Source organism: Pseudomonas sp. SWRI68 (assembly GCF_014269165.1).
Classification (GTDB): Bacteria; Pseudomonadota; Gammaproteobacteria; order Pseudomonadales; family Pseudomonadaceae; genus Aquipseudomonas; species Aquipseudomonas capeferrum.
Genome location: NZ_JABWRU010000009.1, coordinates 1 through 57,671 on the forward strand (window position 1 = coordinate 1; position 57,671 = coordinate 57,671).

39 protein-coding genes, 2 tRNA genes and 2 pseudogenes (1 of these 43 running past the window's edge) are annotated in these 57,671 nt (G+C 60.7%); 28 read left to right on the forward strand and 15 right to left on the reverse strand.

The features are described from left to right. Positions 1 to 31 precede the first annotated feature (31 nt). Positions 32 to 107: transfer RNA gene (locus HU770_RS14895), tRNA-Gly, on the forward strand. Positions 108 to 191: 84 nt separating this feature from the next. Beyond that, positions 192 to 267 (forward strand) — tRNA-Gly (locus tag HU770_RS14900). A 54-nt stretch (positions 268 to 321) separates the two neighbouring features. Here HU770_RS14900 and HU770_RS14905 read toward each other — a convergent pair. The 4 genes from HU770_RS14905 to HU770_RS14920 all read right to left on the reverse strand — a co-directional run bounded on the left by HU770_RS14905 (position 322) and on the right by HU770_RS14920 (position 11,121). Continuing rightward, positions 322 to 1,824 (reverse strand): hypothetical protein, encoded by a 1,503-nt coding sequence (locus HU770_RS14905; RefSeq protein ID WP_186664041.1) that lies wholly within the window; start codon positions 1,822 to 1,824, stop codon positions 322 to 324. A 71-nt stretch (positions 1,825 to 1,895) separates the two neighbouring features. Beyond that, a complete protein-coding gene (locus HU770_RS14910; protein ID WP_238338556.1) occupies positions 1,896 to 3,854 on the reverse strand; it encodes an autotransporter outer membrane beta-barrel domain-containing protein in 1,959 nt (652 codons plus the stop codon). Between the two features lie 430 nt (positions 3,855 to 4,284). Beyond that, on the reverse strand, positions 4,285 to 6,282 hold the full coding sequence (locus HU770_RS14915; RefSeq protein ID WP_186664043.1) for a hypothetical protein: 1,998 nt from the start codon (positions 6,280 to 6,282) through the stop codon (positions 4,285 to 4,287). Positions 6,283 to 6,336: 54 nt separating this feature from the next. Beyond that, the gene (locus tag HU770_RS14920; RefSeq protein WP_186664045.1) at positions 6,337 to 11,121 is read right to left on the reverse strand and encodes an RHS repeat-associated core domain-containing protein; all 4,785 of its coding nucleotides are present in this window, start codon (positions 11,119 to 11,121) and stop codon (positions 6,337 to 6,339) included. Between the two features lie 175 nt (positions 11,122 to 11,296). Here HU770_RS14920 and HU770_RS14925 point away from each other — a divergent pair, with 175 nt between their 5' ends. The 7 genes from HU770_RS14925 to HU770_RS14955 all read left to right on the forward strand — a co-directional run bounded on the left by HU770_RS14925 (position 11,297) and on the right by HU770_RS14955 (position 25,758). Beyond that, positions 11,297 to 13,063 carry a hypothetical protein gene (locus HU770_RS14925; RefSeq protein WP_186664047.1) on the forward strand — a complete coding sequence of 589 codons (1,767 nt, stop codon included), beginning with the start codon at positions 11,297 to 11,299 and terminating at the stop codon, positions 13,061 to 13,063. Positions 13,064 to 13,090: 27 nt separating this feature from the next. Then, entirely contained in the window at positions 13,091 to 15,553 is a 2,463-nt protein-coding gene (locus tag HU770_RS14930; protein WP_186664049.1) for a hypothetical protein, read from the forward strand. Positions 15,554 to 15,603: 50 nt separating this feature from the next. Further along, positions 15,604 to 16,185, forward strand: coding sequence for a hypothetical protein (locus HU770_RS14935; RefSeq protein WP_186664051.1), 582 nt, complete (start codon positions 15,604 to 15,606; stop codon positions 16,183 to 16,185). Next, a complete protein-coding gene (locus HU770_RS14940) occupies positions 16,182 to 17,876 on the forward strand; it encodes a hypothetical protein (RefSeq protein ID WP_186664053.1) in 1,695 nt (564 codons plus the stop codon). The genes HU770_RS14935 and HU770_RS14940 overlap by 4 nt, the downstream gene beginning before the upstream one ends. Positions 17,877 to 18,227: 351 nt before the next feature. Continuing rightward, entirely contained in the window at positions 18,228 to 20,807 is a 2,580-nt protein-coding gene (locus HU770_RS14945; protein ID WP_186664055.1) for a hypothetical protein, read from the forward strand. Positions 20,808 to 20,825: 18 nt separating this feature from the next. Then, complete coding sequence (locus HU770_RS14950; RefSeq protein ID WP_186664057.1) at positions 20,826 to 21,320, forward strand: hypothetical protein; 495 nt, start codon at positions 20,826 to 20,828, stop codon at positions 21,318 to 21,320. Between the two features lie 649 nt (positions 21,321 to 21,969). Beyond that, positions 21,970 to 25,758 (forward strand): RHS repeat protein, encoded by a 3,789-nt coding sequence (locus HU770_RS14955; RefSeq protein WP_186664059.1) that lies wholly within the window; start codon positions 21,970 to 21,972, stop codon positions 25,756 to 25,758. 11 nt (positions 25,759 to 25,769) lie between these two features. Here the strand turns inward: HU770_RS14955 and HU770_RS14960 are convergent, their stop codons facing one another. From HU770_RS14960 to HU770_RS14985, 6 genes are all read right to left on the reverse strand, one after another. Continuing rightward, positions 25,770 to 26,852 carry a fimbrial protein gene (locus HU770_RS14960; protein WP_186664061.1) on the reverse strand — a complete coding sequence of 361 codons (1,083 nt, stop codon included), beginning with the start codon at positions 26,850 to 26,852 and terminating at the stop codon, positions 25,770 to 25,772. A 26-nt stretch (positions 26,853 to 26,878) separates the two neighbouring features. Beyond that, positions 26,879 to 29,377 carry a fimbria/pilus outer membrane usher protein gene (locus HU770_RS14965; protein WP_186664063.1) on the reverse strand — a complete coding sequence of 833 codons (2,499 nt, stop codon included), beginning with the start codon at positions 29,375 to 29,377 and terminating at the stop codon, positions 26,879 to 26,881. Between the two features lie 26 nt (positions 29,378 to 29,403). Beyond that, the gene (locus HU770_RS14970) at positions 29,404 to 30,159 is read right to left on the reverse strand and encodes a molecular chaperone (protein WP_186664065.1); all 756 of its coding nucleotides are present in this window, start codon (positions 30,157 to 30,159) and stop codon (positions 29,404 to 29,406) included. A gap of 90 nt (positions 30,160 to 30,249) precedes the next feature. Further along, entirely contained in the window at positions 30,250 to 30,792 is a 543-nt protein-coding gene (locus tag HU770_RS14975) for a fimbrial protein (protein WP_186664067.1), read from the reverse strand. Positions 30,793 to 31,151: 359 nt separating this feature from the next. After that, positions 31,152 to 31,562, reverse strand: coding sequence for a PA2817 family protein (locus tag HU770_RS14980; RefSeq protein ID WP_186653738.1), 411 nt, complete (start codon positions 31,560 to 31,562; stop codon positions 31,152 to 31,154). An 81-nt stretch (positions 31,563 to 31,643) separates the two neighbouring features. After that, entirely contained in the window at positions 31,644 to 34,091 is a 2,448-nt protein-coding gene (locus HU770_RS14985; RefSeq protein WP_186664069.1) for an acyl-CoA dehydrogenase, read from the reverse strand. Between the two features lie 188 nt (positions 34,092 to 34,279). Here HU770_RS14985 and HU770_RS14990 point away from each other — a divergent pair, with 188 nt between their 5' ends. From HU770_RS14990 to HU770_RS15000, 3 genes are all read left to right on the forward strand, one after another. Further along, the gene (locus tag HU770_RS14990) at positions 34,280 to 34,903 is read left to right on the forward strand and encodes a glutathione S-transferase (RefSeq protein WP_186653743.1); all 624 of its coding nucleotides are present in this window, start codon (positions 34,280 to 34,282) and stop codon (positions 34,901 to 34,903) included. A gap of 132 nt (positions 34,904 to 35,035) precedes the next feature. Next, positions 35,036 to 35,968: an ABC transporter ATP-binding protein gene (locus HU770_RS14995; RefSeq protein WP_186653745.1), complete on the forward strand. Its 933-nt coding sequence runs from the start codon at positions 35,036 to 35,038 to the stop codon at positions 35,966 to 35,968. Next, positions 35,965 to 36,744, forward strand: a complete 780-nt coding sequence (locus HU770_RS15000; RefSeq protein ID WP_033700586.1) for an ABC transporter permease — start codon at positions 35,965 to 35,967, stop codon at positions 36,742 to 36,744. The genes HU770_RS14995 and HU770_RS15000 overlap by 4 nt, the downstream gene beginning before the upstream one ends. 12 nt (positions 36,745 to 36,756) lie before the next feature. On the opposite strand, the pseudogene HU770_RS15005 reads toward HU770_RS15000, so the two are convergent. Further along, positions 36,757 to 37,254 (reverse strand): annotated as a pseudogene (locus HU770_RS15005) (DUF2062 domain-containing protein); the annotation flags it as partial. Positions 37,255 to 37,396: 142 nt separating this feature from the next. Here HU770_RS15005 and HU770_RS15010 point away from each other — a divergent pair. From HU770_RS15010 to murB, 8 genes are all read left to right on the forward strand, one after another. Beyond that, a complete protein-coding gene (locus HU770_RS15010) occupies positions 37,397 to 39,607 on the forward strand; it encodes a DNA internalization-related competence protein ComEC/Rec2 (RefSeq protein ID WP_186664071.1) in 2,211 nt (736 codons plus the stop codon). A 113-nt stretch (positions 39,608 to 39,720) separates the two neighbouring features. Further along, positions 39,721 to 40,356, forward strand: a complete 636-nt coding sequence (locus HU770_RS15015; protein ID WP_047583574.1) for a MotA/TolQ/ExbB proton channel family protein — start codon at positions 39,721 to 39,723, stop codon at positions 40,354 to 40,356. Beyond that, positions 40,353 to 40,787 (forward strand): biopolymer transporter ExbD, encoded by a 435-nt coding sequence (locus HU770_RS15020; RefSeq protein ID WP_186653751.1) that lies wholly within the window; start codon positions 40,353 to 40,355, stop codon positions 40,785 to 40,787. Before HU770_RS15015 ends, HU770_RS15020 begins: the two co-directional genes overlap by 4 nt. Further along, the gene (gene lpxK / locus HU770_RS15025; RefSeq protein ID WP_186664073.1) at positions 40,787 to 41,797 is read left to right on the forward strand and encodes a tetraacyldisaccharide 4'-kinase; all 1,011 of its coding nucleotides are present in this window, start codon (positions 40,787 to 40,789) and stop codon (positions 41,795 to 41,797) included. The genes HU770_RS15020 and lpxK overlap by 1 nt, the downstream gene beginning before the upstream one ends. Positions 41,798 to 41,840: 43 nt before the next feature. Continuing rightward, a complete protein-coding gene (locus HU770_RS15030) occupies positions 41,841 to 42,026 on the forward strand; it encodes a Trm112 family protein (protein ID WP_003247142.1) in 186 nt (61 codons plus the stop codon). Continuing rightward, positions 42,023 to 42,787, forward strand: coding sequence for a 3-deoxy-manno-octulosonate cytidylyltransferase (gene kdsB, locus HU770_RS15035; RefSeq protein WP_047583572.1), 765 nt, complete (start codon positions 42,023 to 42,025; stop codon positions 42,785 to 42,787). Before HU770_RS15030 ends, kdsB begins: the two co-directional genes overlap by 4 nt. Beyond that, entirely contained in the window at positions 42,787 to 43,251 is a 465-nt protein-coding gene (locus tag HU770_RS15040) for a low molecular weight protein-tyrosine-phosphatase (RefSeq protein ID WP_033700581.1), read from the forward strand. Before kdsB ends, HU770_RS15040 begins: the two co-directional genes overlap by 1 nt. Beyond that, on the forward strand, positions 43,248 to 44,267 hold the full coding sequence (gene murB, locus HU770_RS15045) for a UDP-N-acetylmuramate dehydrogenase (RefSeq protein ID WP_186653768.1): 1,020 nt from the start codon (positions 43,248 to 43,250) through the stop codon (positions 44,265 to 44,267). Before HU770_RS15040 ends, murB begins: the two co-directional genes overlap by 4 nt. Before the next feature lie 33 nt (positions 44,268 to 44,300). Here murB and HU770_RS27090 read toward each other — a convergent pair. Then, a pseudogene (locus tag HU770_RS27090) lies at positions 44,301 to 44,726 on the reverse strand (DUF1214 domain-containing protein); the annotation flags it as partial. Between the two features lie 199 nt (positions 44,727 to 44,925). Between HU770_RS27090 and HU770_RS15055 the strand changes: the two are divergent. Next, positions 44,926 to 45,747: a transporter gene (locus tag HU770_RS15055; protein ID WP_186653770.1), complete on the forward strand. Its 822-nt coding sequence runs from the start codon at positions 44,926 to 44,928 to the stop codon at positions 45,745 to 45,747. Between the two features lie 23 nt (positions 45,748 to 45,770). Here HU770_RS15055 and HU770_RS15060 read toward each other — a convergent pair whose 3' ends face one another. Further along, on the reverse strand, positions 45,771 to 47,066 hold the full coding sequence (locus HU770_RS15060; protein ID WP_186664075.1) for an outer membrane protein transport protein: 1,296 nt from the start codon (positions 47,064 to 47,066) through the stop codon (positions 45,771 to 45,773). A 222-nt stretch (positions 47,067 to 47,288) separates the two neighbouring features. Between HU770_RS15060 and HU770_RS15065 the strand changes: the two genes are divergently transcribed. Next, positions 47,289 to 48,701, forward strand: a complete 1,413-nt coding sequence (locus HU770_RS15065) for a DUF1254 domain-containing protein (protein ID WP_186664077.1) — start codon at positions 47,289 to 47,291, stop codon at positions 48,699 to 48,701. A gap of 157 nt (positions 48,702 to 48,858) precedes the next feature. Here HU770_RS15065 and rne read toward each other — a convergent pair whose 3' ends face one another. After that, positions 48,859 to 52,074 carry a ribonuclease E gene (gene rne / locus HU770_RS15070; RefSeq protein WP_186664079.1) on the reverse strand — a complete coding sequence of 1,072 codons (3,216 nt, stop codon included), beginning with the start codon at positions 52,072 to 52,074 and terminating at the stop codon, positions 48,859 to 48,861. 800 nt (positions 52,075 to 52,874) lie between these two features. On the opposite strand from rne, the gene rluC reads away from it, so the two are divergent. Genes rluC through HU770_RS15085 form a run of 3 tightly spaced genes read left to right on the forward strand, consistent with a single transcriptional unit; the run spans position 52,875 to position 55,507 of the window. After that, positions 52,875 to 53,831 carry a 23S rRNA pseudouridine(955/2504/2580) synthase RluC gene (gene rluC / locus HU770_RS15075; protein ID WP_033700578.1) on the forward strand — a complete coding sequence of 319 codons (957 nt, stop codon included), beginning with the start codon at positions 52,875 to 52,877 and terminating at the stop codon, positions 53,829 to 53,831. Between the two features lie 3 nt (positions 53,832 to 53,834). Beyond that, positions 53,835 to 54,494 carry an HAD family hydrolase gene (locus HU770_RS15080; protein ID WP_186653794.1) on the forward strand — a complete coding sequence of 220 codons (660 nt, stop codon included), beginning with the start codon at positions 53,835 to 53,837 and terminating at the stop codon, positions 54,492 to 54,494. Between the two features lie 23 nt (positions 54,495 to 54,517). Further along, entirely contained in the window at positions 54,518 to 55,507 is a 990-nt protein-coding gene (locus HU770_RS15085) for a S49 family peptidase (protein WP_156311426.1), read from the forward strand. A 90-nt stretch (positions 55,508 to 55,597) separates the two neighbouring features. On the opposite strand, the gene HU770_RS15090 is transcribed toward HU770_RS15085, so the two are convergent. Then, positions 55,598 to 56,176, reverse strand: a complete 579-nt coding sequence (locus HU770_RS15090) for a nucleoside triphosphate pyrophosphatase (RefSeq protein WP_186653800.1) — start codon at positions 56,174 to 56,176, stop codon at positions 55,598 to 55,600. 95 nt (positions 56,177 to 56,271) lie between these two features. Here HU770_RS15090 and HU770_RS15095 point away from each other — a divergent pair, with 95 nt between their 5' ends. The 3 genes in view from HU770_RS15095 to plsX are tightly spaced (at most 13 nt apart) and all read left to right on the forward strand, a layout consistent with a single transcriptional unit that may run on beyond the window. Continuing rightward, positions 56,272 to 56,799, forward strand: coding sequence for a YceD family protein (locus HU770_RS15095; RefSeq protein ID WP_077068576.1), 528 nt, complete (start codon positions 56,272 to 56,274; stop codon positions 56,797 to 56,799). Positions 56,800 to 56,812: 13 nt separating this feature from the next. Further along, entirely contained in the window at positions 56,813 to 56,995 is a 183-nt protein-coding gene (gene rpmF / locus HU770_RS15100) for a 50S ribosomal protein L32 (protein ID WP_016485486.1), read from the forward strand. Between the two features lie 3 nt (positions 56,996 to 56,998). Beyond that, positions 56,999 to 57,671, forward strand: partial view of a phosphate acyltransferase PlsX gene (gene plsX, locus HU770_RS15105; protein ID WP_077068575.1) — the 5' portion only. 338 nt of this gene lie beyond the right edge of the window; the window shows 673 of its 1,011 coding nt (coding positions 1-673); its start codon is at positions 56,999 to 57,001; the stop codon falls past the right edge of the window.

Genomic DNA, 57,671 nt, shown 5'->3' on the forward strand with positions numbered 1-57,671 from the left:
AGGGGTTCGAGTCCCCTAGGGGACGCCATTTGCGGGAATAGCTCAGTTGGTAGAGCACGACCTTGCCAAGGTCGGGGTCGCGAGTTCGAGTCTCGTTTCCCGCTCCAGTTTAAATACTGTGGCGTCTATGCGGTACAGTGGTGGTGAAGGTCTTCAGGGCGTTCACGCCGGTAGCGGTAAAGCTTCACAATGCGGGAATAGCTCAGTTGGTAGAGCACGACCTTGCCAAGGTCGGGGTCGCGAGTTCGAGTCTCGTTTCCCGCTCCAAACATGAAAAACGCCACTCTTTTGAGTGGCGTTTTTTTTTGTCCCGTTCGGGGCTCAGGGCAATTGATCGACCAGGGTGGCGCTGATCAGTGGGAAAGGTATCCAGCTCTGCTTGTCGTCGAAGCTGACCTGTACCTTGACCACGAACTGGTAGCCGCGCTCCAGCCCCTGCAGGGCCGTTTTGCTCACCGACCCGACATCGATCACCGGTCGCTCATCGGGTACAGGCATTTCGGTGACTATTGGGAGGGTGACCCGCTCCCTGATATCGCCCAGTTTTACCCCTTCGAGCCACACCGTCACATACTGGGACGCCGCCATGAAGCGCCACGACTGCAGGGTGAACGTGGCGCTGTCGCCCAGGGTATCCAGCACCAGCAGGTTGCCGCGGATCTCCAGGTACTGGATGATCGGCAGCCCGGTCAGGGTGGTGATGCGCAAGCGGTGGGTCTGCGAGATGTGGTTTTCGCCTTTGTAGTCCTTCAAGGTGTAGTCCAAGGGGATTGTCTTGCCCATGCCATGGGCGACGTACTGCCACGGGATGTGATACGCCTGCACGTCTGGTTCGGCGGGTGTGCTGGTCTGGTATGCGCCGGGGGTGCCTGGTTCGCCCCAGTACACAGTCACTTCTTCGTCATCGCCAACGATCACGCTGCTTGGCAGCGTGAATGTCACATAGTCGAGTGTGTTGCGCGGCAACAAGGTGCTGGTGTGTGTTGCGCCATCGGCTTCGAGGATGCGCGGGGGTAGCAGAATGCGCTCGGCCGGCGTGGCAGTGGTCTGCAGGCTTTGCGCCAGTGAATACTGGATGGCAGTGCCAGCACGGTCTTGCACTTCGTAGCGCGCATAGCACACGCCGTTGCTGAATTGCCGAATGAAATCACCAGGGATAGCCAGCACCAGTGGGTTGTCCAGGTCCAGCAGTTCGCGGGCATCGACCTGCTCTCTGCCGTTGGGCGTGTCGCTCCAGTACCAATACAGCGTGTCGCCAACCTGCCTGTCCTGGTAGGCCGGCACCTCGCCCAGTAACTGATCGTCGTTTTCATGGAGGTAGCGGTCGGTGACGCCACCGAGCATGACCTCGTCCGGGAAGATGATCTCGTTGGCCTCAGGCAGTCGGGGCGGCTGGTTGTCGATGGTGATCGTCAAGGCAAGCGAAGGCGTGACGCTGCCATTGAATATCTGCACCTCGTAGTGCAGTTCATGGGTGCCATGGGTCATGTGCTGTACTGGCACCCTGATAAGCCGTTCATGAGGTTGCACCGGCTCGGTAAAGACGCTTTCAAGTATGCATTCGTTGTTCCAGTAGAACCTCAGGTACTCGGGGTCGTCTTCACTGGGCTCGGAAATGCCCCACATCTCGATCTCGACGTCGAGCGGCAAGGACGTGGCCGCAAAGGGCAGGAGGTTGCTGGGCATGCCGGGGGCATCAGGGAGCAATGCCGGCACCCTAGGCTCCAGGTAATACACAACCTCGGCCATGTCGGCGGGGGAGAGGCGTCGCGCGGTAGCCTGGGCCTTTTCCGCAGGCGTATTGGGTGTTTTCGCTTTGGGCATGGTCTGTTCTCCATTCGGTTACCGCGCTCGAACAAAAAAGGGAAGGCCTGCGCGGCCTTCCCTCATGTCTGTCACCAGTTGTATCGCACCCCTAAGTTGACGCCCCAGGGCTGCTCCAGTTTCTCGCCGTTGCTGTAGTCGAACTCGGCGTGCCCGCTCCACTTGTCGGTCCAGGCCGCTGCGACCCCGACGCCTACTTCACCGCGCGAGCCTGCCAGGTTGTTGTTGAACCGGTTGCCGTTGACCTTGACCTGGTTGTCGTCGGCAAATTCGTGCACGGCGGCGACGCGGGCATAGGGTTGAATCATGCCGCCGTCGGCCAGCTCGAACGTGCGACCGACCAGAGTGCCGACCTTGCCTTGCAGCGAGTGGGCAGCGCCGCCTTCGGCGCGCATGCCATTGTCGAGGGTGTAGTCTTTGCCCTGAACTACCAGCCCTGCGACCTGGGCGAAGGGTTCGATGAAGTAGCCGTCGGCCAGGCGCATGTGTCGGCCGACCTCGAGAGACGCGCCCACGCCCAGGTTCTGGTAGTCGCCCTCGGTTTTCTTACCGTCGCTAAGGCGAACGTCAGAGTCATTGTCGAAGCGGTTGATCCGCGCCACACCGTCGAAATACCAGCCGCTCTGCGGATCGAACCAGGTGGTGTAGGCGCCGACATGGTAGCTGTCGACCGTGGCCGAGGAGCCGCGCGCCAGATTCAGGTCGGACTTGCTGTAACCTGCGGTAACGCCGACCAGCCAGTTGCCGTCGCCGGCAGCCAATGGCGTATCGGCACCGAACGAAAAGCCTTGCTGGGTTTGCTGGTACGTCGCGCCAGAACCGTTCGCGACATTGAACTGGTTACCGTAGGTGCGTACCCAAGCTCCGGCTTTGGCGCCGTCGCGACGTACTTCGCCCATGCGCCCCCGCAGGGTGGTGAGCTCGCCATACCAGATGGTCGGCGCCGTGTTGAACAGCGCCATTACCGATTGCGTGCCCGGGCTCACAGCACGTGTAGCCAGGTCGAGGTACCAGTCGTTGCCCGCACCCTTTTGCACCAGGTCATAGGAGTAGGCACCCAGGTCCACCGGGCCACCTTCGAGCGAGAAGCGCGCATCGCCACTGGCGGCGTGCACCATGTGCAGGTCGCTTTCGCCGAGCACTTCATTGCCACTGGCGGTGATCAGCAGGTTGTGATCACCCGTGGCCTGGCCGCTGATTTCAAGGAAGTCAGCCTGGCCATTGGCGAAGTCCGCTTCCATGGCGAAGGTGCCGTTGCCTTGCAGGTTGTCCAGTTTCAGCGTGAGGAACTCACCCGGCGAGCCGAAGCGCACGGTGCCGCCGTTCATGGCCAGGTCGCCTACCTGCCCATTGCCAACCATCGTCCATTCGGCGCCGCTGTCGATGGCCAGGTTCGCGACATTCTCCAGGCGGCCGACCAGGGTGGCAGTGTTTTCCAGGGTGACGTTGGCAGCGCCGCCTTCGGCCACCACGATATCGCCGACCAGGTGGCTGTCGTTGACGCGCAGAGCGGCGCTGGCGGCATCGGCCACTTCCAGCAATACGCCGTTGCTGGCGCCGAGGCTGGAGCCGTTGAGCACGTCAATTTGTGCTGCTGCAACGCGTCCTTCGCCGCGCCCGACCCGGATCGCCGAGCCGTCGAGGCCCTCGACGCGGCTGTTGTCGAGGACCAGTGTGGCTTTGCCATCTGTCAGGCCCGAGCCATCGCGTACCCATACCCCATTCCTGCCACCGCTGACCACGCTCTGGTCGCGGGCGATCAGGGTGCCGTCGAACAGTTCGGCGCCAAACCCATTGGCCGCGATGCCGCGCAGTTGGCTGCGTTCGAGCTGCACTGTGGACTGGTTGATCTGCGCCCCGCGCAAACCGCCCACGAGGGTACTGTCGCTGATACTTGCGCGAGCGCCCTGGTTGGCAATCAAGGCGCGGCCGCTGCTGCTGACAAGGGAGCGCTGCACGATTGCATTGGCGTTACTGAGCGTGAGGCCAATCGAGCTTCGGCTGCCGGGCTCGACGCGGGAATCACTCATCACAAGTGAGCCGCCTGCCTCGACGTCAATATACAGCACGTGCGCGTTATTCGCGGTCAGGGTTGCGGGTGAGAAGACACGGTAGTTGTCCAGCGCGCTGCTCGCGTCGATCAGCGTATCGTCAACAATGTTTTGCTGGGCTACAACAGGAGTGGCTACCAGCCCTAAAGGGACGGCAACGGCTGTGTTAATAAATACCGTGAGTAACTTTAACTTGAACGTAGTGGGATTCGACATGGAATACCATCCTATAATTGTCTCAGCCTCGAAGGGTTGTGAAGTATGTGAGGCTTGGATGTTCAGCTTAAAGTTATAAGTTATCTTGATATGTAGGAATTATCCTACATGCCAAGGTAATAATTCTGAGTCTTGGGTGAAGTAAAAGCAGGGCCGCGTGGTACCCTGCTTTACAGGAGGTGTCGTTTTGCCGTCAAGGAATGCTACACGAGGAACCCCCTTCAGCAATGCTCATACGTTGTACCGCCCATTCTGAACTCAAGCCTGGGTCATCTTCCTTGTTATAGCGTACCCGGGCTCGAGCCCTGATTTGGTCGGGTGGGTTGAAGGTGGGTAGCAGATAATCTTTGTAGGGCTTAACTTCCCAGATGAAACCGCCGATGTGATCGACGTCTAGCGTAATGGTTTCGTTCCACTGGGCATCTATTACGGGATCGGAGCCGTCGGTCTCGCTCGCACCCCACCACGGTTCCCAATAAAGCGTGATTTTTTCACCTAGAGTGAAATGGCTACGCAGGTCCGGGATAGCAACCTTGAGCGAGAGTTCAGCTCCGCTATTGGCCAGTGAATCGCAGTTGATCCAGTTCTTGACCACACCCTGATACACAGGGAGCGGAAGAGTGATGATCACGGCATTGGCATTGACAAGTTGCACCTTCGACTGCTGTTCATTCAGCGCATCATCGGTTTTGCGTATGGTGTAATAGAGCTTCAGCTCGGAATTGTTGCTCGCCTCAAGAATATACTCCCACGGCAAAATTCTCTCCACCGTCGGTCCGTCGGAGGTGTCTACGGTGTAGCGTGCCTCAGTGACTAATATGCCCTCCCAATAAAAGTCGACGACTTCGCCATCCTGAGCATTGTCATAAAGTTCGAACAACAGTGTCGCATCGATGTTGGCATCCGAGTGATCAAGTTTGTTCAGTCCGCCGGAGCCACCACCAATGACTGAGGGAGGGGGCAGCAGTGGGTTGATTGGATCGGGCCAAGTGGGGTCGGGATCGGGACGAACCGGCCCGACGATGCTGAAGTCGACATCCACGCTGATTGGCTGCGAGGGGAAGGGGACTTCCCCCCGTAGAATTGCATACTTCACCGCCGTGGCTTGAGGTACGTCCGTAGCGGTGTACTGATCATGCAGAATAGGATTCGGCACATTGATATAGATTGGGAATGGCTTCGCTCCGACGGGCTCTATTACCAACGGTGCAGTACCCCAGGTGATGGCAATGTGGTCTGTTTCCCTGGCATTATCGTAGGTCTGGATGAGAACCGTTACGCCTTGGATGGCGTCCTTGAGATCGATCAGGTTATCGGCCTGCGCCAGAGGTACTTCAGGCAATTGCAGATTTTTTGGCAAGGCACCCAGTGTCACATTTAACGGGGTGGCAAGCGATATCCGGCTTTTGTTGTGAGCTTTGTCCGTTAGATAATAGGCGAGGTAGTATTTGCCATCCTTCGCCTCTTCGATGACGGCTCGTGGTATTAGTACTTGCGGAGCCGCAACGTCAACCGGCCCCCGGTGAACAGGCGTCGAGTAATCGTCATGCTCGCTAGGGAAATGATCGAAGTAGAAGACCTGATAGGTATCGCCCTCCCTGGCGGTATGATAGGTGGGAATCGAGGCCGTCAGGCCGTTGGGATGGTCCGCGAGGTAATCGTCGTCAATCACCGCGATGGGCAGTGAAAGTGCGTCCAGCTGGCCGTCAGGCAGAGTCGGATTGTAAGGTGCAGTGCGGTCACAGATAAGCGGTACAATGCTTGAAAATACGGTACTAGAATTAAAAGTTACAATCTTGTAACGCAGCCAAAGTCGTCCCTCGGCGAGCTGGTTCAGGGGCACGAACATTTCGAGGGGGAAGTCGCTGGGATCGGCTGGCCCAACCACCTCTTTGGATTCGCCGATATCTCTGAACGTAGAAGGTTCAAGGCCGACCGTGGAAATTTGGAGTTGAACCGTTTCGGTGTCATCTTCCTCGGGGAGAAACTTCCAGGCAGGAATCTGGATCAGAAGATCAGCACTTGCGGCCTCTCGGGAAAGTGTGCCATCTGTATGGTCAATGATCCCTGGGACGACGGGAGGGAGTTCAGTCAGTAATCGACTTAGATACGCTGTTCGCGCGAGTCGATAGGCGCGGCGATCCTGTTCTGCGATTTGACGTTTACTTGAAGAGTTAGCGGGCGTGTTCATGTGCATCTCCCAATGTGCGAAGTAAGTGTCGGCGAATACCGACGGTTTCTCGGGTCACAGGGTTGTTATCCAACTCATACTCCCGCCACGCGGTGTAAATAAGTCAGAGTCGAATGAAATCAGTGAATGTGCGCGCTGAGGCGGACGTGGCAACAGGGAGTGCCGCAGCAATTCAGTCTCGTAATCGGTGAGTCTCGCCGATCTGATAAATCGGTCAGTTCCGTCTATGTTCTTGCCCTGCACTGGCGTTCCTCTGAGCGAATAGGAACCCGACCTGAACGAACGCACGCTTGAAACCAGCGAACCGACGCTCTTGACAACCGCTGGCGCAAACGCCAAAGCCGTCGCCGCCAGCCCGAACCAGGTCGCCATTTCCCCTGACTTCTCATTACCGCTGATGGCGTTATCAAGCTGATACCCCGTCGCTACTACCGTGGCTGCAGTCGCAGCGACGTGTACTGCAGCAGTCGCGATCAGCTTGCCTGCGGCGAAGGCACCCACGACTTTCCAGGCGGCCGCTGCGGCAATCACGGCTTTGCCTGCGGTGACCACGGTGGCGATGGTCGCAACGATGGCGATGCCGACGAACAACCATTTGAGCCAACCGTGTTTTTGCTTGGGTTGTTCGCGTTCGGAATCGTAGGTGATGTCTTCGTCGGGGCGCCGTGGGCGTGACGACACATGGCCGGTGGGGTCCTGGAAGGTGATCGGGTTGCCTTGACAGTATCCGTAATAGTTGAGGCCCCCCGCACCGAACGGGCTGAGCGAGTCCGGGCTATAGAAGCGCATCAGTACCGGGCTGTAGGCGCGGTAGCCATTGCCCAGCAAGTAGCAGCCGCTGGCGGGGTCGAGCACTTCGCCATTGAAGCCTGCATGGGCTTGTGCGCTGTCGACGCTATGGGGCTGGCCGTAGGCGCTGTAGGCAATGCTGCGCTGCTGGTCGGCCTGGCTTTCGGCGATCACGCTGTGGCTGGCAGCGGTGTGCAGCAGCAAGGTCTGCTCAGGCGCGTCGGCCTGTTGCTGGCCAAGCGGCTGGTCGCCCAGGTTCAGGTAGTGCGTCTGGGTCGCACCCCGCACCGCCAGGCTCAGCCGGTTGCCTTGGTACAGCAGTAGGGTATCGTCCTGGCCCGTGCCCGAGGTGCCCAGCAGTTGATTGTGGCCGTCGTAGCGATAGCGCTCGATACGGCCATTATCTTCGCTCGACAGCAGCCGGTTCTGGCTGTCATAGGTCAGCTGGCGGCCGCGTTCATCCTGGGTGAGGTTACCGTTGCGGTCATAGCGGAACGTGGGGTTGGGGGTAGCCCGGGCCGGGGTATAGGTGATACCACGCAGCTGGCACGGGTCATCTGCGGCATAGCGGTACTGGGCGCGCTCCCTACCGCTACCGCCGGCGAACGTGCTGGTGCTTTCGACGATGTTGTCGTAGCCATCGTAGGTGAACGTCTGCGAGCTGATTGGCCGCCCGAGGGCATCATGCGGCAGTTGCAGGCCTTGGCACTGATGGCGGATTAACTGACCCCGTGGGTTGTAGCTGAACGTCTCCTTCAGCAGGTCTACCTGCGCCTGTTGCAGGTGGCGTTGTGCCAGCAAACCGTCCTGGCCCCAGGTCTGTTGCAGGCTGCGCTCCGGCTTGCCAGGCTGGCGCCAGGTGCGCCTGCATTCGCGATCCTGGTCGTCGTATTCGATCTCGGTTTCCAGCGATTTACCGCTGTGCAGGTCGCGACTGGTGACCCGTTGCGGCCGCCCAAGCAGGTCATAGGCGTACTGGATCTCCAGGTGGCCTTGGCGCAGTGTCGATACACGCCCAAACTGATCGTACTGGAAAGCGCTGACCAGGCCATTGTCTTGCGTGGTGGTCAAAGGCAGGCCCAGCAGGGAGTGGTCGTGGCGGCGGGTCCAGGCGAGTCCGGACGGTTGCTGCAGGTGCTCTGCCGTCAGTTGATCGTTGATGTTGTACTCGTACTGGTACTCACTGTTGCCATTGCTGCACGCCGTGACCTGGGCACTCACCGGGTCGTAGACAAAACGTGCTTCATCATCGCTCGCGCTGCTGAGCAACGGATAGAGGGTGTGGCTGAGGGTATAGTCGTAAACCACTTCGCGGCCATCGGCGACGACCTTGTGCCGAGCACGTGATTCACCGCCCTGGTAGTGGTAATGCTCCAGCCGTGGGCCGCTGCTGTTTGCCTTGAGGCGATCGAGGCCGTCGAAGAACTGCGCGCCGACTTCTGCACTGCGGTGGAACTCATTGCCGGGCTGAACAAACACACGGATCGGCAGGTCGGTTTCGCTGTGCCCTGCGTAATCCCGGCTGACCAGGGTGTTATCAGGCAAGCGGGTGCTGAGCATCCGGCCCCAGGCGTCGTAGGTATAGTGTTCGGCGTTGCGCCGCTCATCGAGCTTGCGCAAGCACCGACCCAACCCGTCATAGTACCAGCTCTGTTCCGCCTGCTGTGTGCCGTCGCTGTTCAGGCGCAGGGCCTTGACAGGGTTTTCGAACAGGTTCAGCCAGGTTTGCTCACGGGCGCTGACCAGGTCTGCCTGTTGCCGCCAGCGCTGGATGATTTTGCCCGAGTGGCTGGCGTTGCCCAGCGGGTCGGTCTGCTCGTGCCATTCGACACCGTCGGGTGCGACGGTGCACCGGCGCTCACCCCAATGGTCGTACAGAAAACGCTGTGTCAGTGTCAGGCGCTGCCCATCTGCAAGGTAGTCATAGCGGTCTTCCCGAATTGGCCGGCCCTGTTCGTCATACGCCGCATTCAGGGTGTCGACGAAAACTTCTGGCCGTTCGGGGTAAACATGGTCGCGCTGCTCCCGAATGACCCGCCCAAGGCCATCGAGCAGGCTGCGGGTGCACACCTGGCGGGCATCGCTCACCTGTTGACTGGCCTGTTGGTTGTCTTCGGCGCACAGCGCATACTGGTAGTGCCTGCTGGCTTGGTGAGGGGTGTCTTCAGCGACGGTCTCGCGCACCAGGCGGCGCAGTGCATCGTGTTGGTAGCGGGTCTCTACACCGTCGCCATCACGGCCCAGGACCTGCTCGCCGGTGAACAGCGAGCGTTGTTCCAGCGTGGTGCGTTGCGGGCCATCGTAGCCGGTCACCAGCGTTTCCACCTGCAGCACCGTTTGGCTGGGCGCTGTGCCGGCTACCGTGCGATAACGCCACTCGGTGACTGTTTGCAGGGCGTTGCTGACCTGCACCTTGCGATAAGGCCGGCCATGCTGGGCCGGGTCGGTCGGGGCGTCAGTGTGGTGATGCTCGATGCGGCGCAGTTCCTGCTCGCCTTGCCTCAGGTCGAGCAGGGTTTCAGTGCGCAGGGCGTGCCAGCGCGGCAGGTCGCTGCTGGCCAGTGCCGGGAGTGTCACATACCGGTACTGCTGGCTCAGGATGGGCGCTACCCCTTCACCTTGAGCGGGGAAAGTAACCTGCGCCTTGAGGTGACGCACGAACCCTTCGGGGTCGGCGGGGTGGCCATCTTCATCAACCGGGTTGCCATCGTCGTCGCGAATGACCTGGTACCACTCAGAGGTGTGTGTAACGCCGGTGGCTTCTGTTCGACTCAACAGGTTGCCGTGCGTGTCATAACGGCTGGTGACCATCTCGCTACGATGCGGACGGCTGCCGTCCGCCAGCCGCCACTGGCGCTCTTCGGTTACAGGCAACTGAAAGCTCGGCGGCTGTTGAGCGAAAGGCTTGTGGTAGTCCACGTCGTAGCGGGTGAACTGCGTATTGATATGGCCCTGTTCGATCGACGTTTCCCGGGTTGTCAGGTGGAAGCGGTCGAAGCGCCGTTCGATGCGCGGCAGTTCCTGGCCATCGACTGAGATTACCTCGTTGCTGCCGTACTCGTATTCACCCAGGAATTGATACAGGTTGTCTCGCCCTGAATCATCCCAGCCGATGCTAGTGCTACCGCCGATGAAGTTGTTTCCATCGGGAAACGTGTACTCGATACTGATGGGCGGTTGGCCGAAACGGGGCTCTATGCGGTGAGTGGTGACCCGCGGCAAGGGGGTGCGGCCGCTGCGGTTGGGGAACTGATGCCCGCCATCGTCGTAACTCAGGTATTCGCGTGAACCCGTCGGGGTGCCGACCTCGCTCATGCACAGATGGCCGAACACCGTTCGGTAGGTGTAGCGCCAGCTGGCCATTTCGGCCGTTGGCAAAACGATCGTGGCCACCCGATTGTCGCTGCCTTGCAGCACCATCCGGTACCTCGCCAAAGGGCCGCCGTCTTCACCCTGGTAGGGGTGTTCGTCCAACTCGATACCGCCGCCGTCCCTTTTCAGGCTGAACAGCAACCGGTCGCTGCCGTCTTTGATAGTCGCCAGCACGGGGTGGGTGCTGGCGAACAGGACGTAATCGAAGTTCAACCGGTGCCCTTGGGGCGAGAGCAGGGTCTTGGTCAGGTACACCTGGCGATCGGCGCTACCTTGCTCGGTGAGGATCTCCACCACCCCCGAGCGGTGCACCACACGCAGGCCATCGGCCCCTTCCTGGTAGACATGGAAGTTGTCGAGCCGCTGCTCCTGCAGCGTCATCGGTCGTGTGCCCTGGTCGGTGATCTTGAACGACTCGCCGGTACTCAACGACAGCACCTGGTCGTGGGGCGTGAACTGCGAAACCTTCAGGTTCCAGCCCATGCCGTAACCCGAATCCTCGGTATTGAGCGGGCTGAAGAACAAGCTTGGCTTGAACGCCGGCCCCTGTCCGTCGTTGCCACCCAGTTCTGACAGTTCGATCGCCACCGTGTACTGCCCGGTGCGAGGATCGACGCCGCCTGAAATGAAACTCATGAAGTTCATTGCATTGGAGTGCACGGAAGTCTTGATGGTCATGGTTCACCTTCACGTGGGATGGTCGTGACAACCGCTTTGCCAGTCGGGGGTCACGCTAAGGCCACGCTGCTGCGCTGTCACCTGGCATTTTTGCCAGTTTCGCCACGTTGTGGCGAGCGTATATAACTCTCGCCATTGATCACCGGCACTGCTCGAACGAGCAAGCGAGGCATGTATGGTTTCAAGACCCGTGCTACCCCATATTCCGCTATTGCGTGATGCAAACATCGATGTGGTCGAGCTCAATGGCGGCGCCCTCGAGACCTGGATCAACCCCGGTATGAGTGCTGGCGATATCATCACCTTGAACTGGCGCGGCTGCACCGCCGATGGCGATGTGGTCGACCTGCTCGGTTCAGAGTGCCCGCAAGATGTCGACCCGGTGCTGGGCGGCAAGTTGAGCATTCCGAATACCGTCCTGGTCAGCCTGTCCGGAGGGTACGTGTTCTACTCCTATGCACCGGGTTTGCGGGTGGGGCCTGACACCGAATCGCTGCGGTTGTTCTTCTCGGTCGACGGCGTCGCGAACACGGGGTATTCGTTGGGCGTTGCGCAGATCGCGCAATCGCACGATCTGGTGCTCGAAGTCGGCAAGCTGAATCAGGACCAGACCGTTACCATCCCTCCCTATGAATCGATGTCAGTGGATGATGAGCTGGTTCTGACCTGGCAAGCCTATATCTACGACTCTCCCGAGCAGCCCTACACCGGCCGTCACCCTGTCGGGGCGCATGATATCGGCCATCCGATCAGCATGCTGCTCCCTATCGAGTATGTGTGGGACCTTCAAGAAGGCGACTACGGCGACCTGCACTATGTCATCGCGTACTCCAACGGCAGTACCAGCGAATCCCCGACACAGCGTTTCGTCGTGCAGTCATTCGCCTCGCCCGAACCCCTGTTGGAAGCGCCGCAAATCCCCGGGTACGACGGCAATGGTTACTTGAACCCCGATGACTATCGCGAGGGTGTTCCGCTGGTCATAGCGCCTTACCCCGGAATGCAGGCAGGTGACCAGATCGTCGTGTCCATCAACGGCCGTGATCGCACGGTGCGCGGTGTGCGCATGGATATGAGCAACATCGATAGCCAGCGCCTGTTGGTGTTGTTGGAGCCAGGTTGGCTGAGCGAAGAGCGATTCGGCCAGGCGTTCGAGATCTATTATCAGTATTCCCGTCATCGTCAGGCACGGCGTTCGCTGCCGTTGCAACTGACCGTGCGCCGCCCGCTGTATCTGCCTTGGCCGATCATCGAAAATGCGGTGCCAGACGTCGGCGATGATCCGAACCAAGCCACGCTGCATCCGCGCGATGCGCCCTGGGGGGCCCATGTACGTATTCCAGCCGATGCTGAAACAGCCGGCGCGGTGGTCAAGATGCACTGGGACGGGCATGCCAGTACTGGCTCAATCATCATCGATACGCCCTCTGCCGGTGATCCTCGACGGTATCTCGTCCCTGGCTCTGCCATTCCAGCGAACATAGGTAAGCGTTTGCGGGTGTATTACACCGTCACGCCGCCTGGTGAACAGGCTTATCCCTCCGCAGCCTTCGACCTGCGTGTCGATGATTATGCACAGCAGGTTTATCCGCTAATCAGTGGTCGGGATATCAAGAACAGCGAACTGAGCCTGGCGGATGTGCAGGGTGACAGTAGCCCGTTCACCTTGGCCTCCTGGCCCTTCATGGCTGAAGGGCAACTGCTGCGTATCCAGGCCTTGGGTAGACGCGGGCCGAACGATGAGGTGTCGATCTGGCTGCGTGACAACCTGCCGGTCAGCGAAGAGGAATATTACGTCAGCGAGATTCACGCCCAGTTGCCGAAAAGTTGGCTGGAAAGCCTGCAGCTTGGTCGGGAGTTTCTCATCACGGTCGCAGCAAGTTTCGACGATGGCGAAAGTTATAAGCCTTTTCGCTCCGTGTCTGCACGGCTCGTGCATTAACCATCACTTCAACGTGAGAACCTGCACATGAATAACACATTGCCTGCTTTGCTGAACTGGATGCGTGAAAGAAGTCGGTTATTCGACTGGGACATGATCGTGTCGCTGGACCGCGCCAAATACAACAGGCTGCTCAGCCAGGAATATATTCGTCGTTTCGATACCCAGTCTTACTTGCCGCCAATCAGCGGCAGCATACCGATCATTAATGAATACAAGGTATTCATTCACGACTTCACCCTGGACCGCCCGCGTCTATCGTTCGAGAACGCCAACCTGAACGACTCCAAGGCACGCCTGCGCATGTCGGTCATCGCTGGGCAGCAGGTGGATCTGCAAAATCGTCTAGGCAAATGGTATGTCCAGAGGCTCGACTTCATCGGCCCGCTTGCAGGGCCCGAATTGAAACTCGATCTGCGTTTGGGTGACGTGCCAGGGAATGTTGCGCAAGGGGGCGAGATCAGCCTGGACCTCAGCCAAAGCGACAATTTCGAGTTGAGCTTTGCTGATAGCAATAGGGCTAAGGAAGAGGGCGGGGCCTTTTTCCGGGAACTCTTCAGAAAGTTGCCGCCTGCGCAGCGGGTGTGGTCTGCGGGGCAGATTGCACCAGGGCTGGAGCCGTTGTTGTTCCCGCAGAGTTTTCGCCTGCGCACCCAGGCGCACCCGGATCAAGCGCCCGGCACCGACGAGGGCGATGGCGCTGTGCTGGGGTTCGTGCGCATGGCAGGCAGCTATGAGGGGTCGCTGCCTGAGACGGATTCAGACTTTCGCTACCTGATCCCCGACGAACCCAGCTACTCGGCGACCGTGCTGCTGGACCGCCAGCGCATCATGACGGCCGAGTTGTTGCGCCAGTTCCGCGGGCTACTGACCGACGCAGAGTTTGAACTTCACTACAGCGAAGGTAAACGGCTTGAACGTATTTCGGCGGTGAACGGGCATTACCTTCATCCCTATCAGGAATTTGATACGGTCGGAGACCCAAAGTTCAGGCTGAACGGCGAGCAAGTCCTCATTTTCATGAAACATAGCGTCGACGTCACCCCAGCGCCCTTGAAAAACAACTTCCACTGCGTACTTGAGGGTAATGATCTTCATCTGGAATGGACAATCACCGCTCTGGCCTCCGTGAAATTGCTGAAACTGGAGGATACGCACCAGCTCTTCACTGAGCATGACTGGGAACAATTTTCAGTTGTCGATCAGCCCTTTTCGCTGCGGGTGAATGCCCATTATGAAATGGGTATTGGCGACACAGGAACGCTTCAACTGAAGTCGCTTGATGTCAAAGACATCACACCGCCTGTTGACATACCCGACCATGAGGTTCCGTCGGACAGCGACACGACCCTCCAGGCTTCGCGGAGCAGCGACGCGACCCTCCAGACTTCTCGGGACACCTTGATGGGGTTGTTAGTACTCTACTACGTGTTTTTCGTTCTATTTACGATCCGTGGCCAACTTAGGCCCACTTACGAGACTGCCATCAGAGCCCGCCTGGCCAAGGATATGCCCACGGGCCTGCTGACCGAAACCCTGGTCCACGATACAGTGCGCTTGAGTTTCGGCGGCGCTGTGATTGGGCATGAGGTGCAGGCGCCCAACGACATCGGCCTGTTCGGCGCGGTCAGCCCGTCACTGACTACCTTCGAGATATCGCCCCTGGAACCGGTGATGGTTCAGGGTACTTCGTTGCAGTTCATCAGCGGGCAGCGTGACGATGCGCTGGATTGGGCGTTGAAATGGGTCGATGGCGCCACAGGCAATGTCGGCAGCATTACCCATGGCAATTACCAGGCGCCCCCCGCAAGTGCCATGGACCGAGACTATCTACGTGTCCGCGTCACCGCTACCGATCCCGTGACGAACTTCGCAAGCTCCGCATTGGTTACCGTAATGCGCCAGGGCCTGGACCTGAGTCCCTTGGTGGAGGTCTGCCCCGTGAAGGCCGAGGTGGTACTCACAGCAGGTAGCCTGACGCCGCAGAACCTCAGCTGGCGCATTCTGGGTGACAGCCCCCATGGCTCGCTGAGCGTCACCACTGGCGCACGCACTCATTATGTCGCTGGGGAGGGGATAGCCGGCGCCGCGTTCCTCGTCGAACAGGTTGAAGTGCAGGACAGCGTGTCCCGGCAAACCCATACCACGTGCGTCATCACCCGCATGGCCACTAGTGCGACCCTCTCAATAGCGCACATGGACTTGGTCAAGGGGGAGGTGCAACTTGAGCTCTATGTCAATAATGCCCCGATGCCGAATGCCGCGTGGTCGGTGCTTGTCGGTCCCGGTTCGTTCGACGCCGACACGTACCGAGTTGATCCACTTAGCGATGCACGTTTCGTGGTGCTCCAAGGGCTCTACGACTTCTGCATCCCGACCTTACCCCCGTTCGCCGACTTCATCGTCCTGCCGCTGCCTCTGGCTGATTTCGAGGCTGAAATGCGAACCCTGTGTGCCCATGTAGTCGGGACGGCAGCCGGCCAAGGCTGACGCGCTCCCGCACGCCATTGCAAGCCTCGTCATCGAATCTGGAGAACGCCATGTCTGGTAACGCATTGCCACTGCTGCTGGCTTGGATGAAAGATCACCCCACGCATGGGGATTGGGACTTCATCGCCGCGCTGTCCCCTGCAGTATTCAACCAGTCCCTGCAGGCGGGCTACGTGCAGCGCCTGGCAGAGCAAGGTGCCATGGAGGGGATCGACGCACGCATCGCCATACCCAGCACGGGGATTACCCATCATCTGTTCGGGTACCATCTGGCGGCACCTGAGTTTGAACTGACCGTGCCTTCCTACGAAACTGCGCGGTTCACCCAGCGCACTGCGGTCGCGGGAGGTGTGCATGTTGTGCGCGACAGCATGCAAGGGGTGATCGGCGTAAGCGCTCACGATGCGCTCGACGGCTTGTGTTTGCGACAGACGTTGGACCTGATCGATGGGGGCAGACGTTGTCCGCCGACCTCGCACTGTCTGACGACCTGGAGTTGTCCCTTGGCCAATCATTACCGGAACGCACTGCGGGCGGCGAGTTTTTCAAATTTTTCTTCACCAGCTTGCCACCTGAGCTGCGCGTCCAGACCTTGCTGGAATTTGCAGACACCTCAGGTAATGCCTATTTGAGGTCGCGCAGGCTTGGTCTGCGTAGCCATGTCAGTGCAGTCGATGGTCAGCTTGCGGTGGTGTTGTTTGCCGCATTGGAGCATGGCTCCTTTGGGGCCTACCCCGCCCGAGGCTCGAATTTCCCGTTTTTGCTGACCGACGAGCAGGGCCCCGACAACCCGGCAACCGTGCTGCTGTCGCGGCGCCTAGTGCACCGCGCCGCTTTTGCTAACGCTGTAGAGCATCTGCTCGAAGGAGGGCAGTTCGATTACCAGCAAGAGGCGGATGTACGGGTGAGCATGCAGGCGAAGGCAGGGTTGCTGCAAGGCCCAGGTATCCATTACGACACTCGTGACTTTCAGTTCCAGTCGTCCAGTATCAGCGTACCTGTTGGGGCAGGTGCGTTGCCGTTGCGTGTGGACCTGCTCGCAAGCCATGCCGAGCTGAATTGGCAAGCACCCTGCTCGGTCGAGTTTCGTTACAAGCGCCCTGATGCCACTTTATGGAAGACCCACACCGCGACATTCGACTTCCAATTGCAGCACCGTTTCGACCTGTTCAAACCAGAACCTGAAGAGGCTGCTGGCGGCCTGTTGTTGGGGCAGATCCTGTGGCCGGTAAGCGATGCGCCTGAGGTGACTCATGTGTCTGGCCTGCCCGAGCTCCTGCCGGCTTCGGAGCTGGCACAGATCAATCAGTTCATTGCCCTCGCCCTCAAACAGACGATTCTCAAGCGTTTGACCCTGCGACTCACGGCGAGGGTGCCTGAGCAAGTGTTGGGGCAAGTGCGCTTGGCCCGCCATGCGCGACTCGCAGCGCGACAGTTGGAGATGCCCAATGGCCTTGCGTTGTTCGGGTCGTTGCAGTCAGGCAACGACACCTTACGTATCACTGAGCCCTACGTGTTGTTGGCGGCGGGTGACCGGCACAGCTTCGAGATCGACCCGGCGCACCGAGGCACTGTTACCTGGAGTGTGGCCGTTGTACCTGGCAGCCAAGGCCTGCCCGGCAACATCGACGCCGCCACCGGCGCCTACCGGGCACCGCCGGCCCATGGTATGGGGCGCGATGGTGTGCGGGTACTGGTCACGGCGACCGACACCAGCACCCGCGCGCGGACCATCAGCCTGGTGAGTGCGCTGCGCCAGCGCATCACGGTCAACCCTTTGATACGGGTTTGCAGTGTCGGCGATGAAGTGCCGGTGAGCGCCGGCACGCTCGGTGGCGAGCTGCAATGGGCGCTGGTCGATCCAAAACCTGGCAGTGGTGCCCTGCGCCCGGCGGCTGAAGGTACTGGCCAAGTCTACGCCGCTGCCGAGCAGATCAGTGATGCCCCGTATCTGATTGAAGAGGTACAGGCCAGTGATTTGCAAACTGGGGCGGCTGCTTCTTGCCATGTTTTGGTGATGGCAGCCGAGCCTTTGCTCCAGGTGCGCTACACCCTGTTGCCCAACGGGGCGCTGCAACTGCAGGCGCTGATCATGGGCAACCCGGTATCCACTGATGTGCAGTGGCAATTACCGCTCGACGGCCCAGGTGAAGTAACCGCCGATGGCCGTTATCTGCCAGACCCGAGCACCGCTGCGCCTTACGTGCTGGTCATCGCTACCTACGAGTTGCCTTCGCCATTAGGGACGGCCTACGGCTACCTGATTCTGCCCCTGGACGAGCGCTGGGACGTCACTGCTCACGCGCATGCCAACCAACCGTAATCAGTTACATGAGGATGAATCATGGCCAATTCAAAGGAGCAATTGCTCCGGCGGATGAGTGAAAGGCCGGTAACCGAGGGTTGGGGGGCCGTCGCTGTTTACAGTCGCTCGCGTCTCAATCATTTGTTGGAACAGCAATACAACGAGCGGCTGGACACGATGCGCTTTCTGCCGTCGTTCAGCCAATCGCTGGCCAGTCCGGCGCCTGCTGAACATCGAATCAAACTGGAGAAAATCAACTTTGGTACGCCTCGGCTGTCTTTCAGCAATGCCTCGCTGAGCAACTCCCGGGCATTGCTTACACTCGCTGTTGTTGGCGGGCGCTGCACCACGTTTGATCAAGCTAACGGCGTGCTGCTGTCCACCTTCAGCGTCACCGAGGCCATGGGTTTTTACCTTGAGATGGAGATCGACCTGGAGCATGTCGCGGGCGAGGTTAACCGGCGCGGGCGGGTTACCCTCGACCTGACCAAGGGCGCGCGAATGGCCTGCAATCTGCTGGCTGAGCAGCCCGTGCTCAATGAAGCGCTGGTCACGGCGCTGCACGCCTGGTTCCAGGGTTTGCCGGGCCGTGTCAGTGCCTTCGACCTGGGCATGATCGACTTCGATGGCTACGACCCGCTCTCGCCGGCCAGCTTCGTGCTTCGCACCCAGGCTGCCCCCGGCGCCAGGATTCCCGGCTCGACAAACCATGGCGATGGTGCGGTGCTGGTGTTCATCCGTGTGCTTGGCGACAGCCAGAACGGTGCTTTCCCCGGCGAGGACTTCCCCTACCTTATTCCCGATGGCGACTACTCGGCAACGCTGGTCCTCGCGCAACGCTTGCTCGAGCAGGTGCGCGATGGGCATCTGGAGGTGCTCAGCAGCCTGCTGTTCCCAGGCTCCCACGCCTTTATCGAAAAAGAGCGTAAAACGCCCTTGGACTTGGTGGTGTTCGGCAATATCGACCCGCTGCTCACCACCTATCGTATCGAGCCGGCCGGCGTCGTCATTGAGGCAGGGCAGCGCCAGCAGTTCACCTTGCATGACGGTGCCGGCAAACCCGTAACTGCCAGCCGCTGGCGTGCGGTCAGCCTGTCCAGCCACACGGTGCAAGGCCATGGCGAGATCGACTCGCGCAGCGGCCTTTATACCAGCCCGGCACGCAATGCCATCGGCCGCGAAAGCATGGCCGTAGTGATCACCGCCGAGGTGGACAGCGACGTGACCAACCGTCCTTATGTCGCTTCGCTGCGGGCGCTGGTGACGTTCGAGGCGCTGACGCTCTGCCCGCAGGTGGCGAGTTTCGCACCTGGCCAACAAGAGGCCATCGCCCTGAGCGGGTGGAGCGCTGATGCGGCGCCGGTGAGTTGGGAGCTGATCGAACCTCGCCATGGCGAACTGGCGGAACTGGATGGGCAAAAAGCCGTGTTCGTTCCGACACCCCGTGATGCTCAGCGCTCTCTGGTGGCACAACAGGTGCGGGCGCAGGGCACCGCTGAGGCGACAACGGCCTTGTTACTGGTCAATGGTCAGCAGTTGCTGACGGTAGACCCTCCCTATGCCGCCCATGTGCAGCGCGGCAACAGCTTGCAACTGGCCGACGATGGGCGCTTCCTGGACGCCATTCCACGGCGTTGGCGGATGCTCGCGGGCGATGGCCAGGTCGATGAACGGGGTCTGTTCATGAGTGCGGACCAAAGTGCCAGCCAGAGCAACGTGGCCGTCTGCGAGCTGATTCACAATGGCGTGGTGTACGCCAGTGGCTACAGCGTGGTCAACCAGAGCGAAATGGCGCAGGAAGCGTCCTGGAACTTGTTGAGTGTGTTTAATGTGCGAGTTTTGGGTGGTGCGGACAACGGGCGGCTCGGCAGGCTGTATGCCAACGGCTACCAGCAGCTGGAACTGGAGGTGTACATCGAAACGGCGCCCAATGGGCAGGATTACCCGTTGAGTGTCGAAGAGCGAGCCAGCCTGAACCTCATGCTGGTAAGAGGGCCTGAGCATGTGCCGTTCCTCGATGAGCAGCAAGAGGGCATTGAACCGTCGGATGAAACGCCTTGGGCCGTCCGGCTCACGGGTAACCGCTTCGACATGGCCAATGCCAACACGGCGCACTCAGAACGGTCGCAGCTGCTCAATGACCGGCAATGGACCACCAGCCTGTTCCTGCACAGCAGAACGTCTGTGGGCCAGAGCCGTGAATTGTATGCGCGCATCCAGAGCGACAGCGGTGAGTGGCATTCCTCCAACGACACCTCTGACCCGCGTGCGACGGTGGAGGTGACTGCAGCCGAGCTGCCGCGTCAGGGCGCGGAGGACTACAGTTTCGAGCGCATTCGGGTGGCGGGCGGTTCGCGTAACCCGGGTGACCCTGAGGAAGACGACTTCGATTTCCATTTGCGTACGGTCGACTACTGGACACTCAAATACCGCTATGCGGACTTCGTCAGTTGCGAATTCGTGGCTGTTGAAAATAACCAGGTGCAGCCCGCCAAACTGACCAACCTCTCGATGATCCGTTGGGAGAGCGAGTACGTGGGCGAGTCGATGTTCAGTTACACAGGTTCCATTTTCCATAATCGTCAACGCGGGTATCCGCAGTACGTGACCTTCGACGCGAGCCTGCCGGCCTTGTCGCAGAGGCAAAAGTGGGGTGAGAACGACCTGGAGGTCGGGGCAACAGGCTTTGAGACCGGTGCATTGGTCATTGTCAATGTGCGGGTCGACGACATGCCCTATCACCCGGTGGGTGACCCGAATCGCGACTTCGTTTCCAAGCCCGTGGTGGTACTGCTGCACGACAGCAAGGGCAATTCACACTATCGACGCATCGACTACCTGCCGCGCAACACACCGAGTAATCGTAATTACCTGACACAGCTCCGGGTGGAACCCACGCTTGTTGAACCGGGCCGTACCCTCACCGTTGCGCTGGATCTGAAATATTGACATGCCAGGAGCGCCATCATGGTCAACAGATTGTCACATGCTTGTTTGTTGCTCGTTTGCGTGTCCCTTGGGCTATTAGGGGCGGGGTCGAAGGCGCAGGCGCAAGGTTCGATTGATTTTGCCGAACGATTCGAGGGGGGCGCGCCTGCGGGCAAACAGTGCTCGGTCAGTTTGCCGGAAAAGTACAGTATCACGCAACGGCTCGACGACGTGGGGTGCCACATCAACTCTCAGTACTTCAAATTTAATAATGTGGAGTCGGGGGCGGTTCTGGAACTTTGGGATCATAGAACCTGCGGTGTTCTTCGCATGGGCCCGAGGAGCAGTGATTGGGTATTTATACTGCGCACCATCAAGCAGCCGACCACCACGAGATGGATGGCAGTTGCTGACATTCAGACCGCCGATCCTATGAATAATCCAATCGTTGCCGCAGGTGTTCAAATGCTATTCAAACGCGTTGTGAACAGAGAGTGGGATCAGCTAAGTTGTATCAGGGTTATGCGGCCTTAGCGATGTGCACGGTGAGTTTGGCGCTTCAGGCACGCCGGGATCCAACGCGGGCGAAATGATGCGTTAGCCCTGACAAAACTATTGGAGAATTACGATGTTTTTAGATACTTTCCTGGTTCGATCATCGAGGGTAGGGGTGTTGCTGGCCGGGCTCCTTGTTGTACAAGGTTTGAACGCGCAAGGCCGCATTGTAATGCAAGGTGCTGACAGCAAGGGGAACCCCTCTGGGCCCACGTGCAGCCTTCTCCTGCCAGAGCGTTACAGTAATGAAGTCATTGTCAGAGCATTGGGTTGCCCCAACGGCGCATATCATATTACATTTGAGGGTGTGGGTAATTCGGGGCTTTTTCAATTCTCGTACGGCGAAAGTTGTGGTGTTGGTGCTGAGCCTGACATCATTGGTCTGTTAACGTGGGCAACATTGCAGACGACCGCTGACAGTGTCACGAGTGAGCGATTTTCCGCAGAGGACCTGTTCTCAACTTTTGATCCGAGGAATAGGAATATTATCGCGCCTGGACTCCGCCTGATTAGTAAAGATGCTGTGCCGGAGGCCAGGCAAGGTGGGCCATTTCAGTGCGTACGGTATATGCGCTTGTAACTCATCGGGCCGTGCGGGCAGAGATCCCTACTCGTTAATGAGGTGGTTATGACTACTCAACATTCTGTGCACTCGAATGCCTTCAACTTTATGAGCTTCGTCAAGGGCGGTGTCGACTCGCGTACTGGTCAATATACCGTGGCGCTCAAGTTGCCGGAGATCAAAGGCAATGACCTGCAGGGCCCTGCCTTCGAGGTCAATCTGTTTTTCAGCCCGTTGAATGGCGAAGACTCTGGCTATGGCCTGGGCTGGAATTTGCAACTGTCCCAGTACACCCCCCACAACCAGGTGCTGGCGTTAAGTAGCGGCGAAACCTACAAGATCACCGACCAGGGCACCAGCCCGATGACCCTGCGCGAGCAGAAGATAGACAGTTTTCATGTGTACCGCGAAGGCGATGCGGATTTACGTGTTGTGCACCGTTCTGGCCTGGTCGAGATTCTTACTCGGCAAGGCACCCGCGACCATCAGGTGTGGATGACATCCACGCTGTTGTCGCCCTTGGGGCATCGCCTTGATTTAACTTACAGCTTGTTCGACAGCCGCCACCCGATTCTCGACAGCGTCATCGACGGTAATGGCGCGCTGCTGTTCAAGCTTACCCGCCAAGGCGGCAAGGTCTCGTTGCTGGAGCAACCCGGGAAGGGTGCGGGGGGGGAGCCGTTGGCGACCTACGAAATTCACCTGACCAGCTCTGACTCGCGCGTTTCAAGCATCGTACTGCCCAGTGCGGATCGAGCCAGTTGGCGTTTTGCCTACAGCAGCGTGCGCGGGTTCCTGTGCGTAAGCGACGCCTGGACGCCTACGGGAGCTCACGAGCAGTTGATGTATGGCGACTCCGGCCACCAATTTCCCCCGGCCAGTGGGCGGCCAGCCTTGCCCCGCGTCACCCGTTACCTGGTTGACCCTGGGTTTGAGCAGGCGCTTGTCGACCATGAATATGAGTACCCCGGTGCTCACAACTTCGTCGGTGGTGGCACACAGATCCCGTGGGACGACACCTCTGGGTACGACAACCTGTACAGCTACCTCGACGCCTACGAGTACGGCTCCGATGAAAAGCTAATGATCGGCGGGCGTGTGGCCCGCGTCATTGAGCGTCGCTTCAACCGCCTGCACCTGATGGTCCGTGAAACGACCCGGCAGAACGGTCACGTACAGGAGAACATCACCCGCTACCATGTGGTCGACGGCAGGCCCTTCGAACAGCAGTCACCAACCTGTCAGCTGCCGATCGAAGACGTACGCAGCTGGGCGCTAGACGGCAGTTGTCTACCACCTCGTACCGAGCGAGTTACCCGCAGTTACGACAACCATGGCAACCTGCTGACCCAGACCGAGGCCACCGGTGTCAACCAGACCAACCAGTGGTATTCGGCAGCCGAAGAAGATGGCCATCCGGCCGACCCGGAAGGCTTCGTGCGCCACCTCAAGCAAACGACCACCACACCGGCTGCAACTGGCAAAGGGTTTGCGCCCGTGCTTTGCCGCACGTATCGCTACCTTACCCTGCCGGCCCTGAGCGGCAGCGGCGTCGCACCTGCGCATCTGGTCGAACAAGAGTCATTGTCCGATATTTCCTCCCAGGCGCTGCTGGAAACCACGCAGTTTCAGCATGCCGATGCGGACGAAGACGCCTTTCTCCACGGCAGGGTGATCAAGCAGGTCGTGAGCAATTTCGACGAGTCCTCGCCGGGCGTGTCGGAGGCTTACGAGACCACCACTGAATACGTTTACACCAAGGCCCCGGCTACCTATGCCTGTGAAACCGTATTGAAGACGCAAGAGCGGCTTAGCGGCCATGACGGCGAGAGCAAGACAATCCACCTCGAGCATTCGCTGCTCACTGGCGAGCCGCTGCTCAACCAAGACCAGACGGGGGCGGGCGAAAGCGACATCGAGATTCGTTATGAATACGACGCCTTGCGCCGCGTCACTCGCGAAACGGTAGCGCCCGGCAAACCTTATGAAGCTTCACGCCGTTACGAATATCGCCTCTGCGCGAATGAAGGCGATCAGGCGATGCAGTGGCAACATGACGTCAAGCAGGTCATGACGACCTCGTGTCTCGATGGCCTGAACCGCGCCATCGCTGAAGAGCGGCAAGATGTCGACAACCCCGATTTTGACGGTGCGTCTCGCCCCAGCTATCGCGCCCGCTACGATGCCTTTGGTTTGATGGTCGAGCAAACTGAAATCGACTGGCTGGGCCAGGACACGCTTGAGCTCACCACGACGTTCGAGTATGACGACTGGGGCGCCCAATACTGCATGACCGGGCCAGACGGGGTGAGCACCTTCGAGCAGACCGACCCGGTCGGCACGCCCCAGTCCAACGGGCCGATCATCACACAATGGCGAGAACATTGCGCTAGCCAGGCCATTACCGGCACGACCATCACCTGGCTGAACCTGTTCGGAAAGCCTGTGCGTATCGAGCGCTTCGACCTGGAGGATGTGGCGATCAGCCTGCAGCGTAACGAGTACGATGGCCTGGGGCGTGTGACCAAGGAAAGCGTAGGGCAGGGCTTGGACCCGCGGGTCAACCAGTACAGCTACGATGCCTTTGACCGCTTGCTAGCCCATACCCTGCCCGACACCCATGTCGTTCACCGTGCTTATGCACCGCACAGCCGCGAAGACCTGCCTATCAGCATCAAGGTCAACGCGATCTTGCTGGGTGAACAGACCTTCGACGGCTTGGGGCGTCGTACCAGCGCCACCACCGGTGGGCGCTTGCAACGCTTCGAATACGCCCCTGGCCAGGCACAACCGAGCCGGATGATCGCCGCCGATGGTGAAGTGGTCGAATATAAATACCTGCCAGCGCTCAGCGATGAACCGCAAAAACGCATCCTGTCGGGCGTCACGGCCAACTATCAGCGTGATCCGCAGAATGGCCGCCTGCTCAGTTGCGATACCCCCGAGATGAAAGTCACGCGTGAGTATTTCAGCACTGGCCAGGTCAAGTATGAACAGCGTGACGATGAACAGAGCCACAGCATGAGCTACGACTACAGCCTGCGTGGGCGCATCCTGGCGTATGCCGATGTTCTCGAACAACTCCAGCTGTACCAGTACGACACTGCCGGCCGTTTGCTGCAGACCCAGCTGTGCCGCCCGGTATCTGGGCCAGTGCCCGCGTACCAGGTGCATCACCAGGAACCCGAACTGGAAGTGTTGATCCAGGCGGACTTCACGTATGACGCCTTCGGGCGCAACGAAACTACCACCACCCGGGACATGCTCAGTGGGCAGGTCTTGAAGACCTCACTGCACTACGATGCATTCGAACGCGAGCAGTTGCGTACCTTTGACTTTGGCGATTCTGTCCAGACCCTCGAACAGCACTACGACGACATCGATAATATTACCAAGCGTGTGCTGAAGGAGGGCGAGGAGGTACTTCGTGACGAGGCATATTACTACGACAGAAGAGGCCGCCTTATCCGCTACAGTTGCACCCCGGACAGCCCGCTGGCCCCGGTTGACCCTTACGGCAAGACGATCACTCGACAGTCCTTCTCCTTTGACGAGCTGGACAATATCACCCGGGTCATCACCCTCTTCCCGGACGGGCGCAACCAGGCGATCTACGCCTTCGACAATACCGACCCTGTGCAGCTGAGCTCGATCACCAATGACCATGACGATTACCCGAAACGCATCGATTTGACGTATGACGCCAACGGCAATCTGGTGCGCGACGAGGCGGGGCGCGAGTTTCACTACGACTCGCTGAACCGCCTGCTGCAGGTGGTGACGCCTGAAACGTCAGCGAGTTATAGCTACGACCCGCAAGACGTGCTCAGCGGTACCACCAGCGCAGCCCGTTGAACCCCGGCAGGTTAGCGATAGCGGACGATGAAGTTCAAGGCGCCTTTGGCCAGCCCGGCACGCACAGCGTTGCTGGGCTTGGTCTGAATGAACTGCGCTGCGAAGTTGAGGGTGGTCGTGCCATCGTTGAGCGGCACCAGTTCCACTTCGGTCTGCAAAGGCACCGGGCTGCCGCCGTCCCCGAGCAAGCGGATGCCTACGCCTTCGGCGCCGGAGTCCCCGGTTAAGCCGAACACGCCGTCGCTGGGCGGGCCGATGGGTACTGAACCGTTGACCCCGGCGAATTCGATGGTGGCGTAGGTATTGCGGTCCGGGTCGATCTGGCAGCCGCTCAGGACGATCTGGAAGGGCGTCGGCCGGGTGACGAAACCAACGCCGGTGAAGTCCGAGGTGGCCCAGTCGCCCAGCAGCACCGGGTTGGCGCTGACCCCACTGCCACTCAGGCTGCATTCGGTATTCCTGATTTGCCCCTTCAGGTAGTAGATGAAGGCATGGCCGATGTTCGGGTGATCCAGGTGGCCGCTGAACAGGGGAGTATCCAGGTTGTGTATACCCAGGGGTGTGTCACCTGTTTTCACGAGTGTGATCCTGTGGCTCAGGTGGGTGAACGCGAATTCCGTCAGCCATGACTGCCGGTTGTGGACGGCCTGGAAGGGCACAAAGGGCTCACCTATCGGGACGAAGTGCGAGTCGTTGAGGTTGTTGAACGGACTACCGATGCGCACCCGTGCGCCAATGCCCGGCACATTGGTGGGCATGACGGGGCCATCAAAACCTGGCACCGGTACCAACGCCTGCATCTCGCTGAACGTGAATGTATAGCGCTGCGTTCCATCGTTATTGCACACAAGCCTTGCGCGTTCGGGATTGGGGGTAAAGGCCTGATTGTTCTCGATGCCCAGCAGCCGTCCCACCCTGGCGTCGCGCGGCACGTGGACGGTGCCTAAGTCTCTGGTAAATGTCATTGGTCCGCTCGGCTGCTTGCTGTCCCAATGGCAATAATGACTCGTGACTTCATTTGCCAGTGCCTGCTGGTGCTGGCAAATGATGACCACGAGCGCGGCCAAGGGCAGCCAGGACTTGATTGATCTCATGTGTGCGGTTTCCTCGTGCGATGCATTCAAGCGCAAGTTAGGTTTTGCAGGCGGTAGCCCTGGGTGCTGTCGAGGGCCTGCGGGTCGACGTCGAACTCACAGCTATCATCCGCCTGATCACCCCATTGCACGCTCAAGGTCTGGGCCTGTTCGACGTCGCTCAGCATGACGCGCCCGCCCTGGCCAATAAGCCCAAGCATCTGGCCGTCGCGGTCTTGCAGGCGAGCGCCGAATGGCAGCGGCTGGCCACCGGCGTCGTGCAGGGTCAGCACCAGGCGGGTAACGTGGCGGGCGGCGAAGCGCTGTTTGACGATGGCGCCGCGTCGCGGTACGACTTGCGCGGTGCCGTTGTCGATCTCGACTTCGGGGCCCAGTTGGTCGGTCTGTAAAACCAGGTTATTGACCCGATAGGGTTGCAGGTAGGGGATCATGGCGTAGCCGTCCTGGTTGGTCTGTGCGGCTGTCGCGTTCTGCACACCCACCCCCGCCACCGCCGGCACCTCGACCACTGCCGCCGTGTCCCCCACGTAGGGGCCGAACAGCAGCCCGTCACCGTGCAGCAATACCGCACCGCTGGCGTTCAAGGAGAAGTTGCGATAGTCGCTGGCCTCGGTCAGGCCTGCGCTGACCGAGGCATACGGGCCTTGATGGATGATCGTCAGGGCAGCGTTGTTGCGGTAGCGTTCATCCTGGCCGACGCTTGCGTTGTAGCTGTAGCCTTCTTCGTTGCCCCTGAGCGAGGCGCGCTGGTTGTAGCCGTTGGCATTGCTGAAGACGTTGTAGCCAACGTGGGTAGAGCGCCCGAACTCCAGCGGCATGGACAGGCTCAGGCCAAGTTGCCGGGACTTGCCACGTGCATCAGACAACGACTGTGAAGCGAACAGGTTCCAGCTGACGCCTGCCAGGTGGGTATTGAAGCCGAGTTGATATTGGCGCTGTGTGTCGTTGTGTTGCCAGTAATCCTGCTGCGACAGGCTCAAGCTCAGTGAGTGGCGTTTGCCCAGCGACTGGTAAACTGACGCCTCCATGCGGCTACGGCGGCTACCCAGAAACAGGCCCTCGCGGCCGCGTTGGCTTACCGCTTCGTCAAAATCTCGGTAGCCTTCGGTCGAATAGCGATAGCCGGCAAAGCGCAGGCTAGTGCCGGTGATAAAGGCCTTGCCGTATTTCAGTGCGTAGCTCAGCCCCTGCACTTGGGCACCGGTGTTGGCATCCACCTCGGCGCGGGCGTGGGTAACGTCAAAGGCCAACGCGCCCAGTTCGGCAAAATCCCGGCCCACACCCAGGTTGGCGGCGTGGTAATACTCACTGGCCATGAGGCCGCCGTACAGGGTGGTGTTCCACGCCAGACCTGTCGCGAGGGTGCCCTGCGCCAGCCATGGCTTGTCCAAGCTGCTGGCAGGATTGTAACGGGCGAATGCCGCGCTGTAGCGCCATACGCCCCGGCGCATGAGGTTGCCGATGCTGGAGTACGGTTGGGTGAAGCGCTTTACCTCGCCGTCGTCTTCGGTCAGGACAACCTCCAGTTCTCCGCTGCCAGAGGTGCTGAGGTCATCGATCGCATAGGGGCCTGGGCTGACGAAGGTTGAGTAGATCGGGTAGCCGTTTTGCCACACTTCCAGTTTCGCCCGCGTCTGCGCCACGCCACGGATGATCGGGGCATAGTTTTGCAGTACGTCGGGCAGCATGCCAATGTCCGAGGCGATGCGTACACCGCTGACCGGGATGCCTCGAAACACGTCGCTGTCGAGAAAGGTCTCGCCCAAGGTAAGGTTGGCGCGGGTGCCGGGGATATCCCGTTGTGCGTAGGTCTGGGTGCGGGTCCACTGCTGTTCGCCATCGTTGGCATCGCGCCACGACTGGCTGCTGCGCAGGCGCCAGTCGCCGAGATTGATCCCCGTGTTCAGGTACAGATCGCTGCTGGCAGTGCTCCCGCTGCGGCGATGGCGGCCCTGCAGGGTGGATGCCTGGTAATTGATGAACGCAGCGTTGATCCCCTTGTCCCATCGTGCAGGGTCGACGCTGCCGGCGATGCCGCGGCGCATGGCGATTTGCGGGACGGAAAGCGCCACTTGCAGTGTGCTGCTATCGAAATCGACTGTGGCGCCCGGGATGACCCTTGCGAGGTCGAGGCAGGCGGCGTTGCTGAGGCTGGCATCGGCCAAACCCTCTGCCCTGACACCGAACTCGGCGAGCATTGCTGCGGGCAGGCAGGGCGCAAGCTGCTGATTGTCGTCTGCGCTGAAGTCCAGTTCGCGGCTGCCTACTGGGTTGAGGTTGACCAGGATATCAACCCGATAACGGCCTGCGGCGAGGGTCTGATGCTCACTCAATGTGTTGAGGATCGCGCTGGATACGCCTTGGGCAAGCTCACTGGTATGGCGCAAAAAGCCCGCATTGAATTCCACGGGGGCGGTACTTTGCGCATGAACGGTCGGCGTCCAGATGGCCAAGCTACCTGACAGGCACAAAAAGCCATACCACTGACGGCCTGATGCCCGCCAGCTAGGCGTGATAACGATCATTGGGACGAATCCTTGCCGGGGGGCTGTTAACGGGTGGCAGCGACGGGTTGCTTGAGCAATGGGGTGAACCCACCGAAGTCATTGATCACGCCGAACTCCGCCTGAAGCTGGCTGCTGGGCTGGATGCCCTTGACGACGTAGTCTTCGCCACTGAAAGGGGCAAGCATGGCCGGGTTTTTCACGCGGGCGGATTGCTGCGGGTCGGCGAGGTTGAGCTGGCTGAACGTGATATGGAAAGGGGAGGGGTTGTGCACCCGCAAGTGAGCCTCACCTGCGACCATGCGCAATGAGAACTGCAGGTTTTTAGCCTCGGTCGCCGGGGTGCCTTTGAGCTGATGGGGCCTGTAGAACAGTTTCAGCCGAGTGCGCAGGGCAATGTTCAAAGCATTGCCTTGGCCAGGAACGGCCTGCGGGATTTCCTGGACATTGAGGAAGAACAGCGATTCGCGGTCTTCGGCCAATGTGTTGGGCAGTGCGTTGATCTGCAGCAGTTGTTCGTTGCCCGGTACCAGACGGAATAATGCGGGCGCCGGCAGCAGCGGTACCACGCTGACATTGTCGTCCGCTTCAGTGTTGATCCAGGCCTGTACCGCGTACGTCTGTTGGCTCGGGTTACGAACCACTACCGAGGTGCTGCGGTTGTCGCTCTGATGGATGATTCTGGTATTGCTCAGGGTCAACGCCGCGTGGCTATCTGCAGTTGGCATGCCGAGAATGAATACGGCCGCGCAGGCGGCCACGGCGGGATGCGCACGAAGCGCCCGATACAATGAAAATGGCATGTGGGTAGCCCCCTGAGCCAGGCGCAGCGCGCGCCTGGCAATGACATTCAAACAGGCGTACAACGCTTAACGTTGTACGTGTGCTCAGTGTTACTTGATGGTGACGGTGAAGTTCACATCCGCATTGGCCTCGCCGGCATCGACGGGGAAGCCAATCGAGCGGTAGTAGGCATAGAACGGAATAACAGTGTCGCCACTGGCGGCGAGGGGCATATCCGCCGATTGTGTGCCAGGAACCAGCAAGTTGGAGTTGCTGTCGCGTATGGCGATGGCAATATTGTCTGCAGCATTGGCTCCGCTTTTGATCGCGAAATAACTACCGCTTGAGTCTGCACTGCCGGCAAACAATACGTTGGCTTCGTTGCTGGTGCCTTTGCATTCCTGTTGGTCCGGGATTACGACGTTGAAGCGCTTGCCCACGCGTTCCTGGTTGGCGGCGGTGAAGCTTGCTGCAGGAACGCTGCCCATGTCTACGCTATTGCTCGCGCCATTGCCCGGATCGATGATGGTAATTGGGCAAGTGTCGGCAGTAATGCTGCCTTCAAAGTTGATGATGCCGGTGTTGGCAAATGCGGTATTCATAGCCGTTGCCGAAAGCAGGCCGAGCGAAAGCGCGAGAAGAGACTTCTTCATTAATGACCTCTGGTTTGATAGTGGAGTGTATGTGGCAATCATGCGCAAACTGACGAGCGTGGTTAGTTTGGGGCGTGACGCCGGTTGCAAGTGTAGGGGTGGGTGTTTTTAATGTGCAATACTGAATATTGCAGTGACTGCCAATTATTTTTTTCAAATAGGCGGATGCAGATTTTTATGTTGTATTTTCTGAAGAAGTTTAAGTGGGAAAGGAAGGCCGTGTGGGGTGCGGGTGAGTTGCAATCAGAATAGTTTGCAAGGTGGGGTAAATAAGGAGGCGGGGGTTTAACTGCTGAGTGACGGCCGGGTGTGAGAATTACGCCTCACGCAGGGCATGAGGCGTAATCAGGCTGGGCCGGTCAGTGCAAGTCACCCTGGCCTGGCAGGGCCAACAGTTTTTTTTCCAGGTGCCAGTCGAAGGGTTCATCATTTTGCTCGGCTTCATGGCGACGTTCTTCGAGCTGCTGATATAAGTCCAACTCATCGTCGGGCATGAAGTGCAGGCAGTCGCCGCCGAAGAACCACAGTAAGTCACGTGGCACCAGATGAGCGATCTGCGGATAGCGCTGGATGACCTGGCAGATCAGGTCCTGGCCCAGGTACTGACTCTCCAGAGGGTCTTGGGGCAGCAGTGTCAGCAGTTCGTCGAAGCGCTCGAGGAACAGGGCGTGGCTTTCTTCTGGCACCTGCTCGGCTTCGCCCAGGGCAACCAGGATGGTGCGCAGGTGATGCAGCAGTTGCAGGTGGTAGTCCAGGTGCGGGGTGGCCATGGAAGGGACCTCGGGGTGGCTGAAAACGGGGGCGGAGTATACGCCGGTCGGGGCCGCTGTGCGGCCCCTTTTGCCGATCGCTCAGCGCACCTTGCCTGTTGTCGGCAGCAGTTGCGCCTTGTCGAACGCATCCACATCGATCACCGCTCGCCGAGCCGTTTCGGCAGCATGAAGGCGCTGAGCCTCCGCAGGCTGAAGCACACCCGAGTCGACGGCAGCGTCAACCGCCAACTGCCCGGCTGCCGGTTGCACCTTGCCTTCCTTGAGCGCCTGGTGCAGGGCCTTGTGCAGGGGCGCTACGTCATCCAGCAGGTCGCTTGCCCGTTGCAGCGCCGCAACCGGATCGCCTTCTGCCTGGGGCCTGTAGCAACCGGCCAGCAGCTCTTCCAGTGCAGGGTCACCCTTGCTGCGGCCGATCAGTTCGGCTACTTCGGCATCCAGTTCATCACTGGGGCCGGTATGACGACGGCCGAACGGAAACACCAGCACGCGCAGCGCGCAGCCCATGAAGCGGTTGGGGAAGTTGTCGAGCAGACGGTCCAGCGCATTTTCCGCCTGGCCTAGACTCTCCTCCATCGCCCAGCGCAACAGCGCTCGCATGTGCTCTGGGGAGCCCAGATCGTGATAGCGCTTGAGCGCGGCAGAGGCCAGGTACAAGTAGCTCAGCACATCACCCAGGCGTGCGCTCAGGCGTTCGCGGCGCTTGAGTGCCCCGCCCAGCAGCATCATCGACAAGTCGGCCATCAGTGCAAAGGCTGCCGCCTGGCGGTTGAGGGCGCGGAAGTAGCCCTGGCTCAGGGCATCGCCCGGCACTTTTTCCAGGTGGCCCAACCCCAGTCCATACACCAAGGTGCTGGCCGCATTGCCGGCGGCGAACATGATGTGCTTCATCAGCAGTTCATCGAACTCGACCAGCGCCTGGTCACGGTCTTCGCGAGCGGCCAGTGCCATCTCCTTGAGTACGAACGGGTGGCAGCGGATGGCGCCCTGGCCAAAGATCATCAGGTTGCGCGAGAGGATATTGGCGCCTTCGACGGTGATGAAGATCGGCGCCCCTTGCCAGTTGCGCCCCAGGTAGTTGTTGGGGCCCATGATGATGCCCTTGCCGCCGTGTACGTCCATGGCATGCTGGATGCATTCGCGGCCACGCTCGGTCAGGTGGTACTTGAGAATGGCCGACAACACCGAAGGTTTCTCGCCCAGGTCCACGGCCTTGGCCGTCAGCAAGCGGGCGCTGTCCATCAGCCAGGCGTTGCCGCCGATGCGGGCCAGCGATTCCTGGATACCTTCGAAGGCGGCCAGTGGCACGTTGAACTGTTCGCGAATGTTCGCGTACTGGCCGGTCACCAGGCTGGTGTACTTGGCCGCGCCTGTGCCTACGGCTGGCAGCGAGATGGAACGGCCCACCGACAGGCAGTTCATCAGCATCATCCAGCCCTTGCCGAGCATGTCCTTGCCGCCGATGAGGAAGTCCAGGGGCACGAACACGTCCTTGCCACTGTTAGGGCCATTCATGAAGGCCGCGCCCAGTGGCAGGTGGCGCTTGCCGATTTCAACGCCAGGGGTATCGGTCGGGATCAGCGCCAGGCTGATACCGAGCTCTTCTTCTTCGCCAAGCAGATGGTCTGGGTCATAGGCCTTGAAGGCCAGGCCCAGCAGAGTAGCGACCGGGCCCAGGGTGATGTAGCGCTTCTCCCAGTTCAGACGCAGGCCGATGACCTCTTCGCCGTGCCATTGGCCTTTGCAGATGACACCCGTGTCAGGCATGGCGCCCGCATCGGAACCGGCCAGCGGGCCGGTGAGGGCGAAGCAAGGGATATCGTCACCGCGGGCCAGGCGCGGCAAGTAGTGGTTGCGCTGTTCGTCGGTACCATAATGCAGCAGGAGCTCGGCCGGGCCCAGTGAGTTGGGGACCATGACGGTGGAGGCCAGGTCGCCGCTGCGCGTGGCCAGTTTCATGGCCACCTGGGAATGGGCATGGGCAGAGAAGCCCTTGCCGCCGTACTCCTTGGGGATGATCAGGGCGAAGAAGCCATGCGTCTTGATGTGCTGCCAGGCCTCGGGCGGCAAGTCCATGTCCTGGCCGATTTGCCAGTCACTGACCATGGCGCAGAGCGCTTCGGTCGGGCCATCGATGAAGGCCTGTTCCTCTTCGGTGAGTCTCGGCGCCGGGTAGGCGAGCAGGGTGCGCCAGTCTGGGCGGCCGCTGAACAGCTCGCCATCCCACCACACGGTGCCAGCATCGATCGCTTCGCGTTCGGTTTGCGACATGGGCGGCAAGGTACGCTGGAACCATTTGAACACAGGGCCCGTGAATACCTTGCGGCGCCAGTCAGGCAGCACCAGCAGCGCGGTTTTGGCTGCGAGTATCAGCCAGATCACCGCTAGCAGCCAGCCGGGGGCCTTGCTGAAGATACCCATCAGCAGCGTATAGATGGCGATGATGCCGAGTATCTGCAAGGGCGGCAGGCGCCGGTGCGTGAGGTACGCAGCGCCGATCACCAGAACCACCAACCACAACAGCAACATAATCACTCCTCCTTGGAACCAGGGGCTAGAGCTAACCCACAGAGCTTAGACGCAACGCTATGAACGGCATCGTCAGAACAGTGACAGGGTGTGGCAGCAGGAGTTTCAGGGCATCGTCTGTCTATGCTGGTACAGGCGGCGCAGGTCTGGAGTAGACTTCAGCCCTCTGCACTCATAAGGACGTTGCCATGCTGAAGATCTGGGGCCGCAAGAACTCGAGCAATGTGCGCAAGGCGCTGTGGGTCGCCCACGAGCTGGGCCTCGACTTCGAATCCATCGATGCCGGCGGCGCTTTCGGCGTGGTCAACGAGCCGCACTACCGTGCACGCAACCCCAATGGCCTGGTGCCGATGCTCGAAGATGGCGACCTGACCCTGTGGGAGTCCAATACCATCGTGCGCTACCTCTGCGCCGAGTACGGCCAGGCGCAGGGCTGGTACCTGGACGACCCGCGTCAGCGGGCCCTGGCAGACAAGTGGATGGACTGGACCACCTCGTCCTTCGCCACCCCGTTCCGCCCGTTGTTCTGGGGCCTGCTGCGCACGCCTGAAGACCAGCGCGACTGGGTGGCGATCAACGCCGCACACAAGCAGTGCGCGCAATTGCTGGCGATTGCCGATGAAACCCTGGCCAGGCAACCCTACCTTTCGGGTGACCAGATCGGCATGGGCGACATCCCACTGGGTAGCTTCATCTATGCCTGGTTCGAACTGCCCATCGAACGCCCGGCCATGTATCACCTGGAGGCCTGGTACGCGCGCCTCAAACAGCGCCCCGCCTATCAGGCAGCGGTGATGACAGCGCTGACTTGAACCTGCCTCGATAGTCACTATCAATACACATGACTGTACTTGTGCGGCCGGCCCTAGCACCATGGCCGCACTCACTGCGCCAGTGATTTGCCCTGGCGTGTCCTGACCTTTTCACTCGGTACGTGACCCGCTATGAGTTCTGCCCTGTCCATTCGACAGCTGACCAAAACCTACGGTAATGGCTTCCAGGCCCTCAAAGGCATCGATCTGGACGTCGCCGAAGGTGACTTTTTCGCCTTGCTCGGCCCCAACGGCGCCGGTAAATCCACCACCATCGGTATTCTTTCGACCCTGGTCAACAAGACCAGCGGCACGGTGAACGTGTTCGGCCACGACCTGGACCGCGAGCCTTCTGCGCTCAAGCGCTGCCTGGGCGTGGTGCCGCAGGAATTCAACTTCAACCAGTTCGAAAAGACCTTCGATATCGTCGTCACCCAGGCTGGCTATTACGGCATCCCACCCAAGCTTGCCAGGGAACGCGCCGAGCAGTACCTGACCCAGTTGGGCCTGTGGGACAAGCGCGACGTGCAGTCGCGTTCGCTGTCGGGTGGCATGAAGCGCCGGCTGATGATTGCCCGTGCGCTGATCCATGAGCCGCGCCTGCTGATTCTCGATGAGCCCACCGCTGGTGTGGACATCGAGCTGCGCCGGTCGATGTGGAGCTTCCTCACCGAGCTCAACCAGAAGGGCATCACTATCATCCTCACCACGCATTACCTGGAAGAGGCTGAGCAGCTGTGCCGTAACATCGGCATCATCGACCACGGCACTATCGTCGAGAACACCAGCATGCGCCAGCTACTGGGCAAGCTGCATGTCGAAACCTTCGTTCTCGACCTCAAGCAGGACCTGCCCGCCGCCCCTGCGCTACAGGGCTACCCGTGCCGGTTGATCACCCCGCATACCCTGGAGGTGCAGGTGGACAAGGACATCGGCATCACGGCGCTGTTCGGCCAGCTGGCGCTGCAGAACATCGAAGTGCAGAGCTTGCGCAACAAGACCAACCGACTTGAGGAGCTGTTCGTGTCCCTGGTGGAAAAAAACCTGTCGAAGGTGGCCGTATGAGTGTGGAACTGCGCACCAACTGGGTCGCCCTCAACACCATCGTCTACCGTGAAGTGCGGCGCTTCCTGCGGATCTGGCCACAGACCTTGCTGCCGCCAGCGATCACCATGGTCCTGTACTTCGTCATCTTCGGTAACCTGATCGGCCGGCAGATCGGCGACATGGGTGGTTTTACCTACATGGAGTACATCGTGCCCGGGTTGATCATGATGTCGGTGATCACCAACTCTTATGGCAATGTGGTGTCGAGTTTCTTCGGCAGCAAGTTCCAGCGCTCGATCGAAGAACTGATGGTGTCGCCGGTATCGCCGCACACCATTCTCGTCGGCTATGTGCTGGGCGGCGTATTGCGTGGGCTGGCAGTGGGGGTGATCGTCACGATCCTGTCGATGTTCTTTACTCACCTGCAGGTGCATCACCTTGGCGTCACTGTCGTCGTGGTGCTGCTGACGGCCACGATTTTCTCGTTGCTCGGCTTCGTCAACGCGGTGTTCGCACGTAACTTCGATGACATCTCGATCATCCCCACTTTCGTGCTGACGCCGCTGACGTACCTGGGCGGGGTGTTCTATTCGATCAACCTGCTGCCGCCGTTCTGGCAGGCCGTGTCAATGGCCAACCCGGTGCTGCACATGGTCAACTCGTTCCGCTACGGCATCCTAGGGGTGTCGGATATCAGCATTGGCACGGCGATCACCTTCATGCTGGTCGCCACTGCGGTGCTCTACACCCTCTGCATTCGCCTGCTGGTCAGCGGCCGCGGCATGCGTGCATGAGCATTTGAGCTTGCGCCGGCGCCACTGCCGGCCAACCCACCAGCGCCAGTACAGCATGGTGGTGAAGTAGGCGAGGATGCCCAGCACCACGCCGCAGACCACCGAGCCCAGCAGGAAGGGTTGCCACACGGTCGACAGCTGGTCGGTGATCCATTCGAAGGTCAGTTCGTCGGGCAGTGTGCGCGGCGGGATCTGCAACAGCCAGGCGCCGGTCATGTAGGTGATGAAGAACACCGGTGGCATGGTCAGCGGGTTGGTCAGCCATACCAGGCTGACGGCGATTGGCAGGTTGCCACGTACCGGGATCGCCAGCGCAGCGGCCAGCAGCATCTGCATGGGGATGGGGATCAGCGCTGCGAACAGCCCCACGCCCATGGCCCGAGCCACCGAGTGCCGGTTCAGGTGCCAGAGGTTCGGGTCGTGCAGCAATTTGCCGAAAAAGCGTAAGGACTTGTGTTCCCGAATGCTGGTCGGATCCGGCATGTAGCGTTTGAAAAGACGGCGCGGCATGTAGGCTCCCGGGGCGTTTATCGGGGCAGTATGCCTTGAATCCCTAACCGCCTCGTTTAGAGTTTGTGACAATTGTTGAGCAAGGTTTGCCAGCATTTGCGCTATGCCTCAGAAGGTCATTTCGCTTCTGGGGCTCTACCTTATGCGCACAGGGATGTTTGCGCTCGCACTCGGGCTGCTTTGCCTGGGTTTTCTTCCCGTATTGCCATCGGTCGGATGGCTGCTTGTGCTGTTGCTCGGCGCCGTCGCCAGCCTGTTCACCCGGTTGTGGCCATTGGGCTGCTTTGTGCTGGGGCTGTGCTGGGCGTGCTGGTCGGCCCAGCACGCGCTGGACGATCGGCTCGCGCCTGGGCTTGATGGCCGCACAGTGTGGCTGGAGGGCAGGGTAGCTGGCCTGCCGAGCCGCACCGCGCAAGGTGTGCGGTTCGAGCTGGAGCAGGCCGCTTCGCGGCGTGGCGCATTGCCACGGCGCTTGCAGCTGAGCTGGTACGACGGGCCGCCACTCAGGGCGGGCGAGCATTGGCGTTTGGCGGTGACCTTGCAGCGCCCTGCCGGGCTGCTGAACCCGCACGGGCCTGATCGCGAAGCGCAGTTGCTGGCCCGGCGGATTGGCGCCACTGGCACGGTCAAGGCTGGGCAGGTGTTGAACGCAGTGGCCGGTGGCTGGCGGGACGAACTGCGCCAACGCCTGCTGGCGGTCGATGCCAACGGCCGGCAGGCGGCGCTGGTGGCGTTGGTGCTTGGGGATGGCGGGGGCCTGGCCCGCGAGGATTGGCAGACGTTGCAGGCCACGGGCACGGTCCATCTGCTGGTGATCTCTGGGCAGCATATCGGCCTGGTCGCGGGCCTGCTGTATGGCTTGGTCGCCGGGCTGGCGCGGTGGGGGCTTTGGCCCGCACGGCTGCCCTGGTTGCCCTGGGCGTGTGGCTTGGCCATGGCGGCAGCACTGGCCTATGGCTGGCTGGCCGGCGCTGGCGTACCGGTACAGCGCGCCTGCCTGATGCTGGCTGTGGTGCTGCTCTGGCGCCTGCGTTTTCGCCACCTCGGCGCCATGCTGCCGTTGCTGCTGGCGCTGGTCGCGGTGCTGCTGGTCGAACCGTTGGCGGGGCTGTTGCCTGGGCTCTGGCTGTCGTTTTCTGCCGTGGCCATTCTTATTTATTGCTTCAGCGCCCGGTTGGGCGGCTGGCGGCCCTGGCAGGCCTGGACGCGCGCGCAGTGGGTGATCGCTATCGGTTTGCTGCCGGTGCTGCTGGCCACTGGTTTGCCGGTGAGCCTGAGCGCGCCGCTGGCCAATCTGCTGGCGGTACCGTGGGTCAGCCTGGCGGTTTTGCCGTTGGCGTTGCTGGGTACGTTGCTTTTGCCCCTGCCGGGCTTCGGGGAGGCGCTGTTGTGGCTGGCCGGTGGCTTACTGGATGTGCTGTTCAGGGTGTTGGCCGTGGTCGCGGGCTGGCGGCCAGCCTGGGTGCCGCCGGCTCTGCCACTGTGGGCCTGGGCGTTGGTTGGCGTGGCCGCGCTGTTGGTGTTGTTGCCCCGTGGCGTGCCCATGCGCGGGTTGGGTGGGGTCATGCTGCTGGCCCTGTGGGTACCCAGAGAGCCGGTGGCGGCAGGGCAGGTGGAAGTCTGGCAGTTGGATGTCGGCCAGGGGCTGGCGGTACTGCTGCGTACCCGTCATCACAGCCTGCTCTACGATGCCGGGCCGGCCAAGGGTGAGTACGACCTGGGCGAGCAGGTGGTGCTGCCAACCCTGCGCAAGTTGGGGGTGGGCAGCCTTGACCTGATGTTGATCAGCCACGCCCACGCCGACCATGCGGGCGGTGCTGGGGCTATCCACCGTGGGCTGCCGGTCAGGCGGATGCTGGGTGGCGAGGCGCTGGAGGGCCTGGCGCTGCAACCATGTGCCAGTGGGGAGCAATGGGAATGGGATGGGGTGCGCTTTTCGCTATGGCGTTGGGCCGAAGGGCAAAGCAGCAATGACCGCTCTTGTGTGCTGCTAGTCGAGGCGCAGGGGGAGCGGCTGCTGTTGGCTGGGGATATGGAGGCGGGTGGCGAACGGTCATGGCTGGCGGCTCACGGGGCGACACGTATCGATTGGTTGCAGTCACCGCACCATGGCAGCCGTAGTTCGTCCACCGAGGCGTTTATCCGCGCTACGGCGCCGCGCGGGGTACTGATTTCGCGGGGGCGTAACAACAGTTTTGGTCATCCACATGCGCAAGTGGTCGAACGTTATCGGCGGCATGGGCTGGCGATTCATGATACGGCGGTGGAAGGGGCGTTGCGGTTGGTGTTGGGGGCGCAGGGGGCGGTGGAAGGTGTGCGCGGGCAGCGGCGGTTTTGGCGGGGTGGGGAATGAGGCCCTGAAGCGCTACCGCTGAAAACCCGGCAGCCAATTCCCTGACCTTCGGCAGATGAGCCCCCTGCGCTCCTATGATAGAGTGGCGGCCTTTTTCCGAAGGGGCGTTTACTGTGTGGGAATTGGTCAAGTCCGGTGGTTGGATGATGCTGCCGATCATTCTTAGTTCCATCGTTGCCATGGCTATCGTCGTCGAGCGCCTGTGGACCCTGCGCGCCAGCCGCGTGACCCCGCCACACCTGCTGGGCCAGGTCTGGATATGGATCAAGGACAAGCAACTCACCAGTGACAAGCTCAAGGCCCTGCGCGCCGATTCGCCGTTGGGCGAAATCCTCGCTGCGGGCCTGGCCAACTCACGCCATGGTCGCGAGATCATGAAAGAGTGCATCGAGGAGGCCGCGTCGCGCGTCATCCACGACCTTGAGCGCTACATCAGCACCCTCGGCACCATTGCCGCGATGGCCCCGCTGCTGGGCTTGCTGGGCACCGTATTGGGCATGATCGACATCTTCAGCGCCTTTATGGGCTCGCAGATGACTGCCAATGCCGCTGTGCTGGCCGGCGGTATCTCCAAGGCACTGGTCACCACCGCAGCGGGCTTGATGATCGGTATCCCGGCGGTGTTCTTCCACCGCTTCCTGCTGCGCCGCATCGATGAGCTGGTAGTCGGTATGGAGCAAGAGGCGATCAAGCTGGTGGAAGTGATCCAGGGCGACCGCGAAGTCGAAGTGGCCGGAGGCAAGGCGTGAAGTTTCGGCGCAATCGCCAGCGGGAGAACGTCGACATCAACCTGGCGTCGTTGATCGACGTGGTGTTCGTCCTGCTGCTGTTCTTCGTGGTCACCACCACCTTCACCCGCGAGACGCAACTGCGCGTCGAGCTGCCCGAGGCCGCCAGTGCCGAGCAGCCGCCGGCCGATGAGGGCAAGCGGGTGGAGATCACCATCAGCGCCGAGGGCGTGTATTCGGTGAACAACAACCTGCTGCCCAAGAGCGACCTGGCCACCTTGAGCGAGGCCATCGAGCAGGCGTCGGGCGGTGATCACAGTTTGCCGCTGGCGATCAGCGCCGATGGCAAGACCCCGCACCAGGCCGTGGTTACCGCGATGGATGCGGCCGGCAAGCTCGGCTTCAGCCAGTTGCGCATGACCACCGTCGAGGCCGCCCAGGGGACACCTTGATGGCCTTCGCCGACCGTTTGCTCGCCGCCTGGTACGCCGGGCATCCGGCGCTGGCGCTGCTGCGCCCGCTCGAAGCCCTGTACCGCCGTGTGGTGATACGCAAGCGTGCGCGTTTTCTCAGGGGTGAAAGCGCCAGCTACCGAGCCCCAGTGCCGGTCATCGTGGTGGGCAACATCACCGTGGGCGGTACTGGCAAGACACCGATGATCCTCTGGCTGATTGAGCATTGCCGAAAGCAGGGGCTCAAGGTCGGGGTGGTCAGCCGCGGTTATGGCGCCAAGCCCATGCATCTGCCCTGGCGCGTCGAGGCCGATCAGCGCGCCGAACAGGCCGGTGATGAACCGCTGTTGATCGTGCAGCGCACCGGCGTGCCGCTGATAATCGACCCTGATCGGTCCCGCGCCGTACAGGCGCTGCTGGCCAGCGAGCCGCTTGACCTGATCCTGTGCGATGACGGCATGCAGCACTACCGCCTGGCGCGCGACCTTGAGCTGGTGCTGATTGATGCCGCCCGTGGCCTTGGCAATGGGCGCTGCCTGCCGGCCGGGCCGCTGCGCGAACCGGTCGAACGCCTGCAAGAGGCCGATGCGGTGCTGTTCAACGGTGCCAGCGCTGACGCAGAAGCAGGTTTTTCCTTCCGCTTGCAGCCGTCCGCGCTGGTCAATGTGCGCAGCGGCGAGCGTCGCGGCCTTGATCTATTCCCGGCAGGCCAGCGCCTGCATGCGGTGGCGGGTATCGGTAACCCGCAACGTTTCTTCAATACCCTGCTGGGGCTAAACTGGCAGCCGGTGCCGCACCCTTTTGCCGACCACGCACAATTCAGCGCCGACCGCCTGTCGTTCACACCGCCATTGCCGCTGGTGATGACCGAGAAGGACGCGGTCAAATGCCGTGCCTTCGCTGCCAACGACTGGTGGTACCTGGCCGTCGAGGCGCAGCCGTCGCCGGCGTTCAGCGCCTGGTTCGACAGCCAGCTGCAACGCTTGCTGCCTGGGCACCGTAAGCCCTGAGCCCCTAATCAATTGCCGGCCACTTGGCCTCAAGGAAGCTTCCATGGACACCAAACTGCTCGATATCCTGGCCTGCCCGATCACCAAAGGCCCGCTCAAGCTCAGCGCCGACAAGACCGAGCTGATCAGCAAGGGCGCGGGCCTGGCCTACCCGATCCGCGACGGCATCCCGGTGATGCTGGAAAGCGAAGCGCGTACCCTGACCGACGACGAGCGTCTGGACAAATGAGCCTGGACTACACCGTGGTGATTCCCGCCCGCCTGCGCTCCACGCGCCTGCCGGGCAAGCCGCTGTTAACGATCGCCGGCAAGCCGATGATCCAGCACGTGTGGGAACAGGCGCGTAAAAGTGCTGCCAGCCGTGTAGTCATCGCCACCGACGATGCCAGTATCGTCGAGGCCTGCCAGGCGTTTGGCGCCGAAGTGCTGCTGACCCGCGCCGACCATGAGTCCGGCACCGATCGCCTGGCCGAAGTGGCGGCGCGTCTCGGCTTGCCTGCCGACGCCATCGTGGTCAATGTGCAGGGTGACGAGCCGCTGATCCCGCCGGTGATCATCGACCAGGTGGCGGCGAACCTCGCGGCCCACCCGGAAGCCGGCATCGCCACCCTGGCCGAGCCGATCCACGAGCCGCAGGCCGTGTTCAACCCCAATGCGGTCAAGGTCGTCAGCGACAAGAACGGCCTGGCCTTGAGTTTCAGCCGTGCGCCGCTGCCCTGGGCGCGTGATGCCTTCGCCAAGGGCCGCGACCAACTGCCCGAAGGTGTGCCCTACCGCCGTCACATCGGCATGTATGCCTACCGCGTGGGCTTTTTGCAGGACTTCGTCGGCTGGGGCCCGTGCTGGCTTGAGCAGACCGAGGCGCTGGAGCAGTTGCGCGCCCTGTGGCATGGCGTGCGCATTCATGTCGAAGACGCCATCGAGGCGCCCGCCGTGGGTGTCGACACCCCTGAAGACCTGGAGCGCGTAAGGCGCCTGCTGGAGGCTTGATGCGCGTCCTGTTCGTTTGCCTGGGCAACATCTGCCGCTCGCCCACCGCCGAGGGCGTGCTGCGTCATCAGTTGCAGGCCGCAGGGCTTGCCGAGCAGGTGCACGTGGCGTCGGCTGGTACCGGTGACTGGCACGTCGGCAAGGCCCCAGACGGCCGTACCTGCAAGGCCGCGCTGGCCCGCGGGTATGATCTTTCGCAGCAACGCGCCCAGCAGGTGAGCGTGGCGCACTTTGCCGAGTACGATCTGATCCTGGCCATGGACGAGAGCAACCTGAGCCACTTGCGTGCCCTGCGCCCGCATTCGGCGTCAGGTGAGCTCGACCTTTTCCTGCGCCGCTATGGCGCGGAGCTGGATGAGGTGCCAGACCCGTACTACGGTGGCGCCGCCGGTTTCGAGCAGGTGCTGGACCTGATCGAGGTGGCGTGCCAGGCATTGGTGGTGGAAATCAAGGGGCGGTTATGACAGCGCTTTGGCAGGAGCAGGTTTCGCTCAAGCCTTTCAATACCTTCGGCATTGACGTCAAGGCCCGGTATTTCAGCCAGGTGCATGATGATGACGAGGTGCGCGAAGCGCTGGCCCAGGCACAGCAGCGCGGGCTGCCGGTGCTGGTCATCGGCGGAGGCAGCAACCTGCTGTTGACCGGTGATATCGATGCGCTGGTGCTGCACATGGCCAGCCGTGGCCGCCGCGTGCTGAGCGATGACGGCGAGCGCGTGGTGGTTGAAGCCGAGGCGGGTGAGCCTTGGCACCCGTTCGTGCAGTGGGCGCTGGCGCAAGGTTTGTGCGGGTTGGAAAACCTCAGCCTGATCCCGGGCACCGTGGGCGCAGCACCGATGCAGAACGTGGGCGCCTATGGCGTCGAGATCAAGCATGTGTTCGCCGGCTTGACTGCGCTGGATCGCCAGACCGGTGAGTTGCGTGATTTTGGTCTGGAAGAGTGCGCCTTTGGCTATCGCGACAGCCTGTTCAAGCGTAACCCTGGCCGCTGGTTGATCTTGCGGGTGCGCTTTGCGCTGAGCCATACGCTGCAGGCTCATCTGGATTATGGGCCGGTACGCCAGCGCTTGGTGGAGCAGGGCGTTGAACAGCCCAGCGCGCAGGCGATCAGCGACGCTATCTGCAGCATTCGCCGGGAGAAGTTGCCGGACCCGGCCGAATTGGGCAATGCCGGGAGTTTTTTCAAGAACCCGGTGGTCTCTGCTGAACTTGTCGAGGGTATTCGCGGGCGTTTCCCGGGCGTTGTGGCTTACCTTCAGGCTGATGGCCAGGTGAAGTTGGCGGCGGGGTGGCTGATCGAGCAGGCGGGCTGGAAGGGGTATCGCGATGGCGATGCGGGCGTGCATCGGCTGCAGTCGTTGGTGCTGGTCAACTATGGCCAGGCGAGCGGGGCGCAGTTGCATGACTTGGCGCGGCGCATCCAGGCGGACATCCGCGAGCGGTTCGGGGTTGAGCTCGAGATGGAGCCTAATCTGTACTGATTGTTTGGTGCGGGCCGTAGTGCCGCCATAAAAGCGCATAGCCGGTAGCGGCCGCTTCCCGGCGGTGGGAATCCAGTTGCTGGCAAGCCCGGCAGGCGCTTTGGGGCCGATGTAAATCGTGACGCTGCCGTCCGCATTTTTCTTCATCGCGTCCAGGTCATAGGAGGACAGTGTCGTGCGATTGGTATCGCTGTAGATGAACGACATGGTGTCACGGTTATAAACGGTCAATGCCCAGAACTGTTTGACCGGCATGTTGGCGGGGACGCTGATCTTGTAGGTCTTGCCAGGCTCAAAGGGTTTGCCGTTTTTATCGGACATGGCCATCAGGTATTGGGTTGCCGGTGAGTCGCTCAATGCCTTCGGCATATAGGTACACCAGAAGTACTCCGCCGCCCGACCGATCAGATCAATACTGTCGGCGTACTCAAAGGAGAAACGCTTGTTTTCATCAGTCATCAACAGCGAAGCATAGTGGCGATCCGGCCAATAGAACTTGTCTTTGGGCAGGTTATTGAACCTCAGCGATGGTAAGCTGCCATGCGTAGAGACACGACCTTAGACCATATCGCGGAAAGGCTCCAACGCTGGTGAATTTTGCACATTGATCGCCGTTGCCTACGCTCATCCCTGCTTAGTCGATTTCAGGGGATGAGTGATGGATCTGGAAAAACATTGGAGTTACACCCGTTCGGCACTGTTCGCGTCGCTGTGCGTTGTACCCATGGCCCAGGCTGAAGATTCGGCAGAATTGGCGAAAAAAGCCCTCAATCCCGTGGCAGCCATGTACAGCTTGCCGGTGCAATACAACTGGGATCAGAAAATGGGGCCGAGCGGGGAAGGCATGCACAGCGTGACCAATATTCAGCCAGTGCTGCCATTTACCCTCAACGATGACTGGAACCTGATTTCGCGCACCATCCTGCCGATTATTGATCAACACGGCCTGGCACCCAACGGTGCGGCGGACAAGTCGGGTGTCGGCGATATCACCCAGAGCTTTTTCTTCTCGCCCAAAGAGCCTACGGAAAGTGGCTGGATACTCGGTGTCGGCCCGGCGTTGTTGGTTCCCACCGGTAGTGATGAATTGCTCGGTAGTGAACAGTGGGGCATCGGCCCGACCGCCGTTGCGCTTAAACAGGCCAATGGCTGGACTCACGGAATACTTGCCAACCATATCTGGGGGCTGGAGGGCAGCCCGCCGGACGACAAGGAAAAGGTCAACCAGACCTTCCTACAGCCTTTTCTTTCCTACACCACCAGCACGCTCACCACGTATGGGGTCAATACGGAATCGACCTACAACTGGCAGTCACGCGAATGGTCGGTGCCGATCAATCTCACGGTCACGCAATTGTTGAAGATCTCAGGGCACCCACTGACGGTACAGGCTGGGCCGCGATACTGGCTCGACAGCCCGGATGATGGCCCACAGGGCTGGGGGGTTCGCTTCGCCGTAACGTTGTTGTTTCCACGCTGAGACAGAGGCGAAGCGATCAGCATTCAGAAGCGCCAGGTCGCACCGCCACCAATGATATGTAAGGCCGCATTGCGGTAAGTACCCGAAAGCGTATCACCCGAGCGTGCTTTCGTTTGTTCGACGTCCATATCGCCGAGCCAAACCAGGGTATAGGCTGCGTGCAAATCCAGCCCTTCATCGATTTGGTAGTTGACTCCAGTAGCCAGTCGCCAGGCTTCCCCCATGGGGTTGTCAACCGTACGATCCTTATCATCGACTGCTGAGCTGTCGTAACCGATGCCCATGCTCCAGCGTAATTTTTGGGTGGCCTGGTATTGGGTGCCAATCGAGGCGTGCCAGGTGTCTTTGTATTTGCGGTCAACGGTTCGGCTGACATCGGTAGCGCTTACGTCGACGTCTATGCCGATGCTGCCAAACTCACTCCAGTCTTGCCAGCCGAGGCTGCCGAGTAGCTTCCATTGCGAATTCAATTCATGTGCGACGCTGATGAGAGCGGTCTGTGGCACCGCCATATCCAAGTCGAGATCATTCACGTCGAGTCTGCTCAACGCGGCGTTGATTAGTGGATTACTGACCTTGTTCACACTGGGGCTGTCCTTGAATCCCAGATCGATCTTGCTGGTGTAGGCCAAACCAATCTGCGTGCGCGCGTTCAGTCGGTACAGCAGCCCCAGATTCACCCCGGTTCCGACATCCGTGTCTTTATACTCCAGTTGCCCGTCGGGACTGTCACGCAGTCCGAGCAAGTTGTTGTTGATGGCCATCTCGTTACGGTAGTAGGCGAACATGATGCGCGGCCCTATACCGATGGACAGATCATCGGTGAATTTGTGCGCCAGGGTGGGCTGAAACGACACACCGATAATTGCGGCCTCTTGATTGAAATAGCGGCCAGCCCAGTCGTCGTCGTAATTCAGTGCGAGTCCAAAGTTACCGTACATGCCAAAACCCACCGCTGAGCGCTCGTCGATTTGATGACTGATGAACAGACTGGAACCGGGCAAGTATTGCAGGGCGTTGCCCCCTTCGTTGCCGTCGAACTGATTGTTACTGTCGCGGGAAAAGCGCATGTGGCCAAGAATTACCTGGGCATTGGCGCTGACCTGGGTTCCTTGCAGCTCGGTGATACCCGCCGGGTTGCTCATGAGAACACTGGGATCGCTGGCCAATGCAGCGGCGCCCGCGTTGGCCAGGCCGTTACCTTCCTGACCGGTTTCATAAACCAGAATTCCGCCCGCCCAGGCGTCGCCAGCAAGCAGACCAAGGCCGAAAATGATTGAGTGTGCAAGACGTTGGCGGCTGAGGTTGAGTGTATTCATCGCGCTTCCCTTTACGAACTCGGCGGGCACTGCGTATCGCCATCCAAGATGACTTAACGAATTTTGAAGCTTAGTCATGAATCGTAGAAATGCGATCACTGGCGGTGGACGCAGGTTTGACGGACGGTAAGAGCGCGCCTAGGGTTCATACGGTATTCAGTCTCAGGTCGATCTTAGAGACGGCTTGTGTCCGTCGCACCTGCACGTGAAAGGACGCTTACCATGATTTCATCACGCCATTGGTTGTCTTGTGTTCTGCCCTTGTGTGTTGCGCTCGGCAGCGCGATGCACGCGCAAGCCAGCACGCCGGATTTACTGCTGACCACGCCCGCAACACCTGACGTGGTGGAAAAGGGAATGCAAGCTGATGGCTATAGCCTGGCGATCTCGGCTTACAACTGGGGTTATCCGCTGGTGCGCATGGAAAGAGTGGCACGGGAATACATTACCGTTCCTTCGCCAAAACCAGACACCAGCTATCGCGCCGGCCTTAACCAGATTGGCTGGGCAACCGCGCTGGCGTCGCCGTCCGCCAAGGACATGCCCACCGCCAACAATGACACCTACTACATGAGCGCGGTGCTGGATCTAACCGAGCCCTATGTCTTGAGCGTGCCCGATACCGATGACCGCTATTACGTGGTCGATGTATTCAACATGTGGCAAGAACTTGAGCACTATGTCGGACGACGCACTACTGGCACCAAGGCCGGCAAATATGTCCTGGTGCCACCGGACTGGAAGGGCGAGTTGCCAAAGGACGCGAAGCGCCTCGACGTCTCGACCAAAAAAATCTGGCTGTGGGGGCGCATTCACGTCAAGCAGGGTGAAGATGTCGCGCCGATCCTCGCCTTGCAGAAACAGTTCAGTGTCGTGCCGTTGAGTGGCAAGTCGAACAAGGATGGGGCATTGCCTGCATTGCCGCAGACGGGCGACGACCCGCTGGGTTTCTTCATCGAACTGGCGTCGGCGCTCAAGGACAACCCGGTCAAGCCTGCCGACGCAGCATTGTTTGCCCAATTCGCCCGCATCGGCCTGACGGAAAAAGGCTTTTCACCCGATAAGCTGAATCCGGCCACTCGCAAAGGTCTAGAGCAAGGTTTGAAAGATGCCCCCTACGTGGCGATCGCGTCGCTGGCGAGCACGTCGGAAGTGCGCAATGGCTGGAACTGGGTGACCGGTCTTGACAGCTTTGGCTTCAACTACCCGCTACGCGCCATGGTGGCTGGCCCCTATCTGGGAGGCCAGGGTGAGCGTGAAGCGATGTATCCGTTGCGCTTCACCGATAGCCAGAATGAACCACTCACAGGGGCCAACCAATATGAAATAAAACTGGCCTCTGCACCGCCGGTGAATGCGTTCTGGTCGCTGACCATGTACAACGCTAGCGACAAAATGTTGGTCGACAACGAGATCAGTCGCTACAAGGTCGGCCCCGATACAAAGGGTTTGAAAGTCGCGGCGGACGGTTCGATTACTATTCCGATCTCCCACAAAAAACCGCAGGGAGAGAATGCCGCCAACTGGCTACCGGCACCCGAAGGCGGTTTCTACGTGATGTTACGTTTGTATCAACCTTCAGAGGAGGCTCTCTCGGGCAAGTGGCAGCTTCCACAGCTGAACAAGGTCAATTGAGTACCTGGGACGTCCTGTCCTAACCGTCGGCCAATAGCTTGGGCTTAGCCGTCCACTATTGGCCGATTCTGTTGAAAACGCGCAGCCACCAGGCCACTAGGCAAGAAAAAGCCCCGCCAGTTCGCACTGGCGGGGCTTTTTCATTCAGCCGTTGGCATCAACCGTGATGAGGCTTGTGCTCATCAGCGGTTTCCAGGGCCGGCTCTGCAGCTTCCTGCGCGGCCTTGGCAGCAGCTTCAGCTTCACGCTTGCGGCGACGGACTTCACGTGGGTCGTTCGGCGCGCGGCCGTTGGCCAGCATGACGGTAGCAGCTTCAACCACGGCAGGTGCTTCGACCGGTGCAGGCTCGACAACAACTGGCGCTGGCTCCACGACCACTTCGGGTTGCGCTTCGACAACCACGGCAGCCTGCTCGGCAACCACGGCTTCTTCAACGACTACCGGCGCCTGCTCGATTTCGCCGGCTTCAACTGCTGGCGCTTCGACTGGGGCTTCGACAGGCGCTTCGGCAACGACCACCGCTTCAGCGGCAGGGGCCGCTTCGACAACTGGCTGCGGCGTGACTTCGACCACGGGCTCGGCGCTGGCCTCGACCACGGCGACAGGCTCGCTGAGCGGTTGCTCAACCACAGGGGCAACAGCGGCTTCCTCGGCCTGTGCAACAGCTTCGACCTGCTCGGACGGTTTGGCGGCTTCGCTGTTGTCGGTTTCGACGACTTCGGCGGTGGCGCGCTCGGCCTGCTGGTTGGCTTGCGCTTCGGCATCGGCGCTGATGTTGCTGCTGGCAACAGCTGCGGTGACGGCCAGGCCGGCGGCCAGTTCGGCACCCAGCTCGGTGGCCTGGTGCTGTTGTGGCTGCTCTTCGCTGCCTTCGTCTTCACTGCCTTCGATCAGCTCACCGTTGGCATTGCGCTGACGCTCGCGACGGTTGCTGCGACGACGCTGGCCGCGGGAACGGCGACGTGGACGCTCGCCATCTGCGCCTTCCTGCTCGTCCTGCAGCAGTTCATCGTTCGGCAGTTGCTCTTCGGCAAGCTCAGCAGCCTGCTCGGCCGCTTCTTCGGTGGCACGTGGCTGGCGCTCTTCACGCGGCGGGCGCGGGGCACGCTCTTCGCGTGGGGCGCGTTCTTCACGAGGGGCACGCTCTTCACGCGGTGCACGTTCTTCGCGAGGGGCACGCTCTTCACGCGGTGCGCGTTCCTCACGAGGGGCACGTTCTTCACGCGGTGCACGTTCCTCACGTGGTGCACGTTCTTCACGGGCTACACGCTCTTCACGTGGCTGACGCTCTTCGCGTGCAACCGGTGCCGGCGAGGCCTCCAGTGGCTCGCGCAGTTCGCGTACCGGGCGCTCTTCGCGGTTGCCACGACGGTCTTCGCGTGGCTGGCGTGGTTGGCGCTCTTCGCGAGGTGCGCGTTCTTCACGCGGGGCACGTTCTTCACGCGGCGCGCGTTCTTCGCGAGGCTGGCGCTCTTCACGCGGGGCGCGCTCGGCACGCTCTTCGCGTGGTTTGCGCTCTTCGTCGCGGCGGCCATTGCGGTTGCGGCTCTGCTGGCGGCCGTTACGGCGTTCTTCGTTGCGTGGCGTGCGATCAGCGGCTGGTTTTTCGGCCGTGACGGCCGGTGCGGCGACCGGTTCGTCCTTGCCGGCGAACAGGCTGACCAGCGACTTGACCAGGCCTTTGAACAGGCTCGGCTCTGGGGCGCTTGGCGCTGGGGCTACCGGTGCGGCGGGCTGCTGAGGCTCTTCGACAGCGCTCGGCACCGGCGCACTGGTGCGGGCCGGGGCGGTCTTGACCGCAGCCTCCTGGCGAACCAGGGTGCGCGTGGCGGCGGGTACCGGCGTCGCTTCTTCGGTCTCGGTGGCGGCGATCTCGTAGCTGGACTGGTTGTTCAGCACTTCCGGGTTGTCATCGCGCAGGCGCTGGACTTCGAAGTGCGGGGTTTCCAGGTGATCGTTCGGCAGGATGATGATGCGTGCGCGGGTGCGCAGTTCGATCTTGGTGATCGAGTTGCGTTTCTCGTTGAGCAGGAACGCGGCGACCGGGATCGGCACCTGGGCGCGCACTTCGGCGGTGCGGTCTTTCAGGGCTTCTTCTTCGATCAGGCGCAGAATGGCCAGCGACAGCGATTCGACATCACGGATGATGCCGGTGCCCGAGCAGCGTGGGCAGACGATGCCGCTGCTTTCGCCCAGCGATGGGCGCAGGCGCTGACGGGACATTTCCAGCAGGCCGAAGCGCGAGATGCGACCCACTTGCACGCGGGCACGGTCGGCTTCGAGGCACTCACGCACACGCTCTTCAACGGCGCGCTGGTTCTTGGCCGGGGTCATGTCGATGAAGTCGATGACGATCAGGCCGCCGATGTCGCGCAGACGCAGTTGGCGGGCGATTTCCTCGGCCGCTTCCAGGTTGGTCTGCAGGGCGGTTTCCTCGATGTCGCTGCCTTTGGTGGCGCGCGCCGAGTTGATGTCGATGGAGACCAGGGCCTCGGTCGGGTCGATCACGATCGAGCCGCCGGACGGCAGGTCGACGACACGCTGGAAGGCGGTTTCGATCTGGCTTTCGATCTGGAAGCGGTTGAACAGTGGCACGCTGTCTTCGTACAGCTTGACCTTGCTGGCGTACTGCGGCATCACCTGGCGGATGAAGGTCAGGGCTTCTTCCTGGGCGTCGATGCTGTCGATCAGCACTTCGCCGATGTCCTGACGCAGGTAGTCGCGGATGGCGCGGATGATGACGTTGCTTTCCTGGTAGATCAGGAATGGTGCAGCGCGGTCAAGGGAGGCTTCCTTGATGGCGGTCCACAGCTGCAGCAGGTAGTCGAGGTCCCACTGCATTTCTTCGCTGCTGCGGCCAAGGCCGGCAGTGCGCACGATCAGGCCCATGTCGCCCGGCACGGTCAGGCCGTTCAGGGCTTCGCGCAGTTCGTTGCGCTCTTCGCCTTCGATGCGGCGGGAGATGCCACCAGCGCGTGGGTTGTTGGGCATCAGCACCAGGTAGCGACCGGCCAGGCTGATGAAGGTGGTGAGGGCGGCGCCTTTGTTGCCGCGCTCTTCCTTCTCGACCTGGACGATGACTTCCTGGCCTTCGCTGAGGACGTCTTTGATGTTGACGCGGCCTTCGGGGGACTTCTTGAAGTACTCGCGGGAGATTTCTTTCAGCGGCAGGAAGCCGTGACGTTCGGAACCGAAGTCGACGAAGGCGGCTTCGAGGCTAGGTTCGATGCGGGTGATCTTGCCTTTGTAGATGTTGGCCTTTTTCTGCTCACGCGCGCCGGACTCGATGTCCAGGTCGTAGAGGCGTTGGCCGTCCACCAGGGCTACACGCAACTCTTCGGGTTGAGTTGCGTTAATCAGCATTCTTTTCATGTTGTACCGTCGGTTTCCGGGCTGCCGGAAACGGCGTTCGGCACACACGACGTCTCATGGTCGGTGCCAAGGTGCGCAAAGGGTGGCGGGCCACCCCCGTGTCGAGCGACGTTCGGCACCAGCCGGTTGCCCAGCCTGCCGTTGTCACGACGACGCGTCCTGTTTGCTGCGGTGCCTACCAGGCCCTTGTGGCTTTCGAATAGGTATCCGAATCAACCCAGCGGGCCAAGTGCACTCAGTCAGGAGGAGGAATCAACCTTCAGCCGTGGACGCCCGGAGGCATCTGTTTCAGGACCTTATCCGCTCGCCGGCCATTTCAGTGGGCCGGTGGCCGGACGCGGTGCTACACGGTCCGAGGGCTGTGCATCTCCACCCTGCACGTATCCCTGATAATTCGGGTGCTGCCGCGCGCTGAATCCGCAACGGGTTGCATTTTTCGCCAGCGCAGGTTGAGCGCTGGCGCCATTCATGTCCAAGGCAGGTATTTCCGAAGCATTCGCCGTGCGTTGCGTGCAAACGTCGGGGCGGGCAGAGGTGCAGCGAAAAGAAGCGGGTAAGCAGGTGAAACACCGCACTTGTCGTTTTTTTTCAGTCTTCTCTACACAGCGCTGGTGGCGATTCCAGGCAATTCGGTAAACTGGCGAAAACCCCGTAGGACGGCCTCGCGTCCTGGAGAATTGCGAAGGTCAGGGACCGGCGAAGAGCCTGGTGCCGCTGGCCTGCCGCTTTTGGCGGCGTTCGCGACTATAGCAGCAATGATTAAGTGCTTCAATTCCATAAAAAATTGTTATGATCCCTTGATGACGACCAATACCCCTCCGACTTCCGGCGTTCAGCTGATCGAAGTCGCGCCGGAGCTTGCCGGCCAACGCATCGACAATTTCCTCATCACGGCGCTCAAGGGCGTGCCCAAGACCTTGGTTTACCGCATCCTGCGCAAGGGTGAGGTGCGGGTCAACAAAGGGCGCGTCAAGCCTGAATACAAAATTCAGGCTGGCGATATCGTACGGGTACCGCCCGTCCGCTTGCCTGAGCGTGATGCACCTGCGCCCGTAGCCCAGGGGCTGCTGCAGCGCCTTGAAGCGGCGATTGTCTACGAAGACAAGGCGCTCATCGTGATGAACAAGCCGGCGGGTATCGCCGTGCATGGCGGCAGTGGCCTGAGTTTCGGGGTGATCGAGGCGTTGCGTCAGCTGCGTCCGGATGCCAAGGAGCTTGAGCTGGTGCATCGCCTGGACCGCGACACGTCCGGCCTGCTGATGATCGCCAAGAAGCGCAGCATGCTGCGCCACCTGCATGCCGCCCTGCGCGGCGACGGTGTCGACAAGCGCTACATGGCGTTGGTGCGTGGCCACTGGCCGACCGCGAAGAAGCAGGTCAATGCGCCGTTGCTCAAAAGCAACCTGCGCTCTGGCGAGCGCATGGTCGAGGTCAACGAGGAGGGCAAGGAGGCGCTGACCCTGTTCCGCGTGCTGCGCCGTTTCGGTGAGTTCGCCACCATTGTCGAAGCGCGTCCGATCACCGGCCGTACCCACCAGATCCGCGTGCACACCTTGCATGCCGGGCACATGATCGCCGGCGACAGCAAGTACGGCGACGAAGACTTCAGTCGCGAGATTCGCGAGCTGGGTGGCAAGCGCCTGTTCCTGCATGCCTATGCCTTGACCGTGCCACTGCCTGACGGTGGCGAGCTCAAGCTGGAGGCGCCGGTGGATGAAGTGTGGGCCAAGACTGTAGAGCGTTTGAGTGCGTCCTGAGCGATGAAAAAGTCTTATGAGCTGCTGATCTTCGACTGGGACGGCACCTTGGCTGACTCCATCGGGCGCATCGTCGAGGCCATGAACGCTGCCGCCGAGCGCGCCGGTGAGGCGCCGAGTCACGATGATGCGGTCAAGGGCATCATCGGCCTGGCCCTGGGCGAGGCGATCCATACGCTGTATCCGCACCTGACGCCCGTGCAGCTCGAGCGTTTTCGGCAGCACTATGCCGACATCTACACGGCGCTTGATCAAAAGCCGTCGCCGTTGTTTGAGGGTGTGGTCGAGTCGCTGGATGCCTTCCGTGCCGAGGGTTACCGCTTGGCGGTAGCAACTGGCAAGGCCCGTCGAGGCCTGGATCGGGTGCTCAAGGCCAATGGCTGGGAGCAGTTCTTCGATATCACCCGCGCCGCCGACGAGACCCGTGGCAAGCCACACCCGCTGATGCTCGAGGAGATTCTCAGCCATTGCGGTGTCGAGCCTGGGCGCGCGTTGATGGTCGGTGATTCGGCGTTTGATCTGCAGATGGCCAGCAATGCGGGCATGCACTCGGTGGCTGTCGGCTATGGCGCGATGTCGCTGCAGGCACTGGCCGAGTTCGGCCCGCAGGTGTGCATCGATCATTTCTCCCAGTTGCGTGAGTGGCTGGTCGGTTCCGCGTAATTTCACTTCCAAGGCAGGTGAGCATGGCAGACGAATGGAAAGCCCCAGAGTCCGAACCCGAGGAGCGCGAAGAGCGCAAGAGCTGGAAGCTGTTGGAAAAAACCCTGCTGGCGAGTGTCCAGGAGCAGCGCCGCGCACGGCGCTGGGGGATTTTCTTCAAGCTGCTGACCTTTGTTTACCTGTTCGGCATGCTGGTCTTGTTCACGCCGTTGATGGACATGGACAAGGCCGCCTCGCGCAGCGCCAGCCATACGGCATTGATCGAGGTGCGCGGCGTGATTGCCGATCAGGAGGCGGCCAGTGCCGACAACCTCGTCAAGAGCCTGCGTGAGGCGTTCAAGGACGCCAAAACCAAAGCCGTGGTGTTGCGGATCAACAGCCCGGGTGGCAGCCCGGTGCAGGCGGGCTATGTCTATGACGAGATTCGCCGGCTGCGTGCCGAGTACCCGGCGATCAAGCTGTATGCAGTGATCACCGACCTGGGGGCTTCCGGTGCCTATTACATCGCCAGTGCGGCGGATGAGATCTATGCCGACAAGGCCAGCCTGGTTGGCTCCATTGGGGTGACGGCGGCGGGTTACGGGTTTGTCGGTTCGATGGAGAAGCTGGGGGTCGAGCGGCGCACCTATACCGCAGGTGAGCACAAGGCCTTCCTTGATCCGTTCTCGCCAGAGAAGCCTGATGAGCGGGCGTTCTGGCAGGGCGTGCTGAATACCACGCACCAGCAGTTCATCGCCATGGTCAAGCAGGGGCGGGGTGATCGGCTGAAGGACAAGGAGCACCCGGAGCTGTTCAGTGGGCTGATCTGGTCGGGCGAGCAGGCCAAGGCGCTTGGCTTGGTGGATGGCTTGGGCAGTGCCAGCTATGTGGCGCGGGAGATTGTCGGCGAGAAGGAACTGGTGGATTTCACGGTTCAGGAATCGCCGTTTGACCGGTTCTCCAAGCGGATCGGCGCCAGTGTGGCTGAACATCTGGCGATGTACATGGGGTTCCAGGGGCCGTCTTTGCGCTGAGGGTTGGCCGTTGGTTGTGTGGCACCCCTTTGCAGTACCCATGAGGTCGAGCACCGCTCGATCTCATGGGTACTAAAATGCTGGATCGAACTACGGAACCACCACCCCTTCCTTGGTCAGCATGTCCACCAGCCGAATCAGCGGCAGCCCGACCAGGCTGGTCGCATCGCACCCATGCGTGCTTTGAAACAAACTCACCCCCAGCCCTTCGGCCTTGAAGCTCCCTGCGCAATCCAGCGGCTGTTCCGCAGCCACGTAGCGCTCCACGCGCTCCCGGCTCAGTTCCCGCATCGTCACCGTAAACGGCACGCAATCGACCTGGCATTGCCCTGTAGCGCTATTGAGTAGCGCCAGCCCGGTCAGGAAGGTGACCTGCTGCCCGCTGGCCTCCAGCAGCTGCTCGCAGGCCCGCTCGAAGCTCAAGGGCTTGCCAAGGATCTGTTCGCCCAGCACGGCGACCTGGTCCGAGCCGATGATCAGGTGCCCGGGGTGGCTGCCCGCCAGTGCCTCGGCCTTTTGTTTGGCCAGGCGCCGTACCAGCTCCACGGCAGGCTCGTCACCCAGGCGCTGCTCGTCTATATCGGGGCTTTCCCAGGTGAAGGGCAGGCGCAGGCGGGCGAGCAGTTCGCGTCTGTAAGGTGAACTGGAAGCCAGTAATAAGGGCAGCATGGTAGACTCCTGATCTGTTGTACTCATCCTATCACGCGATTTGCCGCCGAATTTCCTTTGACAGGGGCGGGGGCCATCCCTAGAATGCTGCGCCTATGTTGAATGACCCGATTCCACCTCACGTTGACCCGCGCAAATTAGCCGATCGTGGCGTAACCCTTAACGGTTCGCTGCAACTCGCTGATTTGGAAAGACTCTGCGACCCGCTTTCCGACAATGTCGGTACGGTGCAGGCGAAGTTAAATTTTGAACGAGATGAACAGCACGTGGTGGTTATCCACAGCGAGCTTGACGTCGAGGTCAAGATGGTTTGCCAGCGTTGTCTTGAGCTGGTCACCCTGCCGATCCACAGCGAATGTACTTACGCCGTGGTAAAGGAGGGTGCGAATACCCAGTCGTTGCCGAAAGGCTATGACGTGCTGGAACTGGGCGAAGATCCATTGGATCTGCAGGCGTTTATCGAGGAGGAGCTTCTGCTCGCCTTGCCAATCGTGCCTGCTCATCATCCGGAAGAATGCCAGCAGCCGGCGGGCGCAGACGAGCCCGATTCGAGCAAGGACGAGGTATCGCGGTCCAACCCGTTCAGTGTTTTGGCGCAGTTAAAGCGTGACCCAAACGTTTAGGAGTTAATCAATTATGGCTGTTCAGCAGAACAAAAAATCCCGCTCTGCCCGTGACATGCGCCGTTCGCACGACGCCCTGTCGGAAAACGCGCTGTCGGTAGAGAAGACCACCGGTGAAATTCACCTGCGCCACCACGTATCGCCAGAAGGCGTATACCGTGGTCGCAAAGTGATCGACAAGGGCGCTGACGAGTAATCCTTGTCCGCTCAGATCATCGCGATCGACGCAATGGGCGGGGACTTCGGTCCCCGCAGCATTGTCCAGGCTAGCATTGCCTGCCTTTCGGCTACCCCCTCGCTGCACCTGACCCTCGTCGGTCAACCCTCCCTCCTTGAAGATCTTGTCAGTGGCCTTGCAGCTGCGGATCGCGCGCGCCTGCAGATTGTCGCGGCCAGCGAGGTGATCGGTATGGACGAGCGGCCTTCCCAGGCGTTGCGCGGCAAGCCGGACTCGTCGATGCGCATTGCGCTCGAACTGGTGCGTGACGGCAAGGCCCAGGCCTGCGTGAGTGCCGGCAATACCGGGGCGCTGATGGCGTTGTCGCGCTTCGTGCTCAAGACCCTGCCGGGTATCGATCGGCCCGCCATGGTGGCGGCGATCCCGACCCAGGCGGGGTATTGCCAGTTGCTCGACCTGGGCGCCAATGTCGATTGCAGTGCCGAGAACCTTTATCAGTTCGCCGTGATGGGCTCGGTGGCTGCCCAGGCCCTGGGTGTTCATCGCCCGCGCGTGGCGCTGCTGAACATCGGCACCGAGGACATCAAGGGCAACCAGCAGGTCAAGCTGGCGGCCACGTTGCTGCAGAACGCCCGCGGCCTCAACTATGTAGGTTTCGTCGAAGGTGATGGCCTGTACCGTGGCGAGGCGGATG

Coding starts and splice junctions, on each gene's coding strand:
- HU770_RS14930 (WP_186664049.1), top strand. CDS start 13,091: ATGAATAACACATTGCCTGCTTTGCTGAACTGGATGCGTGAAAGAAGT.
- HU770_RS14935 (WP_186664051.1), top strand. CDS start 15,604: ATGTCTGGTAACGCATTGCCACTGCTGCTGGCTTGGATGAAAGATCAC.
- HU770_RS15095 (WP_077068576.1), top strand. CDS start 56,272: ATGTTGAATGACCCGATTCCACCTCACGTTGACCCGCGCAAATTAGCC.
- HU770_RS14970 (WP_186664065.1), bottom strand. CDS start 30,159: ATGCCATTTTCATTGTATCGGGCGCTTCGTGCGCATCCCGCCGTGGCC.
- HU770_RS15085 (WP_156311426.1), top strand. CDS start 54,518: ATGGCAGACGAATGGAAAGCCCCAGAGTCCGAACCCGAGGAGCGCGAA.
- HU770_RS14965 (WP_186664063.1), bottom strand. CDS start 29,377: ATGATCGTTATCACGCCTAGCTGGCGGGCATCAGGCCGTCAGTGGTAT.
- rpmF (WP_016485486.1), top strand. CDS start 56,813: ATGGCTGTTCAGCAGAACAAAAAATCCCGCTCTGCCCGTGACATGCGC.
- rluC (WP_033700578.1), top strand. CDS start 52,875: ATGACGACCAATACCCCTCCGACTTCCGGCGTTCAGCTGATCGAAGTC.
- HU770_RS15000 (WP_033700586.1), top strand. CDS start 35,965: ATGAGTGTGGAACTGCGCACCAACTGGGTCGCCCTCAACACCATCGTC.
- murB (WP_186653768.1), top strand. CDS start 43,248: ATGACAGCGCTTTGGCAGGAGCAGGTTTCGCTCAAGCCTTTCAATACC.
- HU770_RS14905 (WP_186664041.1), bottom strand. CDS start 1,824: ATGCCCAAAGCGAAAACACCCAATACGCCTGCGGAAAAGGCCCAGGCT.
- HU770_RS14990 (WP_186653743.1), top strand. CDS start 34,280: ATGCTGAAGATCTGGGGCCGCAAGAACTCGAGCAATGTGCGCAAGGCG.
- HU770_RS14980 (WP_186653738.1), bottom strand. CDS start 31,562: ATGGCCACCCCGCACCTGGACTACCACCTGCAACTGCTGCATCACCTG.
- HU770_RS14920 (WP_186664045.1), bottom strand. CDS start 11,121: ATGACCATCAAGACTTCCGTGCACTCCAATGCAATGAACTTCATGAGT.
- HU770_RS15055 (WP_186653770.1), top strand. CDS start 44,926: ATGGATCTGGAAAAACATTGGAGTTACACCCGTTCGGCACTGTTCGCG.
- HU770_RS14960 (WP_186664061.1), bottom strand. CDS start 26,852: ATGAGATCAATCAAGTCCTGGCTGCCCTTGGCCGCGCTCGTGGTCATC.
- HU770_RS14955 (WP_186664059.1), top strand. CDS start 21,970: ATGACTACTCAACATTCTGTGCACTCGAATGCCTTCAACTTTATGAGC.
- HU770_RS15090 (WP_186653800.1), bottom strand. CDS start 56,176: ATGCTGCCCTTATTACTGGCTTCCAGTTCACCTTACAGACGCGAACTG.
- HU770_RS15080 (WP_186653794.1), top strand. CDS start 53,835: ATGAAAAAGTCTTATGAGCTGCTGATCTTCGACTGGGACGGCACCTTG.
- HU770_RS14950 (WP_186664057.1), top strand. CDS start 20,826: ATGGTCAACAGATTGTCACATGCTTGTTTGTTGCTCGTTTGCGTGTCC.
- HU770_RS15030 (WP_003247142.1), top strand. CDS start 41,841: ATGGACACCAAACTGCTCGATATCCTGGCCTGCCCGATCACCAAAGGC.
- HU770_RS14910 (WP_238338556.1), bottom strand. CDS start 3,854: ATGAGTGATTCCCGCGTCGAGCCCGGCAGCCGAAGCTCGATTGGCCTC.
- kdsB (WP_047583572.1), top strand. CDS start 42,023: ATGAGCCTGGACTACACCGTGGTGATTCCCGCCCGCCTGCGCTCCACG.
- HU770_RS14995 (WP_186653745.1), top strand. CDS start 35,036: ATGAGTTCTGCCCTGTCCATTCGACAGCTGACCAAAACCTACGGTAAT.
- HU770_RS14925 (WP_186664047.1), top strand. CDS start 11,297: ATGGTTTCAAGACCCGTGCTACCCCATATTCCGCTATTGCGTGATGCA.
- lpxK (WP_186664073.1), top strand. CDS start 40,787: ATGGCCTTCGCCGACCGTTTGCTCGCCGCCTGGTACGCCGGGCATCCG.
- rne (WP_186664079.1), bottom strand. CDS start 52,074: ATGAAAAGAATGCTGATTAACGCAACTCAACCCGAAGAGTTGCGTGTA.
- HU770_RS14975 (WP_186664067.1), bottom strand. CDS start 30,792: ATGAAGAAGTCTCTTCTCGCGCTTTCGCTCGGCCTGCTTTCGGCAACG.
- HU770_RS14915 (WP_186664043.1), bottom strand. CDS start 6,282: ATGAACACGCCCGCTAACTCTTCAAGTAAACGTCAAATCGCAGAACAG.
- HU770_RS15010 (WP_186664071.1), top strand. CDS start 37,397: ATGCGCACAGGGATGTTTGCGCTCGCACTCGGGCTGCTTTGCCTGGGT.
- HU770_RS15040 (WP_033700581.1), top strand. CDS start 42,787: ATGCGCGTCCTGTTCGTTTGCCTGGGCAACATCTGCCGCTCGCCCACC.
- HU770_RS14985 (WP_186664069.1), bottom strand. CDS start 34,091: ATGTTGCTGTTGTGGTTGGTGGTTCTGGTGATCGGCGCTGCGTACCTC.
- HU770_RS15060 (WP_186664075.1), bottom strand. CDS start 47,066: ATGAATACACTCAACCTCAGCCGCCAACGTCTTGCACACTCAATCATT.
- HU770_RS15065 (WP_186664077.1), top strand. CDS start 47,289: ATGATTTCATCACGCCATTGGTTGTCTTGTGTTCTGCCCTTGTGTGTT.